Source organism: Shinella lacus, assembly GCF_010994755.1.
Classification (GTDB): domain Bacteria; phylum Pseudomonadota; class Alphaproteobacteria; order Rhizobiales; family Rhizobiaceae; genus Shinella; species Shinella lacus.
In genome coordinates, this window is sequence record NZ_WHSB02000008.1 from 1 (window position 1) to 57,177 (window position 57,177).

Consider the following 57,177-nt stretch of genomic DNA (forward strand, 5'->3'; position numbering starts at 1 on the left):
CACCCGCACCGCGTCGCAGCTTCACGTCGTGGATCGTGGCGGTGTCGGTTGCGTCTCTCGGCGCGGCGGCGGTTCTTTTCTTGGCCATGGATGCGGCTCCTGGTGAACTCGTTTGAGGGCAAGGTTGCGCGGAAACAAAAAGGCCGCCCTGCAAGGCGGCCTGATCTGCTTGCGACCAGTCTAGCTGGCTTTCTTCGTCGAACCCTTGGCGTTTGCCGAGGATTGGCCGAGGGCCGTCAGCTTCCGGTCGGTTGCAACCTCCTCCTGGAGATTGGCCTCCAGAAGCGGAACCGCGTCCTTGAGGCCAAGCTGCGCCGCCCAGGCCTTGAGCGTGCCGTAGCGGGCGATCTCATAATGCTCGACTGCCTGGGCCGAGGAGATGAGGCCGGCATCGAGCGCCGCGGTGCCCTTGTAGTCCTCCATGATCTCCTCGCCTTCCGCGATGATGCCCTGGATGGCCTCGCAGGTCTTGCCGCGGGCCGGCTTGCCAAGCAGCTCGAAAACCTGTTCGAGGCGCTCGATCTGGCCCTGGGTCTCGTCGCGGTGCTGCAGGAAGCCGGCTTTGGCTTCGTCCGACTGGGCCGCACGCGCCATCTTGGGCAATGCCTTCAGGATCTGCTTTTCGGCGAAGTAGATGTCCTTGAGCGTATCAAGGAAGAGGTCGTTGAGAGTCTTTTCCGAAGCCATTTGAAGTTCCGATCACGTTTTCGAGAGGTTGGACTCAAGAAACCGTTGATCAGGGACGACGTTCCTGCGGTTCTAAAATAAACCCTGTGTGGTGATGGCAACCAGAGATGATGTGGTGAGGACCGGAAAGCTGATGAATTCGATGCGAAAGCTGCACTGGACGCCGTCTCTTTGATGATGGCCGACTGGAGGGCCGCTGTTGCACTGAGAGCGGCAAAATCGCAAGCGAGGTCTGCTCGGAACAAAGGTGAGCCATGTGGGTTTCGTCAACTCCAATCCATATGGAGGAAACCGACATGGACCACACAAATCACGTACGCCTCACCGCTGCCGAACTGACGCCTGACGTTTTGGAAGGCGCAACCATTTACGGCGCAGACGACCACAAGGTCGGCACCCTCGACCACGTCCATGGTGCTGGCTCTGGAAGCACCGCTGTGATCGACGTCGGCGGGTTCCTTGGCATTGGGGCGAAGCCGGTCGGCGTTCCCCTAACCGACCTGGAGTTCATGCGCGACGAAGACGGCGACGTTCACGCGGTGACGACCTGGACCAAGGATAAGCTCAAGGAAATGCCCGAACATCATCATTGATCAGCATTTCCGCAATCCTGAAGCCCGGCTCGATGCCGGGCTTTTCGTTCGTAGATCGGCTCAAAACTCGCGAGAGATTGAAATGGTGGACAAGGAGCAGCGGCAACGTGAGCGTGCCTATAAAATCTGGGAGGATGAGGGCCGTCCGGACGGTCAACATGCCGACCATTGGAGGCGCGCCGGGGAGGAGGGGCAATTGAGCGACCAAGAGTCGGATGAGGTGACCCGGGTCAATCAGCAAGCCGACGACGAATTCGCACGCGGCGACAGGGAAAGCGAGCCCGAAAACATCAAGCCTCCCTCAGTGGCAAGTCCCGATTGACGTTGCTGGAGGCCAAGATGAGCGAAAGTTTCAATAAAGGCGACAAGGTTAAATGGGAGACGAGCCAGGGCGAAACCGAAGGCAAGGTCGTTAGGAAGCAGACCGGCGAAACGAAGATCAAGGACCACACCGTCAAGGCCACGAAAGGCGATCCGCAGTTCATTGTCGAAAGCGACAAATCGGGCAAGCGGGCAGCGCACAAACCCGAGGCACTCAAGAAGGCTTAAAGTCCTGTGTCAGATGTCAGCGTCGAATGCGGCCGGCAAGACACACCTCGACGACTGCAGATGACGCGTGGCGCATGCTGGCTTCGCCGCCGCCGAGGCTCCGTTCTATCACATCGGAACCAAAGCCCATCGCTATCGGAATTGTGGCAGTCGGACCAAGGGTGCGGCATAACATTTGAACAACGGCCCGCGTCGACCATATAACGGATATGGAAAAGAACCACATACCCCTTGAACAACTGGCACGCCTTCGACGGATACGCGGACTGGCGCGGCTGATGGACACGGCGTTACGTATTCCCGGCACGGGCGTGTCGCTCGGTGCCGATTCCCTCCTTGGTCTCATCCCCGGTGTCGGCGATTTTGCAGCAGCAGCGGTGAGCCTCATCATCGTCAACGAGGCGCGCCGTCTTGGCGTGCCGAACGACAAACTTATCAAAATGCTGGTCAATGTGGGCTTCGACACCGTCGCGGGAAGCGTGCCGGTGCTTGGCGATGTGTTCGACGTCTATTTCAAGTCGAACCGGCGGAATGTTCAACTGGTTTTAGATCACTTCGATCTCGACCACGCTGACCTCGACCGCGGGCGCCGGTAATCGTCCTCGACGACTACCTCGCGATCGCCGGCGCGGGCGATGGACTTCCCGATAGAAACAGGCGAATGCCGAGACCCAGCAGCACGAATCCTGTGAACCGCTCCTGCCACGCCAGCAGTTTCGGCCAGCGATGAAGGACGTGGCCGACCGTCCCGGACGCAAGGGCGACGCCACCCAACGAGAAGATGCCGACGAGTTTCTGGATTGATCCGAGGACAAGAGGCTGTAGCCAGACAGGACCTGGGGCCGGGTCGACGAACAACGGCAGGAAAGTGAACATGAACAGCAGGGACTTTGGGTTGGTCAGGCTGTTCAAGGTACCTTCGCGAACCGCCTTCCATGCTGAAACCGGCCTGGCCTGCAGCCTTGCTGCCGACTGTTTTCCAAAGCTCGCCCGGATCATCCTGCCTCCAAGGTAGATCAGGTATGCAGCGCCCGCCCATTGCAGGACGGTAAGGGCCGACGGGTAGGCGGCCAAGAGCGACGCCAGCCCCAGAACCAGCAGGCTGACCTGAACCGCACCCGCTACAAAAATCATGCCGACGACCGTCAACAGGGCTGTCTTGTGCCCCTGTCCCACACCCCGGGCGATGATAAGCATCATGTCAGGGCCGGGTGTGATCTCAAGGACGACGAGCGCCAGAAGAAAGGTCAGGAAGGTCGAAGCGTCAGGCATGATCTCGAAATCCGTGAAACCCAGGTACCAGCCTCTTATCATCCCTCTTTGAGTGCCGCTATCGGCATGTCGGCCGGCGAGTGGGGTTCAAGGCATGCGCCACTGATGAGTACTGGTGGCTCAGTCGGTTGATATTTTGGTAGGTAAACACTCCCTTTTGCAGGGCCGGGGGTTTGCAATTCTGTGCGAGACATGTCTCTTTGCGCATGACCAAATTGAGTGCACCTGGAGCCTCGAACATTTGAAAAAGCCACAAAAGAACTTTGTCGTTGAGTACAAGGGTGCGCGTCGGAAACCCATACCGCAATCCAAATCGATATGGGGCAACGTCGATTTGCGCCGGTTCTCCAAACACGACGGCGACGTTCAAAAGGCTCCGGCTGATGAGCAAGGCGTTGATTCAGATACGCCGATGCGCGAGGTACCGGTGTCAACAGAAAATCTATTGCAAGAAACAACATCAAATTTTCTACCGGAGAAACAGATGGCCGACGAAACGAGCATGACCGAACTGGCGTCAACGGAATCCGAAACTGCGCTTCCGAAGGCACCTGAGCCCAAAAAGCGTGGCCCACGAGCCAAGAAGGCAGCGCTGGAAACTGTAACCTCTGATGCTTTGGCCGACACGCCTGTTGTAAAAAAAACACGGGCGAAGAGAGGTAGCAAAAATGCCACAGCCGAGGTGAAGCCAACTGCTCGCCGTGGTGGACGCAAAGCCAAGGATGCGGTCGGGTCGATTGTCGAACCTGCCTCGCAGGCTGTCTCGCCTGTAAAAGCGGCCGGTGAGGAAATGAAGGATCTGCTCCTACTTGAGCAGGAAAACCAGCGACTGCGGAAACTGCTTGCGGAAAAGCTCCGCGAGGAGAATGCGGATCTTCGCAAGCGACTGGGTCTTGACTGACCTGATGCCAGAGGATTGGTCGGCTGCCAGGCCGACCGTCCTCTTCAGCGCGATGGTGCTGGAGCGCTGACAATGGGAATCTTTGTCTCTGCTGCCCAGTGGGTTACCGGCGCGCAGGATACGATGGGAGTTGCAAAGCGATGGTAAAATCGCCCTGGAAACTTCTCACCGGATTGTTGTATCGGGAAAAGACTGCGGATCAGCACGCTGGCCAAGGCAGCGTCGCCGGAATCCCCAACGAGGCCGAGGGGCTTGGAGCCAATCCCACTGCTGCTGAATCAGCGTTTGGGGGCGAGCCCGCACCTGGGTCCACACAATCGGCGGCGTCGCAAGCTGCCAAGGCCGAAGCTACAGCTCGTCATGAGCCACCGCTGGTAATGGCGACGGAAGTGACTGACTTTATGCCGCCCAACGAAGCCCCCGTGTTGGCCCGGGATCGCACTGTGCTTGCCATCGTCGCCGAACGGCAAAATCATAAAGGCAGGGCCCGGCCGAGCACCCGAAGGAAGGTCAAGGCGGAAGCGCCGGAGTATACCAGGGATTTGGTGTCGGCTGAGGACTTGGCGGAGCAACGCGCGAGTACACCAGATCCCGTTCGGGCGCTGGACAGCGAGATTCGTGAATTGCGATACCTGCTGGCGGGGAAGCTGCGGCTTCAAAACGATCAACTGAGACAAATGCTCAGGCGATTTGAGCCTAAGTGAGCCGTCTATTGGTTCTGGTTGTTGCAAGACTAAGCCCGGCGTTGAGCCAAAACGCTGCAAACGGTCCAGGCGCGCACGTTCCGGTCTAAAGGGTAGCATCGGTCGGGTTGATCTTGATCATAACCGGTGCGTGGTCGCTCGTGTGCTGCCAACTTCGCGGCCGGCGCCTCACGCTTGCCGAGCGCAACCATGGCAAAACCATAGGGCTCAGCAGGAAGTGGTCTATCCGCAATCCCGCATCTCGTTCGAACGAGTTTCGCCAGTATTTCCAGAATGTGTAGATCCGTTCATCGGGATGGAGGTGCCGCATTGCATCCGTCCACCCTTGGGCTAGAAGGCCAGCATACGCTTTCTTCACCTCGGGGCGAAACAGTGCATCGTCACGCCAGCGTTCCGGCGCGTAGACGTCAAGGTCGGTCGGCATGACGTTGAAGTCGCCGACGAGCAGCGCGGGAACGCCAAGTTCGATCAGTTCGGCCGCATAAGCGTGGAGCCGTGCAAACCAGTGTAGCTTGTAATTGAATTTCGGGCCGGGGGCGGGATTGCCGTTGGGAAGATAAAGGCATCCGATCAGCAGCCCGTCGACGGCGGCCTCGATGTAGCGACTGTGTTTGTCATCCGGATCGCCGGGCAGGCCGCGCCGTGTCACGACCGGCACTGTGCCCTTGGCAAGGATTGCGACCCCATTCCAGCTTTTCTGCCCGTGCCAGACAGCTTCATAACCAAGATGCTGCAATTCACGGCGCGGAAATCTCTCATTCGGTGCTTTAAGCTCCTGAAGACAGACGATATCCGGCTGATCCTCCTCAAGCCAGCGGAGCAGGATGGGTAGCCTTCCGTTCACACCGTTGACGTTGTAGGTTGCGATCTTCAAGTGACCTCCACAAGCGGCACAGGCGGGCGGCCGCTGTCGCGGAGGGAATGCCACCGTCTCTGGAAGGTTCCTTCACTTGGTTAGAGACTGTTAGGCATGACCGAGGCGCGTCAGGAACCCATTGGTGGTCAGCAGACTTGTCACCTCAACAGGAGGTGACTGTGATGTCCAAGAGGTTCGATGAAATGTACATCTCACGCGGCGAGCACAAGGAGATTGTCGCGTATTACCAGAAGCTTGTGGTGCACATGTCGCGGAAGATTCGGGCTATGCGCGCCTCGAACGAGACAGAGCCTGCGGTCAGCATAAACGAGCAAGACGCCGGGCTTAGTGGTGAGAGCGGCAAGTCGGACGCCCTGATGGACGATTTCCAGAATGTCGTCAGGGTGGATTTCCGGCAGAGGCGTTCTGACGCATCCGTGCATTGACTGCATCAGAAGAGGGTCGGCTGTGACGCGGGTTCACCCGTCTTGTCGACGATGGTCGTGCCATATGGCTCGCGCGACGCCACAATCAGGGCGTCATCCGGCAATGGCCGGACCAAAGCTTTAGCTTCATCCCAGGGAGCGTTCATCCAGATCTCGGTTTCCTCTTTTGTCGGAAGCAGAACCGGCATGGCGTTCTTGTGAATCGGTTTGACGAGCTCGTTCGGGTCGGTGGTCAGGAACGCATAGAGATCGTCGGTCGTCGGACCGTCCTTCACCTTACGGACACTTGTCCACTGCGGAACGTGAACACCGGCAAAGAACATGAGCGACTTGCTCTGATCGCGAGCGAACCAGGCGTTCGGCGTGTGCCCGCCTTCTGTCTTGCTTGCCGGATCCGGTTCGGCGAAGCTGGTGACGGGAACGAGGCAGCGGTGTTCCACGCCTAACCACTGCTTCCAATGTTGAAGCTTTCGGAGATTCGTCGTTCCGGGATCTCGCATGTTGCGAAGGAGATCGTCAAAATCGACCTCCTTGCCCTTCGCTCGGAGCTTTTGTGCCTTTTCTTCAGCAAGTCCCTTCAACACATAAAAGGGAGCGGGCAGTCCCCAGCGGGCATGCGCAATCTGCTTTTTCCCCGCCGGGGTATTGCGGATAATCGGCCCGAGCTCGTCGGGGTTCATCTGGTAGACGGGCCTCTGGTTGATTAGGCTTTCGGCGTCGCGCGCCCATCTGGTTGCCCAATCCTTGTCGTCGAGGCGGTAAAGATTGCACATAGGGTGTCTTCCTCCCCATCCTATCGCCAGCAAAATAGCGCGCCTATCGTGGTCGACAATGTCATCCGCCGGCGCGCTACAAACGAAATTCCATCTGCTGCGTCACCGACTCACCCTTTTGTCCGAGTGCCGAAAGGGTCACGCCGAGCAGCCGGATCGGCTTACGGAAAGGGTGGGCGCCTTCGAGCAGCATGGTGGCAGCAGCGAGGATCGCGTCATCGTCGGCGAAAGGGCTTGGATTGGTTCGACTGCGGGTGATCACCTGAAAGTCGGCGAACCTGATCTTGACCGTCACTGTTTTGGCGGAGACGTCATTGCCTTCGCAATACCGCCAGACTTTTGCCACCAGCGGATCAAGCTCTCGCTTCGCCTCGTCGAGGTCGGCAATGTCGATGGCAAAGGTGTCTTCCGCTCCGACAGACTTTCGCTCACGGTCCGGTTTGACCTGCCGATTATCGATGCCGCGGGCGATGCCATGGAAATAGGGTCCTGACTTTCCGAAGTGCTCCACCAGAAACTCTACCGACTTGTCCCGCAGGTCAGCGCCCGTTTCGATACCCAGCGCAGCCATTTTTTTCGCTGTCGCCGGACCGACACCATGGAATTTCTTGACCGGAAGGCTTTCGACGAAGGCGGGACCGTTGTTCGGGGTGATGACCGCTTGCCCATTCGGCTTGTTGAGGTCCGACGCCATCTTGGCGAGGAACTTGTTGTACGAGATGCCTGCCGAAGCATTGAGACCGGTGGCCTGCCTGATCCTGGCGCGAATTTCCGTCGCGATCTCGGTGGCGATCGCCATGCCCTTCAGGTTCTCGGTGACATCGAGATAAGCCTCGTCGAGTGACAGCGGTTCTATCAGGGGCGTGTATTCGGCGAAGATTTCACGGATCTGCTCGGATACGGAACGATAGACGTCGAAGCGCGGCTTCACGAAGACAAGACCCGGGCATTGGCGCGCGGCCGTTACGGACGGCATCGCGGAGCGAACGCCGAAGACGCGGGCCTCATAGCTTGCGGCCGCCACTACGCCGCGTGCGGCAGGGCTACCAACGGCAACGGGCTTGCCGCGAAGTTCCGGATTGTCGCGCTGTTCGACGGACGCATAGAAGGCATCCATGTCGACATGGATGATCTTCCTGACCACCGTTTGAATGTCCTCGATCATGTTTCTGGCCACATGAGGTTCAGACCGCGTTCCATCACGTCCACATCGACCGCATGCGGGCACCGACGTCGATCCTGATCTGGCGGGCGCTGCGTTCGCTGGCGGCGGCCGACACCTTCGGCCAGCTCGTCGTTTCAAAAAACTGTAGCATCGTCACCGGAATGAACCGGGTCCGCGATGCATAGACATGCCGGTCTCCCTGCGTGTTCTGCCCGTGCGTAAAAAACCGCTGCGGCGTGATGAGGGAGAGATTGTCGCGCGCCCGTGTCATGCCGACGTATAACAGGCGCCGCTCCTCTTCGAGTTCCGCCGTCGTTCCAGCACCAAGGTCCGATGGGATGCAGCCATCGACGACATTGAGCATGAAGACGGCCCGCCATTCCTGGCCTTTGGCCGAATGGATCGTCGAGAGGATCAGATAGTCTTCGTCGAGCAGCGGCACGCCGGCCTGGTCGCTGGTCGCATCGGGCGGATCGAGCGTCAGCTCGGTCAGGAACCGCTCGCGGCTAGGATAGCCGCCGGCGATCTGCTCAAGCTGGATGAGGTCGGCTTTGCGGGTATCGGCATCCTCGTGGATGCGATCGAGGTGCGGCTCATACCAGGTGCGCGCCAAGCCAATTTCTCCCGGCCATCCACCCTCGGCCTTGCGAAGGCTCGACAGCAACTCAACGAAGGCAGGCCATGCCTCGCCTGTCTTGGGCGGCGGTGGGATTTCGGCGAGCGACTGAAGCGGCTCCGGGTCGGCGGCGATCGTATCGAGGATCTTGCCGGCCGTCTGTGGTCCGATGCCCGGCAGCATCTGGAGAAGGCGGAAGCCGGCGACGCGGTCGCGCGGGTTTTGCGCGAAGCGCAGGCTGGCTAGCAAGTCTTTCACATGGGCGCTGTCGAGGAATTTGAGACCGCCAAACTTCACGAAGGGGATGTTGCGACGGGTCAACTCAACCTCCAGCGCACCGCTATGGCTCGATGTCCGGAAGAGCACCGCCTGCTGCTTCAGCGTCATGCCGTCCTCGCGGTTCGCCAGCACCTGCTCGACGATGTAGTTCGCCTGGTCCGTCTCATCCTTCACGGTCACAAGCACGGGCCGTTGTTCAGATTCTCGGTCCGTCCAGAGGTTCTTCGTGAAGCGCTCGCGAGCAAGGTCGATGACGCCGTTGGCGGCAGCCAGGATCGGCTGCGTCGAGCGATAGTTGCGATCGAGCGTGATGATGTCGGCCGGCTTTGGCGAGAACTGGTTCGGAAAGTCGAGAATGTTGCGCACGGTCGCGGCGCGGAAGGAATAGATCGACTGGGCATCATCCCCGACCACGGTCAGACCGCGCCCACCGGGCTTCAGCCCCAGAAGAATGGCAGCCTGCAGGCGGTTGGTGTCCTGATATTCGTCGACGAGGACGTGGTCGAAGCGCCCACCGATATCGTCGGCAAGCTCTGGGTCAGACATGACCTGCGCCCAGTAGAGCAGCAGGTCATCGTAATCGAGCACGTTCTGCGCTTGCTTGGCCTCGACATAGGCGGCGAAGAGCTGCCTCAACTGCTCCTCCCAGCCGAGCACGTAGGTGTAGGATGCCTTCAGAACCTCGTTGATCGAACTCTCGGAGTTGACGACGCGCGAGTAGATTGCAAGGCACGTCCCTTTGGTCGGAAACCGGCTTTCCGTCTTCGAGAAACCAAGCTCATGGCGAACGAGGTTCATGAGATCGGCGCTGTCTTCCCGGTCGTGGATCGTGAAATCGACGTTGAGGCCGATCTGCTCGGCATACATGCGCAGTAGCCGTGCGCCGATACCATGGAAGGTGCCGGCCCAGGCCATGGCGTCCGTCATGACCGCAGCATTGTCTCCGAGCACCTGCCGGCAGATACGCTGAACACGCCGAGCCATTTCCGATGCGGCACGGCGCGAGAAGGTCATCAGCAAGATACGGCGTGGATCGGCACCATTGACGATGAGATGGCCCACGCGGTGGGCGAGGGTGTTGGTCTTTCCGGAGCCCGCACCGGCAATGATCAGCAGTGGGCCGCCGATTGCACCGTCCGGCAGCCCAACGCCATGCTCAACCGCCTCGCGCTGCCGGTCGTTCAGTTTTTCGAGATAGGCTGCCGTCATCTGCCCCAAATTTTCCTAAGAAAAAATTCCTGTGCCGTTCCTTTTCCCCATCCCTTTGATCGGCCTTGTGGAATCCACAAAATCGACTTGTCAAAGGCAGCCTTCATGGCCGGCAACGCCGTTTCGAGTGGATTGACTCGCAACGGCATTAGGAACAAAAAAGGAACATATCAGCTTAAATAACGGCTGGAAACCCCTGAAGGAGCGTCAATTCCGTCGTGTCGAACCGTGCCCTCAATCCTGTGCTTGCCGAGCTTCGAGAGCGTATCGGCCAGCTCGAAGGCGGGCAAGCGCGCGCGAGATCCGTCCTGCCATTCGCTGTTCCAGAGATGGACCAGGCCCTTCCAGGTGGCGGGCTGGCCTTCGGGGCGCTTCATGAGATTGCCGGCGGCGGAGGCGGCACGGTCGATGGCGCTGCGGCTGCACTCTTCGTGGCCGGGATTGCTGCGCGAACCAAGGGCAGGGTGCTGTGGTGCATGACGCGCCGCGACCTGTTTTTTCCCGCGGTCTCGCAAGCCGGGCTGCATCCGGATCGCGTGGTGTTCTGCGAAAGCGATCGGGATGAAGGCGTCTTGTCGGCGGTCGAGGAGGGGCTGTCCTTTGGCGGTTTATCGGCGGTGGTCGCCGAACTGGTCCGCCTGCCGATGAATGCCTCGCGGCGGCTGCAACTGGCGGCAGAGAAGAGCGGATGCATGGGCATCGTGCTGAGACGATGGCGAAGGCAGAACGAGGCCTCGGACTATGGGCAGCCGACGGCTTCGACGACGCGGTGGCGCATCAGCACCCTGCCGTCGGAAAGATTGCCAGCAGCGGGCGTTGGGAGGTCCCGGTGGCTGGCGGAATTGATGCGTGTAAAGGCGGGTGAGTGCGCCGAGTTTGAAATTGGAGCTCCCGATGCCAAGGGTCGTATCTGTCTACTTCCCACTTCTGCCGATCGATCGGATCAGACGGCACGCTTCGGAGCCCTTGCCGGTTGACAAGCCGCTCGTCGTGGTAGCGCGCAGCGGTTCAAAGCGCTGGATATCCGCCGCGGATCCGATCGCTCTCAAACTTGGTTTGCGGGTGGGGATGCCCGCCAGCAAGGCGCAGGCGATGGTTGCCGATCTCCTGATGGTCGACGCGGCGCCGGCCGAGGACGCAGCCGTGCTCGAAAAGCTGGCTCTATGGGCGCTCCGACAATACAGCCCTGTCGTCGCCGTCGATGGCAGCGATGGCCTGGTGATGGATACCGAAGGGGCAGACCATCTTCAGGGCGGTGAGGAGCTTCTCGTTTCCGGTCTCGTCAACAGGCTGCACGCCCATGGGTTGACGGTGCGGGCGGCCGTTGCCGAGACATGGGGTGCAGCGCACGCGCTCGCCCGGCTCCTGGCCGCGCAGACGACGGTTGTTCCGGTTGGTCACGTCATGAGGACGGTGATCGATCTGCCGCTCGTGGCCTTGCGGCTATCATCGGAGATTATCCAAGGCTTGCGGGTCCTCGGGATCGACACGATCGGCAAGCTCTCCGCAATGCCGCGGGCGCCTCTGACGTTGCGGTTCGGGCCGGAACCTGCCCGTCGGCTCGACCAGATGTTTGGCAGGGTCGCCGAGCCGATCGAACCGATCCGCATCCCGGAGCTTGTCGAGGCTTCGAAAAGTTTCGCCGAGCCCATCGGGGCGCCTGACACGATCGCCAGATATGTCCGCCGACTGGTTGGGCAACTGTCGGCTCGACTTGCGGAAAGCGGCCTTGGCGCGCGACGCTGCGACCTCATCATCCATCGCGTAGACAACACCCGTCAGTATCTTCGCGCCGGGTTGGCAAAGCCGGTCCGCGATCCATCGCGTCTGTCGAAGCTGCTCTGCGACCGTATCCAAACCATTGAACCGGGCTTTGGTATCGAAAAGATGGTTCTGGTCGCGGTCTTTGCCGAGCCACTTGAGGAGCGGCAGGTGGCGTCTTCCCTCATTGAAGAGGAGATCGCCGACATCACACCCCTCGTCGACATCCTCGGCAACCACGGCCACCGGCTTTTCCGGGTTACGCCCGTCGCTTCCGACGTGCCGGAGCGTTCCGTCAGGAGGATTTCGCCGACGGCGCCTGCCACCGGGCAGACCTGGGCCAACAAGTGGCCGCGACCGCCGCGGTTGTTTGCAAACCCCGAACGCATCGAGGTCATCGCCCTTTTGCCGGACCAGCCGCCAGCAGTGTTCACCTGGCACGGCAAACGTCGGAAGGTCGTGCGCGCCGACGGACCGGAGCGCATCTTCGGCGAATGGTGGCTTCGGCCGCGCGAGTTCCATGCCGTGCGCGACTACTTCGTCGTCGAGGACGAGCAGGGCGAACGCTACTGGGTCTTTCGCGCCGGGGATGGCATCGACCCCGAAACCGGATCGCACTTCTGGTTCCTGCATGGGGTGTTCGGATGAGATATGCCGAGCTCCAGGTCACGAGCCATTTCTCGTTCCTGCGCGGCGCTTCCAGCGCGGATGAGCTGTTTGCAGCAGCTGCGGCCGTGGGCATCGACGCGCTCGGTATCGTCGATCGCAACAGCCTGGCCGGCATCGTGCGCGCCTGGGAGGCGGCCAAGGCGACCGGTGTGCGGCTTGTCGTCGGCTGTTGCCTGGATCTGACGGATGGCATGTCGATCCTCGTCTACCCCATGGATCGGCCAGCCTATTCCCGCTTATGCCGGCTGCTGTCCTTCGGCAAATCGCGTGGCGGGAAAGGCAATTGCCTGATCGATTTCGCGGATGTGTCGGAATATGCGGCCGGCATGATCGGCGTGCTGGTGCCCGACGAGGCCGACGATACCTGCGGCGTGCAGCTCCGAAAGATGGCCGAGCTGTTCGGTGATCGCGCCTATGTCAGCCTGTGCCTTCGGCGCCGGCCGAACGACGCGGTCCGGCTTCATGGCATTGCGGCCATGGCCACGCGCTTCAAGGTCAGGACGGTCGTCACGAACGACGTGCTCTTCCACGAGCCCGGCCGCCGGCAGTTGCAGGATGTCGTGACCTGCATCCGCACCCGCACGACGATCGATGATGTGGGCTTTGAGCGTGAACGACACGCCGACCGCTACCTCAAGGCACCGGAGGAGATGCACCGGCTCTTTGCCAAACACCCGGAGGCGCTCGCCCGCACGCGCGAGATTGTCGAGCGTTGCCGCTTCGATCTCTCCGAGCTGCAATACCAATATCCGGAAGAGGCAATCGTCCCTGGTCTCGATCCTCAGCAGTCGCTTGCGAAGTTCACATGGGAGGGAGCGGCAGATCGCTATCCCGAGGGCCTGCCGGACAAGGTGCGCAAGTCCGTTCTGCACGAGCTCGAATTGATCCGGACGATGAACTATGCGCCGTACTTTCTGACGGTCTATTCCATTGTCCGTTTCGCGCGGTCGAAAGGCATCCTGTGCCAGGGCAGGGGTTCTGCGGCAAACTCCGCCGTCTGCTATTGCCTCGGGGTGACGTCGATCGACCCGGAGACCAACGACCTGCTGTTTGAGCGGTTCATCTCCCAGGAGCGCGACGAGCCGCCGGATATCGACGTCGACTTCGAACACGAGCGGCGTGAGGAGGTCATCCAGTGGATTTATGACACCTATGGCCGGAGCAAGGCGGCGCTGTGCTCGACGGTCACCCGCTATCGCGCCAAGGGCGCTCTGCGTGATGTCGGCAAGGCGCTCGGGCTGCCGGAGGACATGATCGGGCAACTGTCCTCAGGCGTATGGGGCTGGTCGGAAGGTGTCTCCGAACGTCAGCTCAAGGAAAACAATCTGAACACAGCCGACTATCGCCTGAAACTGACGCTGGAACTCGCCCAGCAGCTCATGGGCGCCCCGCGGCATCTCGGCCAGCACCCGGGCGGCTTCGTGCTGACGCAGGATCGACTTGACGATCTCGTACCGATCGAACCGGCTCGCATGGATGACCGCCAGGTCATCGAATGGGATAAGGACGACATCGAAGCGTTGAAGTTCATGAAGGTCGATGTGCTGGCCCTGGGCATGCTTACCTGCATGTCGAAAGCATTTGCCCTGATGGCGGAGCACAAGGGCGACCCCCGGGATCTTGCGTCGATACCCTCTGAAGACCCGCCCACCTACGCCATGATTCGGAAAGCCGACACGCTCGGCACGTTCCAGATCGAAAGCCGCGCGCAGATGTCCATGCTGCCGCGACTGAAACCGCGCACCTTCTACGATCTGGTCATCCAGGTGGCCATTGTCCGCCCCGGGCCGATCCAGGGCGACATGGTCCACCCATATCTCCGCCGGCGCGAGGGCAAAGAAAAGGTCGACTATCCGACGCCAGAGCTGGAGGCGGTTCTCTCAAAGACGCTCGGTGTGCCGCTGTTCCAGGAAAGCGCGATGAAGGTGGCCATGGTCTGCGCGGGCTTCACGGGTGGCGAGGCGGACCAGCTTCGTAAATCCATGGCGACGTTCAAGTTCACTGGAGGCGTATCGAAGTTCAAGGAGAAGCTGGTCACCGGCATGGTCAAGAACGGCTACAGCGCGGAGTTTGCCGAACGCACGTTCAGTCAGCTTGAAGGCTTTGGGTCCTACGGATTTCCGGAGAGCCATGCTGCAAGCTTCGCGCTGATCGCCTATGCTTCCAGCTGGGTAAAGCGCCATCACCCAGACGCCTTCTGTGCCGCGCTCCTGAACTCTCAGCCGATGGGGTTTTACGCACCAGCTCAAATCGTAGCTGATGCCAGGGCACACGGGGTGGAGGTGCGGCCGGTCTGCATCAACGCTTCCCGCTGGGACTGCACCTTGGAAGAGGTGGATGGCCATCGATACCACGCGGTCCGTCTCGGCATGCGCATGGTGAAAGGCCTCTCCACGGCAGATGCGGCGAGGATCGTTGCCGCGCGCGCGGACGATCTGTTCTCGTCGGTCGATGACGTCTGGCGGCGCTCAGCGGTGCCGACGGCGTCCCTCGTCAAACTGGCGGAAGCCGATGCTTTCCTGCCCTCCCTCAATCTTCAGCGCCGGGATGCCCTCTGGGCGATCAAGGCGTTACGCGACGAACCCCTGGAGCTTTGGGTCGCGGCCGCGGAGCGGGAGGCAAAGCAAGTCGCCGAAATCGATGAGCCCGACGTCAGCCTGGCCCCGATGAGGGCGGGACACGAAGTGGTCGAGGATTATTCCCATGTCGGCCTCACGCTGCGGCAACACCCCATCTCGTTCCTTCGGGAGGATCTGAGGCGCAAGCGCATGGTCACCTGTGCTGAAGCCATGGCCGAAAGGGATGGCCGGTGGCTGATGACAGGCGGCCTCGTTCTCGTTCGCCAGCGGCCGGGGTCAGCGAAGGGCGTGATGTTCATGACGCTTGAGGACGAGACGGGCATCGTGAACGCCGTGGTCTGGCCGACGGTGTTCGAACGGCAACGGAGGCTCGTGCTGTCAGCCTCCATGATCGCGATCAACGGAAAGATCCAGCGGGAAGGCGATGTGGTCCACCTCGTTGCGCAAAGGCTGTTCGATCTCTCCGACGATCTCGGCAGGCTTGGCGAGCGGGATGAGCAGTTTCCGTTACCACATGGGCGTGGCGATGAGTTTGCTCACGGAGGCGGTGCGCCGGATTCGCGCGATAGGCCAAAGGCGGCAGCGCCGGCCCGGGATATCTTCATTCCCGATCTATTGATCGATCGGCTCAAGGTGAAGAGCCGGAATTTTCATTGAGCTCCGTCGTGATGACAACGGTATTTTGCCACTAAGAAGCCTTCCAAACGGGGGCGCGACCCATTGCCTTTCAACGGGTCCTGCTCAAGGCTTCTCTCAATTGGACGCCATAGGTCCGTTCAATACGAGCAAAGCCGGACACATCCTTGTCCGCACCTTCTTCAAGGGTGTAGGCCTGAAACTCATTTATCAGAAGTGCTTCGCCTTCCGGGCCATCGAAATTGTAGGTGTTGGCCAAAAAGACGCGTATCTTATCGCGATCGTCAGGGATGACATTTTCGTTCCAGAACTTTGTCACAACGCTTCTATAAGCCGGGCTTAGGTAATAGCGCGCATGAAGTATCTCGTGCGTTACATTGCTTATGAAGCCTTCACCCCGTGCCTCTACTGCTAGGATTGCGAAATCCGAGACCTGGCGTTCGTGCAGTGGTTTTATGACCTTCTCGAACAACTCCTTTTCGAGAGGGGAGACGCAAAGCTCCGGGTCTCCTGCACACTTTTCAGCACTCTTGGCGTAGAATGCGTTGATAAACTCCGCAACGGTGTCATGCCCGACATAGTGAGCCTGATCCGATTCCGTGAACCTCGCATTTTTCGCGGATATGAGCTGGCCGCGAGGAGATGCTTCCTTGAAGTAAGACGCCCGTGCCATGAGGCGCGTCAGCAAATCGCTGGTCTGCGTGAGGCAGAGAAAGGCGTTGGCAATATCTGCAAGCTCCCGGCACTCGACATCACCCGACGATGCATCGCTCCAGGATTTGATTTCAGTCGTCTCGACAGGTTCAAGGATCGAAATATGAGATTCCAGACCGGCTAAAAACGGTGTAGCGCTCATCGACACCAAGAGTGCCAGCAAGATTGATTTCATGACTCGTCCCGTTCACTTGGTCACCCGTGTACTGGCGCCGATATTCGATTACGAGCTGCGTCCAAAGGCAAGGGACAAGACAGTGCGCATTGTGCTGGAGTTCGGCGAAGCACGAAGTACGGCGTCGTTCCATAAGTCAACGTTGTGCCACGACGCGGTTCTTTTTCAGATGCTTGAGCTATCTGCTCAACGGTCACGGATCGATCCTTTAAAGACCTAACTATCATACCGTTGCGGGCCGGGCCAAGAGGGCGAGAGCTCTCGGGCTCTTGCTTTGCATGGCGCCCGTGCGCGCTTTAATCACCGGTCGTCAACGAAGCAATCCGTCCGCGTCGAAATCCTCCCAACCCGGGAGGCCCGATGCGGGATCGCCTGTGCCGTTGTCCGCCTTTTTCGACCGCTTGCTTTTCTTCGACGGCCGCGCCAAATAGGTGGCATTCCTCTTCTCCGCCCTCGCTTCGGCATCTTCCACCCGCCACTCATCGACAGCGCCACGATTGAGGAGCTCGTCCACCACTGACGGTTCGAAAACATGGAAGGTGATCTGGCGGGCCCGCCCGGCCAGCCTGACTGTCCTCGTCCCGGCGCTAGGTAGGCGCCCGTCCGCAAGCCAGCGATGCCGCTCGCTGGTCTTCATGCCGAGAATGTCTTGAATTTCGCGCGGGATGACAGGTAGGAATGGCGCATCATCCAGCGTTTGCGTGACCACAGACACTGCGGCGTTGAAAGCGAATCTTTCATCGGTCGGCATCGCGAGAACAAGATCAACCCCTTCGAGCGAGATCGCTTTCTTCGAGATAGCGGGCAGACGCGCTTGTACCTCCTGCAGGATACCCTTTGCGCGAACGGATGACCCCATTGTGGCATCGGGTGTTAGGGTCCACCTTCTCATCAACTCGACGTCGTTCTTTTCAGATTTTGGCATGTCGCCTAGATGGTGCGCCCGACATCAATGGTCAATGCACTGCCGAGCGGCCGCCGGTCGATCGTTTTCACATGTCACTGTGAAAATACATGGCATAGGAAGGGCGATCTTCGAATTCGTATCGCTCATAACCGTTGCCGAGGCGACACGTTTATGCTGCTGATCCAGATGGAGGGACTCCGGTCCGGTGCTGTCGATCTTGGCCAATCCCAAATCGACAATGCAATCGATAGGTCGCCGTCGCGTGAATATGCTAGGTTAGTGAGACGGCTCTGCCTCGCCGACGCTCTTACCAGATGCTCGCCGCGCCCGGATCGCCGCGGCGATGAAGACGCGGGAAAGTCCGTGATAGAGCGGCTCGCGCGAGAGGATGCGCGATGTGAGGTAGCCGATCATCGAGACGGCCATCAGCGGGATGGCGGCTTCGTGGTCGCCGGTCATTTCGAGGATGATGACGAAGGCGGTCATGGGGGCCTGGACGACGCCGGCGAAATATCCTGCCATGCCGAGAATTGCCGCGAGCGTGAGACTGGTGCCGAGAAGCGAGCCGACGGTGCTGCCCAGTCCCGCGCCAACGGCCAGCGACGGTGCAAAGATGCCGCCGGGAATGCCTGAAAGCATGGAGAGAAAACCGGCGGCGAATTTTTCCAGGAAGAAGAGCAGCGGAAGAGCCTCGCCTTGTACGGCGCCTCGTGCCTGTTCGTAGCCGGTTCCGAAGGTCTTGCCGCCGGAGACGACGCCGATGGTGGCGACAGCGATCCCGCAAAACACGGCAAGCATCACCACGCGTTTCAGCGGCGCCGGCTGCGCCCACCGGCGGATGCGCTGCCCGAAATACAGTGCCATGCCACTGAAGGCCGCGCCCAACGCCCCGCCGCCAACACCGCAAATGAGCACGAGGCTCCAGTCCCGCAGCGTGCCCGGGGCCGCGGAAGCGGACCCGAAATAGTGATAGCTGCCGGAAAGCCCGAGCGCGGCGAGGCCGGACAGGATGACCGCGACGAGAACGAGGCCGTTCGCGCGCGCCTCGTAGGTGCGGCTCATTTCCTCGATGGCAAAGACGATGCCGGCAAGCGGCGTATTGAAGGCGGCGGCGATGCCGGCGGCCGAGCCCGCAAGGATCAAACCTCTCGCCTGCGCCATGCCGCCGAAGCGGGCGACGGCCAGCATGATCGAAGCCCCCACCTGCACGGTCGGCCCCTCGCGGCCGATGGAGGCGCCGGAAAAGAGGCCGAGCACGGTCAGGAGAATCTTGCCGAAGGCGATGCGCAATGACAGCAGTTTTCCGCGATCCTCGTCATCCTTCAGGTGTCGGGCGGCGATGGCCTGCGGTATGCCGCTGCCCTGCGCGTTGGGGAAGAAGCGCATCGACAGATAGGCCGACAGCGCGAAGGCGAGCGGCGTCAGCAGCATCGGCAGCAGGAACGTCCAGGAGCCCGCCGTCGTGAGGCGCGTGAAAGCGTGCTGGGCGAAGTCGGCGAGTTTCGCAAAGCCGACACTGATCACGCCGGTCGCCAAGGCCCCGCACCAGAAGACGAGGCGCGGGCGCCAAAGGGAGAGAGAGCCCCGGAAAACCCGGGAACGACGGAGCAGCTTCGATTTGCGGTAGAGGTCGGCCATCGTGTGGTTTTCAGCTTGTGTCTGTATCGGGCAGCTGTTCGGCGCATGGAATGCCAGGTGGGCATGCCGTCTTTTTTGCACGAGTTTTGCCGCTTTGACATCACTTACTTCGAGCGGCGGGCTCTTTCGATTGCCCGGCGCGCCGGGGTGGCTTCGTCGAATGCAGGGTCTTACTTCGCTTCCAGCGGGCCTTTGCCCTGGCCGTCGATAAGCCAGGCGATGCTGATCTGGAGGATGCGCGCAAGCATGTCGAGACGGTTGGCGCGAGGTTCGGAGCGGTCGTTTTCCCAATTGGTCCACGTTTCGGTCGTCACGCCGACCACGCTGGAAATCTGCTCGACCGTCATGCCCATCGCGTCGCGTGCCAGCGAAATTCGGCCGCCGATCGTGTCGTCTCTAAGTCCGGCGGGCGCGGCGGGCATCAGGGTGTCTTCAGGATAGTCATGCATGGAAAAGTCCTTCCTGTTCATGATGAGTGCTCTGCGGGGCTGGCGCCCCACGGAGCTGGATTGGGTATCAAACGCTGGTGTCAGCCTTCTTCCTTGCCGAGCCATGCCTTGACCTGGTCGGGATGGTCCGTGATGTATTTCTCGACGGCCTTTTCGTAGGAGGTCTCCTGGGCGTCGAACATCGCGGCCTCGAGATCGCCGATCGGCAGCTTCATGCGCGACAGGAAGCCGGCCACCTCCGGATTGTCTTCCTCGAAATCCTTGCGGGCGAGCACATCGACATGTTCGGCGTCGCCAAGCGCGCCCTTGGGGTCGGCGATGTAGCGCAGCTCGTATTTGCCGAACATCCAATGGGGGCTCCAGGAGGTTGCGACGAACCATTCTTCCTTGCGGATCGCCCGATCGACCGTCGTCAGCATACCGGCCTCGCTGGAAATCTGCAGCTTGTAGCCGTCAAGGCCGTAGTCCGTGACGGCCTTTTCCGACAGTCGCGTCAGGCCGGCCCCGGGATCGATGCCCTCGACGCGTCCCTTGAGCTTGGCCTTCACATCATCTTTCTTGAGGTCCTCGATCGAGGCGATCGCATCCTCTGGCACGTATTTGGGGACCACCCAGCCGAGCTTCGCGCCGTCATAGACGGTGCCGAGCGTCGTCACCTTGTCCTTCACCTTGGCGAAGTAGTCGGCGTGCGTGGCGGGCAGCCAGGCCATCATCATGGCATCGAGGTCGCCGCGGCTCACGCCCTGATAGAGGGGGGCCACGTCGGTCTGCACCAGCTCGACCTCCTGGCCGAGTTCGTCCTTGATGAGCTTTGCGGCAAGCTTGGTCACGAATTCGGCATCGGACCAGGCGGCCCACCCGATCTTCACCGGCGCCTTTTCTTCGGCGAAAGCCGTGCCGAAAGCAGCGGTGGCGAGGCCTGCGGTGAGGCTCATGGCAACGAGTGTCTTGAACATGTTTGCTCCTTTGGACGTTCGCATTCGGCGGCGCGGGCGCCGCCATTTTTCAGCGCGAGCCGGACGTTCTCAGGCCGTGGCCGGGGAGTTCGCCTGCGGTTGCGCTGTCCGGCGGAAGAGGGTGCGCCAGATGCCGGCGCGCTCCTTTCCGAGGCTCTGCGTGATCCGGTCGAGGATCACGGCAAGGATGACGACGGCGATGCCGCCTTCGAAGCCGGTGCCGACATCGAGGCGCTGGATGCCGGTGAGTACCGTGTTTCCAATGCCGCCGGCGCCGATCATTGAGGCGATGACCACCATGGACAGCGACAGCATGATCGTCTGGTTGATGCCGGCCATGATCGAGGGCATGGCGTTCGGCAGTTGCACCTTGAACAGAAGCTGCGAGGAGGTGCAGCCGAACGCGTTGCCGGCTTCGACGAATTCCACATGCACCTGGCGGATGCCGAGATTGGTGAGGCGCACCACGGGCGGCATGGAGAAGATGACGGTCGCGATGGTTCCCGGCACGGCGCCGAGCCCGAAGAACATGGCCGCGGGGATCAGGTAGACGAAGGCCGGCATGGTCTGCATGAGGTCGAGCACCGGGCGTACGACTGCCGCGGCCCGGTTGCTGCGCGCCATGGCAATGCCGAGCGGGAGGCCGATCGCCATGGCGATCAGCGTCGAGGCGATCACCAGTGAAAGCGACTCCATCATCGCCTGCCACAGGCCCATATGGCCGACCAGCCAGAGCGAAAGGCCGGTGAACACGGCAAAGCCGAAACTGACGCGCCACAGCGACAGCAACACAAAGATTGCAAGGCCGACGGGTAGCGGCGTCGCGAGAAGCAGGTTCTGGATTCCGTCCGTCACGGTGCCGATCATCAGGGCAATGGTGTCCAGCAACGGGCTGAAATTGTCGAGGATGTAATTGACGACGCTGTCGACGCCGTCTCCGATATCGAAAGTCATGGAAAAATCTCCGGGCTGGCGGATCAGGCGGTGCGGTCGAGCGTTTCGAGAAGCACGGATTTGCTGATGGAGCCGAGATAGCGGTTGCTGTCGTCGACGACCGGGACCGGCCAGGCGCTGGAGGCGACCTTGCCCAGCACGTTGGACAGGCTTTCGGCGGCCGGGATCGGCTCGATGTCCGGCAGAAACGCCCGCTTGTACGGGTCGCTTGCGCCCTTTCCGGCGGTTTCGATCAGCGACGCGCGGCTGACCATGCCGTGATAGGTCTTGTCGCGACCGAGGATGATCGCGACCTCCCGGTCGAAATGCTTCATGCGTTCGAGCGCGGCCGCAGCGGACACGCCCTGGCGCTCAATGATCGTCACCTGCGTCTTGCGCGCGACGTCACCGGCGCGGAAGACCTGCGAGACGTCGACATTGCGGAAGAAGGATCGAACATAGTCGTTTGCCGGCTTGAGCACGATCTCGTCGGGCGTGCCGACCTGAACGACTTCGCCGTTCTGCATGATGCAGATGCGGTCGCCGATGCGCATGGCCTCGTCCAGGTCGTGGCTGACAAAGATGATGGTGCGGCTGTGCTCGGCCTGGAGACGCACCAGCTCGTCCTGCATCTCCGTGCGGATGAGCGGGTCGAGCGCCGAAAAGGCCTCGTCCATCAACAATACCGCCGGCTCGGCGGCGAGCGCGCGGGCAAGGCCGACGCGCTGTTTCATGCCGCCGGAAAGCTGGTCGGTCCGGCTGTCGTCATGGCCTTCGAGGCCGACGGCCTTCAGGGCGGCGCGGGCGCGCTGCTTGCGCTCGGCCTCACTGACGCCGGCGACTTCCAGGCCGAAGGCGGCATTGTCGAGAACGGAGCGATTGGGCAGCAGCGCGAACGACTGGAAGACCATGCTGATCTGGTGGCGCCGGAGTGCGATCAGTTCGCTGCGTGAAATCCGAGTGACATCGCGCCCGTCGATCTCGATCGTTCCCGAGGTCGGCTCGATCAACCGGTTGATAAGGCGCAACATGGTTGATTTGCCGGACCCGGACAGGCCCATGATGACGAAGATTTCGCCGGCGCGGATATCGAAGCTGGCGTCGTTGACGCCGATCGTGCATCCGGTCGCGGCGTGGATTTCCTGCTTGGTCTTGCCCGCATTGAGAAGGTTGAGGGCCTGTTCCGGACGTACGCCAAAAACCTTGAAGACATTCCTGATGCTGATCTTGACCGGTCGTTCGTCGCCCGGAAGGTCGCGCTCAGTTGCAAAAGCCATATTGTGTCGGGCCCGGCTCCGGAAGCGAGGCACTCTCCTTTGTTTGATGTATGCTGGTTCGAGCGACCTATAAGCGAGATCTGTTACAAATCGATGTCGCAAATGAAACACTGTCGCAACAAGGACATTATTTGGCACATTGCTGCCGCAATGTCTACCGCAGCGGAAGAAATTTCTACCGAATGGTAAAAATTGCCATTCCGTTAAAACAATTTGGCGTTATGTGCGGCGATCGTGCCGGGTGATTTTTCGTCCGGGAAGCCCGGCGTTTCCATGGGAGCAGATCGACCGCGGCTATGATGCGGGCGACGCTGCCCGGCGTCGTATTGTTGACGAAACCGGTGTTGGCTGCGACAACGCCCCCATGCAGACACCGATCAATATCGACCCGGATTATCTCAGGGCTCGGCTGGAAGCACTGCTCGCCATCCCGAGCCCCACCGGTTTTACCGATGAAGCCGTACGCCACACGGCGCGCGAATTGGAGCGCCTCGGGCTGGAGGTCAAGCTGACACGGCGCGGCGCAATCCGTGCGCGTCGTCCCGGCGCTGCGGAGCGGCCGGCCCGCGGCATCGTCTCGCATCTCGATACGCTGGGTGCGCAGGTGAAGGCGTTGAAAGACAACGGCCGGCTCGAACTCGTGTCGATCGGCCATTGGTCGGCGCGATTTGCCGAAGGCGCGCGCGCCTCGATCTTTTCCGGCAAGGGGATCTATCGCGGCTCCATCCTGCCGCTGAAGGCGTCGGGCCACACCTTCAACGAAGAGGTCGACACGCAACCGTCGGGCTGGCGGCATATCGAGTTGCGTATCGACGCGCTTGCGCGTGACCGGAAGGACATCGTGCAGCTCGGCATCGACATCGGCGATATCGTCGCCATCGATCCGCAGCCGGAATTTCTCGACAACGGTTTCATCGTTTCCCGCCATCTCGACGACAAGGCGGGGGTGGCGATCATGCTCGCAGCACTCGAGGCCATGCAGCGGGAGGCCATTGAAACGCCGGTCGATACCTATTGGCTTTTCACGATCGGCGAGGAGGTCGGCGTCGGTGCATCGGCGGCTCTGGTGCCGGATATCGCCTCGCTGGTCGCCATCGACAACGGCACGACCGCGCCGGGCCAGAATTCCGACGAGTTCGGCGTAACGCTCGCCATGGCGGACCAGACCGGCCCGTTCGACTATCACCTGTCGAAAAAGCTCTATGAGCTGTGCGGCGAGCACGGCATCCGCGTCCAGAAGGACGTCTTTCGCTATTATCGCTCCGACGCCGCTTCCGCCGTGGAAGCCGGGCATGACGTGCGCACCGCGCTCCTGGCCTTCGGCGTCGATGCCTCGCACGGCTATGAGCGCATCCATCTCCATGCCCTGATGTCGGTTGCAAAGCTGGTAGTGCACTATGCTGCGAGCGAGGTGCAGATCGAGCGCGACGCCGAGGAAGTCTCGGGCCTGCGCGGCTTCACCCGCCAGAAAGTCGAGCGCGCCGAGCAGGATCTCAGTGCGGACGAGCCCGGCGGGTCCTGATCAGTTTTCCGCGGAGCGCGAGAGGCGCGTCAATCCACGGTTTTGGAATTTAATCATGATAAATTATTGCACGGAGTGTATTTGTAGTTATAAATAGCAGCTCACGAACGATGCCAAATCGAAAGGATCTTCCCCATGAAGAGGCTGTTTCGGAGCGCCCTTGCGGCTGCTGCCCTTGCCTGCGCCGCGCTTGCCACGGGGCCGGCCGCCGCACAGACACCACCCAATGTTTTGGTCGTCGGCCAGATCGCCGAGCCCCAGTCTCTCGATCCGCACACGGTTACCGCGACCAACGATTTCCGGATCCTCGTCAACATCTATGACGGCCTCGTGCGCTTCAAGGACGGCACGCTGGAGGTCGAGCCGGCGCTTGCCGAAAGCTGGGACATTTCCGACGATGGCAAGACCTACACGTTCAAGCTTCGCCAGGGCGTGAAGTTCCATGACGGTTCGGATTTCAATGCGGAGGCGGTGAAGTTCAACTTCGACCGCATGCTGAAGAAAGACCATCCCTTCTACAACACCGGGCCATTCCCGCTGTCGTTCAACTTCGCTTCGGTCGAATCCGTCAACGTGATCGATCCGCAGACCGTCGAGTTCAAGCTGAGCGAGCCCTTCGCACCGTTCCTTTCCAATCTGGCCTACCCGACGGGTTTGATCGTCTCGCCTGCCGCGGTTGAGCAGCATGGCAAGGACTATGGTCGCAGCCCCTCGGGAACCGGGCCGTTCAAGTTCGTCGAGTGGCTGTCGAGCCAGCGCGTCGTCATCGACCGCAACCCAGATTACTGGGATGGTGCGGCGAGCCTCGCGGCCGTCGTGTTTCGGCCGATCACGGATGCCAATACGCGCGTCGCGGAGATGATGGCCGGTGGCATCGACGTCATGGTGGAGGTCCCGCCGGACAATCTCGCGACCTTCAAGCAGGACGCCAATTTCGCCGTTGCGGAACAGGCCGGCCCGCATGTCTGGTTCGGCATTCTCAACACCAAGACCGGTCCCTTCGCCGACAAGCGTGTGCGCCAGGCGGCCAATTATGCCGTGAACAAGGAAACGCTCGTCAACGATGTCCTGCAGGGCACCGCGACGGTCGCGGCCGGTCCGATTCCGCCGGCCTTCAACTGGGTGGAAAGTGCTGTCGAGCCTTATGCCTACGATCCCGAAAAGGCCAAGGCGCTGCTGGCCGAGGCGGGTGTCGAAAATCCGCAGCTGACCTTCTACGTCACCGAGGGCGGTTCCGGCATGCTCGATCCGATCACCATGGGCGCAGCGATCCAGGCGGACCTTCAGGCCGTCGGGTTCACGGTGAAGATCGAGACCTACGAGTGGAACACCTTCCTCGGCCGTGTCAATCCGGGTCTCGAGGGCAAGGCGGACATGGCTGAAATGGCTTGGATGACGAACGATCCGGACACGGTGCCCTACCTGACGCTGCGCACGGACGCGATGCCGGACAAGGGCGGCTTCAACTCGGGTTATTACTCGAACCCGAAGGTGGACGAGCTTCTGCAACAGGCACGCGTATCGACGGATCAGGCCGAGCGCGGCAAGCTCTACGGCGAGGTGCAGGCGATCGTGCATGACGATGCGCCCTGGCTCTTCGTTGCCAACTGGAAGCAGAATGCGGTCACCACCGCGGCCGTACAGGGCTTCAAGCTGCAACCCTCCTTTCTGCTCAATCTCCATGGTGTGACAAAGCAGTAGCCCTCGTCTGTAAAGCCACTGCCGGTAGAAACGCCGGCAGTGCCACGGATGTCCCGGAGGTCCCATGTCGGCCTATATCCTGAAACGGCTGATCGCCGTCGTGCCCGTGCTGTTCGGCCTTTCCATCATCGTCTTTCTGGTGATGGCGCTGATCCCGGGCGATACCGCCACGGCCATTCTTGGCGCCTATGCCACGCCGGAAAACGTCGAGCGCATCAACCGCGACCTCGGTCTCGACAAGCCCTTGGTGCAGCAATACCTGATCTGGATCGGCAACGTCCTTCATGGCGATTTCGGCCGGTCCTTCGCCCTCAACCGCCCCGTGCTCGACGAAGTGCTGGAGCGTTTTCAGGCAACGCTCGTGCTGGCCGGCGTGTCGCTCGTGCTGTGTTCCGTGATCGGCCTGCTCGCGGGCGTGGTTTCGGCGGTTCGGCAGTTCGACTGGGTGGACCGGACGATCACATTCTTCGTGCTCGCCGGCATCTCCATGCCGTCCTTCTGGCTCGGGCTCCTGCTTATCTATCTGTTCGCCGTGCACTGGCGCATTCTGCCGGCGTCCGGCATGTATGCGGTCTATGGCGGCGGGGATCTCAAGGACCTCCTGATCCACCTGATCCTGCCGGCAACCACGCTGGCGGTCGTTGCCGCCGGGGTTATCGCCCGGCTGACGCGCGGCGCGATGCTGGAGGTGCTGCGGCAGGACTATGTGCGCACGGCGCGTGCCAAGGGCCTGCCCGAACGGCGCGTGATCTACGGCCATGCCTTCCGCGCGGCGCTTGTCAGCATCATTCCCGTCATCGGCATCCAGGCTGGCTTCGTGCTGGGCGGTGCCGTCTATATCGAGACGGTGTTCCAGTGGCCGGGCATCGGCGCCATGCTGGTGAAGGCGATCTCGACCCGCGACATCCTTCTGGTGCAGGGCGGCGTCCTCGTGGTCGCAGCGAGTTACGTCCTGTTCAATCTCGTCGCCGACGTGTTTCAGTCCATGCTCGATCCGAGGATCCGCACATGAGCGCGCTTGCCGAAGCGCCGGCGTCGAAAGCGCCCCGGCGGATCACCTCCTGGCACCTGCTGCTCAACAATCGTCTGGCGACGGCAGGGCTGGTGCTGCTCGGCCTGATCGCCCTCCTGATCCTGCTGGTGCCGATCCTGCCGCTGCCCGATCCCGACGCGACGGCGCCGGCCGACCGGCTGAAACCCCTGCTGACGGCCGGCCACCTGCTCGGCACGGACCAGCTTGGCCGGGACATCCTGAGCCGCTTGCTCTGGGGTACGCGCATATCCATCGCGGTCGGTTTTGCCGCAACCCTGATAGCCGCCCTCATCGGTTCGGCAATCGGCATCGTGGCGGGCTATGCGGGCGGGCGCACCGACAATGCGATGATGCGCGGCATCGATATGCTCATGGCCTTTCCTTATATCCTGCTGGCGCTGGCGATCGTCGCGGCGCTTGGTCCGGGCCTGATGAACGCGCTTTATGCAATCGCCGTCGTCAACATCCCCTTCTTCGCCCGCAACGTGCGCGGTGTGACGCTCGGCTACGTACACCGCGAATTCGTCGATGCGGCGCGGCTCTCCGGCAAGGGCAACCTCTCGATTATCCTCACCGAGGTGCTGCCCAATGTCCTGCCGGTGATCATCATCACCATGTCGACGACGGCGGGCTGGATGATACTCGAGACGGCGGGCCTCAGCTTCCTCGGCCTCGGCGCGCAGCCGCCGCAGGCCGATCTCGGCTCCATGCTGGGCGAGGGGCGGGCACAGCTGTTCACTGCGCCGCATGTCTCCATCGTTCCGGGCGTGATGATCTTTTTCATCGTCATCAGCCTGAACGTTCTCGGCGACGGTGTCCGCGACGTGCTCGACCCGCGCCTACGCTCGGGTGCGCTTGCGCGGCCGGGGCCGGTGACCGAAGTCGCGAGCGGCCGCGCCATGCCGGCAAATGCCGTAGCGGATGCTGCTCTTTCGATGGCGGGCCTCGAAACCGGCTTCCGGCGCGGCGGCGCGGTCGTGCCGGCGGTGTGCGGTGTCTCGCTGCATGTGAAGCCGGGCGAATGCCTCGGCCTCATCGGCGAAAGCGGCTCGGGCAAGAGCGTCACGGCGCTGTCCGTCATGGGGCTGGTGGCGTCTCCGCCAGGGCTGATCTGCAACGGGGCGGTCTATCTCGGAAACGAGGACGTGCTGGCGATGCCCGAGACGCGCCTGATCGCCAGCCGTGGCAGCCGCGTTGCCTATGTCTTCCAGGACCCGCTGACGACGTTGCACCCGATGTATCCAGTCGGGCGGCAGGTGGAAGAGGCCATCGCCGCGCACCAGTCGATCGGTGCTGCGGCGTGCCGGGAAAGGGCGGTCGCCCTTCTGGACAAGGTTGGCATCCCGGAGGCGCGGGAGCGGGCAAAACACTATCCGCACCAGCTTTCGGGCGGCCAGCGCCAACGTGTCGGCATTGCCATGGCGCTTGCCAACGACCCGGACGTGATCGTCGCAGACGAGCCGACGACCGCCCTCGATGTTACCGTGCAAGCCCGCATCCTCGAACTCCTGCGCGACTTGCAGCGCGAGCGCGGCATGGCCCTGCTGTTCATCACCCACGATTTCGGCGTCGTCTCGGAAATCTGCGACCGGGTGGCGGTGATGAAGGACGGCGAGATCGTCGAGACGGGCGAAACCCGCGCGGTGCTCGCCAATCCGCAGCATGCCTATACCAAGCGACTGATCGCCTGCGTGCCCGAACTTGGCACGGGGGAGCGTTTCCTGGAGCGTGTCGCCGGGCTCTTCGCCGGCGGCAAGGAGCAGGCATCATGACCGTATCCGCCATTCAGATCCGCGACCTTTCCAAGACGTTCGGCGGCGGCAGGAGCCTGCTCGGCAAGGCGCGCCATGAGGTCAGGGCCGTGAAATCCGTCTCGCTCGATGTTGCGAGCGGCGAGACGCTTGCCGTCGTCGGCGAAAGCGGCTCCGGCAAGAGCACGCTCGCCCGAATGCTTGTCGGCCTTGAAGCGCCCACCGCCGGTAGCCTGATGATCGGCGGAAAGGATGCCGGTGCATTGCGGCGCGAGGGGCCGCGCGCCTTCGGCAAGATGATTCAGTACGTCTTTCAGGATCCGGTCGCCTCGCTCAATCCGCGCAAGACGATCCGCGATATCCTCGACACGCCGCTCAAACTCCTGTGCGGCTACGAGGCGGCGAGGCGTACCGCGCGGATGAGGGAATTGCTCGACGCAGTGCAGATGCCGGAAGATACGCTCACCCGGTATCCACACGAGTTTTCCGGCGGTCAGGCGCAGCGCATCGCGATTGCCCGGGCACTGGCGGCGGAAGCCGAAATCATCGTACTCGACGAACCGGTGAGTGCACTCGACGTCTCCGTGCAGGCGCAAGTCCTGTTGCTGCTGCGCGACCTGAAGGTGCGCTTCGGTCTATCCTATCTCTTCATCAGTCATGACCTCGCCGTCGTGGAGGCGATCTCCGATCGTGTCGCCGTCATGTATTTCGGCGAGGTGGTCGAGACGGCGCCCGCGGCGCGTCTCTTTGCCAATCCCGGGCACGCCTATACACAACGGCTTGTCGCGAGCGCGCCTCGCATCAGAAGAGAGTGACGGGCATGCCAGGCATCAGGGAAAAACGCAGCACGATCGGCGAAGATGGCAAACGCCTCTTCACGCCCGCCGGCAAGACGAAGCGGCGGCCCGAGGCGATTGCCGACCGGATGAAAGATTATATCCGCTCGGAAGGCCTCGCCCCCGGCGACCGCCTGCCGCAGGAGCGCGAACTGATCGATCGGTTCAAGGCGGCCAAAGGCACCGTGCGGGAGGCCATGAAGACGCTGGAGACGCAAGGCCTGGTCTTTACGCGCAGTGGCCCAGGTGGCGGCGCGTTCGTTGCCGCGCCCTCCGCCCAGCACGCCATGGAGTTGCTGTCGACCCACTTCTTCTTCGACCAGCCGAGCCTGTCCGACATCTATGCCATCCGTAAGGCGCTGGAGCCCGAAATAGCGGCCCTGCTTGCGGGCCGGGTGACGGCCGAGCAACTCGCTTTGCTGGAAAATACGATCCGCATCTACGATCATCCGCCGGGCGATCCCGACGAGCAGTATCGCCAGCGCGTGGCAGAACTCGACTTCCACTCGCAACTCGCACAGATCTGCCCCAACCCGTTGCTCGGGTTCCTCTGCGGGCTGATGCACAACCTGTTACGCGAGTTGCCGTTGGCGCGACGGATCTATGCCGATCCGGCGTCCAGCTCCCGTGAGGAAGGGCTGTCCTTCCAGTATCGCCTGATGGCCGCGTTGAAGGACGGAAGGACGGACGATGCGCGCCGCATCGCCGCCGAGCATATGGCATTCGCTGAGGACTATATGCTGGCGCGTGCAAAGACGATCGGGGGATGAAGTCAGCTCCGGAAGGGAACATCGTGCCGCGTCGGACATTGGGTTTTCATACGACGTCAGGGCCGTGGAGCTTTTCACGGCCCTGACGTCGCATTTTGTACCAACAATGGAGGTTTTGACCCAGTATATGTGTGGAATTTGCGGAGAAGTCAGGTTCGATGGCGGGTCACCGTCGGTTTCAGCGGTCTCGATCATGGCGGACGTTCTCGCGCCTCGCGGGCCGGATGGATCGGGTGTCGTGGTTCGAGGGAATGTGGGACTCGGACACAGGCGATTGCGCATCCTCGACCTGTCGGACAAGTCGCAGCAGCCAATGGTCGATCCCGACCTCGGCTTGTCGATGGTCTTCAACGGCTGCATCTACAATTTTCGTGAACTCAGGTCGGACCTCGAAGCCAAGGGCTATCGGTTCTTCTCCGACGGCGATACCGAAGTCATCCTGAAGGCATGGCATGCCTGGGGCGAAGACTGCGTTTCGCGCTTCCACGGCATGTTCGCCTTTGTCATTCATGAACGCGACAGCGGCCGCGTCATCATGGCTCGCGACCGCTTCGGCATCAAGCCGCTCTATGTAGCGGAAGTTGCGGGGGCCTTGCGCTTTGCGTCCAGCCTGCCGGCGATCGTGAAGGCAGGTGGTGTCGATACGTCGATCGACAAGGTGGCCCTGCACAACTATATGACCTTCCATGCAGTCGTGCCGCCGCCGCGCACCATCCTGAACGGCGTGCGCAAACTACCCCCCGCGACGATCCGCATCTTTGGACGCGATGGCAGTTTTGAGGATCGCCGCTACTGGGATCCACCATACCGGCGCCAGCCCGCCGATGCCGCGATCCGGCGTGAGGACTGGCAGGCCCAGCTTCTCGAAGCCCTTCGCCTCGCCGTCAAGCGTCGCATGATCGCCGACGTGCCCGTTGGCGTACTGCTTTCCGGCGGTGTCGATTCCAGTCTGATCGTCGGTCTGCTCGCGGAAGCGGGCCAACATAATCTTATGAGCTTTTCCGTCGGCTTTGAGGAGGCCAATGGCGAGAAGGGCGATGAGTTTGTCTATTCGGATCTCATCGCCGAACATTTCGGCACAGATCACCACAAGATTTTCGTGCCTTCATCTGACCTGATGGGGGCGTTGCCTGGCACGATAGCGGCAATGTCTGAGCCCATGGTGTCATACGATAATGTCGGATTCTACCTGCTCTCCAAGGAGGTCTCGAAGCACATCAAGGTCGTGCAGTCCGGCCAGGGTGCGGACGAGGTTTTTGGCGGCTATCACTGGTATCCGCCTCTGGTCGATTCCAACGATGTCGTCGCCGATTACGGCAAGGCATTCCGCGATAGATCGGATGACGTTCTGCGAACACAGTTGTCGGAAGCGTGGATCGCGGATCACGATGCCAGCGGCGCATTGCTCAGAGAGCATCTGCTGCGAGACGGCGCCGATACGCCCGTCGACCAGGCGCTCCGTCTCGACAGCAATGTCATGCTGGTCGATGACCCCGTGAAGCGCGTCGACAACATGACCATGGCCTGGGGGCTGGAAGCCCGCGTGCCCTTCCTCGACCATGAGCTGGTGGAGCTTGCCGCGCGCATTCCGCCGGAAGAGAAGCTGCGCGACGGCGGCAAGGGCATCCTCAAGGACGTGGCCCGCAAGGTCGTTCCAAGCGAGGTGATCGATCGCAAGAAGGGCTACTTCCCGGTTCCGCAGCTCAAATATATCGCCGGTCCCTATCTCGACATGATCCGCGACACGCTGCATTCGCAGAAGGCGCGCGAGCGCGGCTTCTTCCGCGAGGACTATCTCGACCGTCTGCTCCTCAAGCCGTCGGACCACATCACGCCGCTTCGCGGCTCCGAACTCTGGCAGGTCGGGCTGCTGGAAATGTGGCTCCAGGCCCAGGGGGTTTGACATGAAGAAGGTAGGGGATGCGACGTTGCCGCGCCAGCGCAGCAAGGGAACCAAGGCAGTCAACCATCGACTGAAGCAGTTGCGCACGCGCGCCCAGCCCGGCCGGCATGTCGGACGGCCGGAAACCTCCGGCACGCAGAAGAAGGACGTGGTGCTGGACTGCGGGTGGGGGCGACTGGTCTTCGCCCAGACCTTTTCCGACCACGAGACGCTGTTGTCGGAGCTGCGCGACGAAGCGCCGTCCAGCCGGGATATCGCATTCTATGTGCGTGATCCGCATGTGCTTCTATCGCGGGCGCCGCAGGAGATTTTCCTCGACCCCTCGCACACATTCCGGCTCAACCTGTCGACCTATCGGGCAAAACCGCGCCGCATGCGCGGCATCACCATCCGCCGGCTGGCGACCGAGGCCGATGCCGAGGGCATCAATCATGTCTATGCCGCCTGCGGGATGGTGCAGATCCGCTCGGACTTCTTCTCCTCCGAACGGGACAACCGGTCGCTCACCTATTTTGTCGCCCAGGACGATGCCTCCGGCGAGATCGTCGGCACGGTGACGGGCATCGATCATCAGCGGCTGTTCGACGATCCGGATCGGGGGGCCTCGCTCTGGTGCCTTGCCGTGCATCCGCATGCGCGCCAGCCCGGGATCGGCGAGAAGCTGCTTTGCAAACTGGCCGAACATTTCCAGGCGCGTGGCCTCTCCTATGTCGACCTGTCGGTGATGCACGACAATGAACTGGCGATAAAACTGTACGAGAAACTCAACTTCCAGCGCATGTCGCTCTTCACCGTCAAGCGGAAGAACGCCATCAACGAGAAGTTCTTCGCGATGCCGCATCAGTCCTACGATGCCCTCAACCCCTATGCGCGGCTGATCGTGGACGAAGCGACGCGGCGCGGCATCCATGTTGATATCACGGATGCCGGAGGCGGGTTCTTTCGCCTGACCCATGGCGGCCGATCCATCCATTGCCGCGAGAGCCTCTCGGAACTGACATCCGGGGTGGCGATGTCGATCAGCGACGACAAGGCCATCGCGCGCCGCATCGTCTCGTCTGCGGGCCTTGCCGTCCCGGAGCAGATCGAGGTGGGTGAAGATAGAACGGCCCTTCAGGCCTTTCTGGAAAAACACCGCAAGGTTGTAGTAAAGCCCGCGCGCGGCGAGCAGGGGCGCGGCATCTCGATCGGCATCACGACGATGGAAGGGCTGGACGCGGCGATCGCCTCGGCGCGCCAGGTCTGCGAGCGGGTGTTGCTCGAAGCGTGTTTCGAGGGGCAGGACCTGCGCCTCGTGATCATCGATTATGCGCTGGTCGCCGCCGCCGTGCGACGTCCGCCCGCCGTCATCGGCGATGGCCACAGCACGATTGCCTGCCTCATCGAGCGGCAATCCCGCCGCAGGCAGGCCGCGACGGGCGGAGAGAGCCGGATCCCGATCGACGCGGAAACAGAGCGCTGCCTTGGAGGGCAGGGGCGGAATCTCGAAACCGTGCTCGACGAAGGGCGTGAGATCACGGTGCGCAAGGCCGCAAACCTGCATACCGGCGGGTCGATCCACGATGTCACGGACACGGTGCATTCGGATCTTGTCGCAGCCGCCTGCCGGGCCGCACGCGCAATCGACATTCCGGTCGTCGGCATCGATTTCATGGTCCGCGATCCCTCGCAGCCGGATTATGTGTTCATCGAGGCCAATGAACGCCCGGGCCTTGCCAATCACGAACCGCAACCGACGGCGGCCCGCTTTGTCGACCTGTTGTTTCCCGGCACGCGCACGATGGCCTGACCCATGGAACTTCCCTTGATGAGAACCGTCCTTCTTCTGATCTTCATGTTCGTTGCAGGCATCATGCCCGCGGCCGCGCAGCAATCCCTCCTGCCGGGCGCCACCCAGGAACGGCCGGCCGAGGCTGCGAAGCTTCAGGATCTCATCGACGTCCTTCGCGACGACAAGACACGCGAGACGTTCCTTGGTGAGTTGCAGAAAGCCGCGGATGGTGAAAAGGCGCTTTCCGCCGATGCCGCGCAACCGCCGGCGGCACAGGATACTTCGCTCGGCCAGAAGATCGCGGAGGTCACACGACAATCCGCCGAGAGGGCTGTTTCTTCAGTCATCGTCTTCTCAAGGCAACTGGCGGCCGCGCCGGCAACATTTGCCAATCTGAGCGGTGCGGAAGGCGAAGTGCTGTTGCGCACGTTGCGCGACCTAGCCCTCGTGATCGTCGTCACCTACGGGGTTTTCATGGCCTTGCGCCTGGTTACGCGGCGGATCGACCGTTCCTTCGGAAAACGCTCCGCCTCGGCCGGGTTTTTCGAGAAGGCCATTCTCATTGCAGCCTCGGCCGCGCTCGATATCGGCATTGTCGTTGTCGCATGGGGCGCCGGATATGTGGCGGCGCTCACGGTCTTCGGCGAATTGGGGCGCATGGATATCCAGCAGACGCTCTACCTGAATGCGTTCACGGTGGTACAGCTGGCGAGGGTGGCGATCAGAACCGCCCTTTCGCCCTCGGCCGGCGAATTGCGGCTGGTGCGCATATCGGATGAGGCCGCCCGGAAAACCAGTCGGATCCTTGGCTGGATCGTCAGCATTCTCGGCTATGGGCAGCTTCTCCTCCAGCCGGTTCTCTCGCAAGCGGTGTCCCTCGCTTCCGGTCGGGCGATCTCCGCACTCGTCGCGCTCATTGCCCTGATCATCGCCATATCGGCGACCTTCATGAACCGCCAGGCGGTGACCGACTGGCTCCTGACGACCCCGGACCACAGCCCTCGCCACCGTCAGGCCCGCTTCATGGCGACACGCTGGCATTGGCCGGTGCTCGTTTATCTCGCATTCCTCTTTTTCGTCGTGCTGATCGGGCCGGCCGAACGGCTGTTTTCCGTGCTGGCCGCGAGCGCCCAGGCCTTTGCAGCCATCATCATCGGCTTTGTCGTCGCGGACTGGCTGGCGCGCACGGTGACGCGTGGCGTGCGGCTGCCAGTCAATGTCAACGAACGCCTTCCGCTTCTCGAAAGACGCGTCAACGGTCTCGTTCCGCGCTTCCTGACGATCCTTCGCATCGTCATCCTGGCGGTGGTTCTCGGGATCGTGCTTTCGGCAATGGGTATTTTCGACATCGCGACGATGATGCAATCTCGCATCGGGCTGGCCTTCACCAGCGCGATCGCCTCGGTCTTCGTCATCCTGCTGGTCGCCTATATCTTCTGGCTCGCTTTGACGTCCTGGGTCGACTATCGTCTGAACCCCGCCTTCGGCTCCATTGCGACCGCACGCGAGACAACTCTACTCACACTCCTCAGAAATGCGGCGACCATCGCGATCGTAGTGATCGCTCTCATGTTTTCGCTTTCGCAAATGGGACTGGATATCGCGCCACTTCTGGCATCCGCCGGCGTGATCGGTCTGGCGATTGGCTTTGGCGCTCAAAAGCTTGTGCAGGACGTCATCAACGGCGTGTTCATTCAACTCGAAAACGCGATCAATGTGGGTGACGTCATCACGGTCGGCAGCACGACGGGCACGGTAGAGCGATTAACGATCCGCTCTGTCAGCCTGCGAGACGTTCGGGGCGCGTACCACATTATTTCGTTCTCCTCGGTGGAGATGGTCACCAATCTCATGCGTGACTTCTCCTACCATGTCGGCGATATTGGTATCGCCTACCGCGAGGATGTCGAGATCGCTCGCGCGGCCCTGTTTGATGCATTCGAGGAACTGCGTGGTGATGCGGAGATCAACGGCGTCATTCTGGGCGAGATGGAATGGTTTGGCGTGCAAGAGCTTGCCGACAGTGCTGTCATCTTGCGCGTGCGTATCAAGACGCTGCCCGGGAAACAATGGGCTGTTGGTCGGGCTCTTAATGGCGCAGTAAAACGCGTATTCGATGCACGCGCGATCGAAATTCCGTTTCCGCATCAGACGATCTATTTCGGGGTCGACAAGAACGGAGAGGCTCCGCCCGCCTTTGTGTCCATGCGCGAGCGAGAGCCTGCTCAGAAGGACCCTCGTAGAGTCAAGTCGGCCAAGGTCTCGGAAGTCGCGTCAGATGCTGAAGATCTTGAGAACTGAGGCGGCGATCGAGCCGAGCGACCGTGCAGCGGGCGATGTCGTAGCGTTCGCGTTGCAACTGCCGCCAGACTTTACGCGCGCCGTAGACCTGGAAGTTATCATTGAACACCCGGCGTATCTCGATCTTCAGGCCGCTATCGCTGCGGGCGCGAACCGACAGGCGGTCCACATCCAGGCGCTTGGCGACGTTCTCGTAGTAGGTTGATGGGGCAATCGGCAAAAGCCTGCAGATCGGCTCGACCCCGAACACGCTACGGTGTTCGTCAATGAACGAGATCATCGTTTGAAGGGGCGGTTGAGCTCCGCCATCGCGAAATAAGCAGACGCCTTGCGCAAAATCTCGTTGGCCTGACGAAGCTCGCGGTTCTCCCGCTCAAGAGCCTTCATCTTCTCGGCTGCGTCGCTCGGAAAGCCTGCTCGTTTGCCGCTGTCGACCTCGATCTTCCTCACTCCGTGCCGCCAATCGAGAGCGGCACCAGCAGCACTTCCGGCAGCTCGATATTCGCGTCAGATACCCAACTGTAGGCCCATTCCGGATGACGCGCGAGCGTGGGGCGAAGAGTATCAGGTGTCACGCCACAAGGGCTGTAATTGCGCGGAGTCGTTGCACCTTCGAAGGCAGCAAGCTCTCCGCACATATGAAGCCATCGGAATGACTTGCCAGCTTCATCATGGATGCTCAATCCTGCCGACTCGCCGCCGGTCATCTGCATCGCGAGTTGGACGAAGCGTGGAAGCACGGCATCCGGATCGATAACCATCCGTGCCGCCAGGTCCTGAATTGCAATCTTTTCCTTCAGGAAATCGGCGCGTTCGATTGGCCTGCTTTCCAGTTCGTCCGCTATGAATATCTTGGAAAAGAGGTCTTGTGGAATGTTCTGCAGCATGGTCGTGGTGCGCCCCGCCGCGCAGGAACTTTCATTTTCCAATCTCTACAGCACTAGCGCCATTCATTCCAGCGATACAGTGACTGGAACAATGGCGCGCCGAGGCTTCCCAAAGTTCGGGTGAAATGCAATGGTGTTTGTCTGGTTAAAACTCAAGAAAGCAAAGCGTGCCGCCGCCTCCTTACACAACAGATGCGACGCGCCTTGCAAGCCTCGCCAGTTACGACATCCTCGATACGCCACCCGAGCAAGGTTTTGACGACATCGTCGGCCTCGCGTGCCTTCTCTGTGAAACACCAGTCGCGCTCGTGAGCCTTGTTGCCGGGAACCGCCAGTGGTTCAAGGCGAGGATCGGCTTCGAGCCATGCGAGACCGATCTCGACCGCTCGGTCTGCGCTCATGCTCTTGTCGAGGATGATCTTCTCGTTATCACAGACCTCAGGAATGACGAACGAACGCGTGAAAACCCCCTTGTTACCGGCGAGCCGCACATACGTTTCTATGCGGGAGCACCGCTTCGCGACGTTGATGGAAACGTCCTTGGCAGTCTCTGCGTCATAGACGGCACACCGCGCCCTGGAGGACTAACGGCAAGCCAGGCCGATGGACTGAGAGCCTTGGCCCGTCAGGTCATGACGCAAATGCATCTGCGAAAGGCTGTCCTGGAACGTGATACTGCGATGTCGCGTCAGAAGGAGGGCGACCGGAAGCGGTACGAAAGCGAAGAGCAGTACCGGCTTTTGTTCGAAGCCATTGAGGATGGTTTTTGCATCGTCGAGATGAAATTCGATGGTGACGTCCCTACCGATTATCGCTTCGTCGAGATCAATCCGGCATTTGCGACCCAGACAGGTTTGGTGGACGCTCAGGGCAAATGGATGCGCGACCTCGCTCCAAATCATGAGCAACATTGGTTCGATATTTATGGCGGCGTCGCGCTTAGTGGCGAGCCGGTGCGGTTCGAGCACGTCGCCAAAGAGTTGAGTGAACGCTGGTTTGACGTTCACGCGTTTCGCGTTGGCGACCCGAATAGCCACCGTGTCGGTATCCTCTTCACGGACAAATCTGAACGGAAGGAAGCGGAAAACCTAAAATGGCTTGCAGAGGAGGCACAGACCGTTCGCAACGAGGAACTCAGCCATCGCATGAAAAACACCTTTGCCATGGTCCAGGCGATTGCCACGCAGACCTTGCGCAGCGTCGCCGACCGAGCCCCCGTTGATGCATTCACGGACCGGCTTCACGCGCTCTCGACCGCACATGATGTCCTTCTGCAGCAAAGTTGGTCGAATGCGAGCCTTGGTGATGTTGTTAGCGCGGTCCTCGCGAACTTCATGAGTGCGAAGAACCTGGCGGTCGATGGGCCTTCGGTTGACCTTGGTCCAAGAGCCACGCTGTCTATCTCTCTTCTTTTGCATGAACTTGCCACCAATGCGACCAAATACGGCTCACTCCTGAACCCGGACGGCCTCGTCATAGTCACCTGGCACCTGCGAGACCTCGGCGGCGAAGATGAGCTGGTGTTCAATTGGAAAGAGAAAGGCGGACCTCCTGCCGTCGAACCGAATGGCAAGGGATTCGGTTCGAAGCTGATTCGTATGGGTTTGATTGGAACAGGTGGCGTTGACGTTCGTTTCGAACCATCGGGCTTTGAAGCCGAATTCCATGCACCACTCGCTCAGGTGCAAATGTCCTAGAGCGACGGAGCATTCTTATGTCCTCAGCAATCATTCTTGTGGTCGAAGACGAGCCTCTTCTGCGGATGGCCGCGATAGATTTGATTGAATCGGCTGGGTTCGAAGCAGTGGAAGCTGCCGATGCCACTCAGGCGGTGGAAATTCTGCAAAACCGTCTGGATATCTCGATTGTATTTACCGACATCGATATGCCGGGCGGTATCGACGGACTGTGTCTCGCCGCCATGATACGCGACCGTTGGCCGCCCATTCATGTGATCATCACCTCCGGCCACACCAAACCACCACAGGGTAGCTTGCCGTCGGACGTGGTGTTCTTTTCCAAGCCTTATCGCGAAGAAGAGGTAATTGCGACGATGATGCGAATGGCGGCGTAGTCTCGACATCCGAGCTCTTGGAGAAGTTCAGCCCCGTCAGGGATTGGCTACGGCCGCTCGACAAGGTGCCAACGAGCCACCGCTTACGAAAAACTTTGCACAAAGGGAGATCGATTGCCCGACAGCTGCGGCGTGGAAACGCTGTTGACGGGAACCGGTTGCGGCCGATGCGTCGATTAAAAGGGCCGCCTTCCTCCAGAAACCGGACCCCGTACGACCTTCGCGCGCAGCAAACAGACACGCGTTGAAACGGGCTTTCCAGGCCACACTAACAGTTTGTGAGGATGGAGCTTGTTTCTGGGAATGGGCAGCTTGTTCGCATTATTTATTGACACGCCAACACGCTCACGGAAGCAACCTTAGGCTTTCCAGCCGCCTGCCCCGATGCCCGTTCATAATTTCTACAGCCCGCTTGGAAATGGCCTGGGCCGTATCAACCAACGGCCAAAAGCCCGTAACTCTCTGGATATCGCGGGCGGCCAGCAGATACATTTCTTTGGGAACTGTTTGGTCGCTCGAAAGAGGGGCATATTCCTTGCAGACACCGGCAACCGTCTTAAGTGAAAGACCGAGCTTTTGCGCGATTGCGACATAGGTCAGGCGGTGTGCGCAAAGCGCCAAAATGCTCTGATCCAGTATGATTGCGTGATTGAAAGAGGCTTTCTACAGAGCGCTGGTTCGGGTCCCATCAAGCGCGAGATCGCCCGTCTGGCGATCTCGCTGAATTTGATCTTTTCGACGCCGTCGATGACGGCCGGACGACAAGGGTGGGCGGGGCGAGTGCCTGCGGCGTGGTCGCTCCGTCTCCCAGATGCGCTAGAAGTAAATCGACCGCGGCGGCTGCGACGTGATCGAGGTGAAGGTCGACTGCGGTGAGCGGAGGCGTCGCCAGTTTGGCGCGCATGCCGTCGTAGCGGGTGGCAAGGCGGAGGTCTTCAGGAACTCTGCGACCCAAAGCCCGCGCCGCGTCCAGAACGCCGGTCGCGAAGGCATCGACCGGCACGCATAGGGCCGAAATGGAGGGTTCTGCGCGCAGGAGGCGTTCGGCGGCTTCGGCGGCAGCCTGCTCACCGCCATTTTCATCTATCCGGATAGCGGTGGGGGAGGCGCCTGTCTCCTCTATCCGCGCCGCATAGGCGGCTTCCATCTCGATATAGGAGTTGCGCCGCTGCTGGCCGGTGATCAGGCCGACATTGCTGTTGCCGGAAAAGAGATGATCAAGCAGAAGCCGCGCCGTCGCACCGCTCTGCAGGTCCACGAAAGGCAGGTCGTCCCGACCCGGCGCGCGGCCGATGCACACGATATTCACGCCGCGATCGGAAAAGAAGTCCAGGACCGGATCGTCACGCTCCGGCTCCACGACGATCGCGCCGTCCACTTCGAGCGCTTCCAGGCTGTCACGGGGCCCAAGTGGCGGCACGAGACAAAGGGATATGCCGCGTGAAAAGGCGGTGACGGCTGCGGCTGCGGCGATTTCCATCAGGAAGCCCAGCCGGGAGGGGCCTGCGGCTACGGCGAACGGCATGGATGAGACGAGGGCGATGGATCCTGCCCGTCCGGTTCGCAAACGCTGGGCGCGGTGATTGGGACGGTACCCGATCTCCTCTGCGAGCGCTTCGATGCGCCTGCGCGTTTCCGGCTCGACATGCCGCCGTCCGCTGAAGGCATGCGACACGGTGGTGACGGATACGCCTGCGGCGCGCGCAAGGTCGGTGATTGTCGGTTTTCCCATGATGCCTCCAGCGGCATTCGTCCTAGCACGTCGAAAGCGTTCAAGCAAAACGATTTGCAAAAGGTAAAAAGCGTGATAGGAAACGCGCAATGCAAAACGATTTGCATAAGCGGCTTGAGGAGGCCGGGAGGAGGAAATCATGAAAAGTGAATGGAATAGCGTGGTCGATCCAGCCGACGAGAAGCTGCCTTTGCGCAGCCTGATGCTGTTTGGCCTGCAACATGTGTTGGTGATGGCAGCGTCGCCGATCACCGCAGTCTTTCTCGTCAGCAAGGCGCTCGGTTTTTCCGACGCGGTGACGGTATCGTTGATCAGTGCAACATTCTTCGTCTGCGGTCTGGGCTCGATGCTGCAGAGCTTCGGACCGAAGGGGTTTGGCGCGCGTCTGCCATTCGTCATGGTACCCGGTGGTGCGCCTATCGCCATTTTTCTGGCGATCGCGCAGCAGACGGATGTTCAGACGGCCGTCGGCGCGGTCATCATGACGGCGCTGTTCTACTTTCTCGCTCTGCCGGTCTTTCGCCGGCTGCTCCGATATTTTCCGCCGATCGTCGTTGGAACCATGCTTCTGCTGGTCTCCGTCAATCTCGTGCGCATCTATGGCGTGACGATTACCGGCAAACCCGGAACGGAGGGTTTTGCCGCGCCGGTCGAAGTGGGGCTCGCTCTCATTACAATCGTTCTCACGATCATCGCCGCGCGCGTCTTTTCCGGCACGCTTCAGCGGTTGGCCGTCATGCTCGGCCTTGTCGGGGGCTCGCTCGTCGCGTTTGCGCTCGGCCATATCGACATGTCCGGCGTGTTTTCCGGCCCCGTGATTGCCGTTCCGCAGTTGTTTCCCTTCGGCATGCCGAAATTCGATCTCATCGCCGCCATTCCATTGATCGTTTTCTCGATCATTTCCATGGCGGAAGCGACCGGCCAAACCATTGCGACGGCCGAGATTGTCGGGCGGCGTGGTGACGCGCATGCCATCGTCCCGGCAACCATTCGTGGCGACGCGCTGATGTCGCTGGTCGGCGGCCTGTTCGGCACATCGCTGATCATCACCAGCGGCGAGAATGTCGGCATCGTGCGGGCGACCAATGTCAAATCGCGCTATGTGACGGCGATGGCCGGTGCGATTCTCGTGTTGATCGCCCTGTTTGCACCGATCGGACGTATGGCGACGGCCTTGCCGGAGGCAGTTGTCGGCGGCACGGCGGTGATCGTGTTCTCCATCATTGGCGTCATCGGCATCGATCTCCTGCGCCGCGTCGATCTGCGGGAGCATGGGCCGATGTTCACGCTCGCCTCCGCGCTGTCGCTCGGGCTGCTGCCGATCTTAGTGCCGGGTGTCTACAGTCAATTCCCGCAGTGGGTCCAGATGATCCTCGGCAATGGTCTTGCCGCCGGCACCATCACGGCCGTCGTCGTCAATGCCCTCTTTTCCAATCACGGCGCCGGCCGGAATTCCGAAGAAAAGGCGCCTTCCCTGCAAAGCACCGCCCAAGGAGCAAGCGAGTGAGCGCGATCCGCGAAAAACTGTCCAGAACCGGTGATCTCCTCCTGCATCCCGGTCAGGTTCTGCTGCCGGAAGGGCCCTGCGCCAGCATGGCCGTGGTCGTGCGAGGCGGAACGTTCAACAGGATCGATACCGTAGAGATCGTGGCGCGAGACTATCCGGATCTGACGCCGGTCGATCTGCCCGATCACCTGCTGATGCCGGGCTTCGTCGACACGCATACGCATCTCACCCAGTCGCTCGGCAAGTCACTGGTCTTCGGTGAGCCGTCGGAAATTTTCCGGCGAATCTGGGTGCCGCTGGAGGGCAGCCTGGACGAGCGCATGGTCTATCTCTCGGCGAAACTCGCCGCGCTCGAATGCCTGCGGGGCGGTTTCACCACCGCGGTCGATGCCGGTACGCGTTCGCAGGGCCATGTCGGCGCGCTGGTCCGGGCAGCACGGGAGGTTGGGCTTCGCAGCGTGGTGGGCTTCATCTGCAACGACCTTGGCGGAACCGCGCAGATACCTGACGCCGACGTCATTTTGAGCCAGGCCGAAGAACATCTCGCGACCTACAGGCAGGATTCGTTGATCCATCCGTCGCTCGCGATCTCCATTCCGGAAGCAGCGAGCGACGGAATGCTGAAGGCGGTGTCCGACATGGCGGCGGCGAACGGGGTCGTGTTCCAGACGCATGTCAACGAACACCTCGTCGCCGTCGAGCGCTCTCTCGTGGCGCGTGGGCACCGGCCGATCGACCATCTGGCCCATCTCGGAGCGCTCGGTTCCCACGTCCTGCTTGCGCACTCGACGCTCATCACGCCGCATGAACTCAACCTCCTGCAGAAGACCGATACCGCCGTCGCCTACAATCCGGTGGCGAGCCTCTGGAAAGGGAATGCGGTGGCGCCGGCACTGCAGATGGCGGCACTCGGCATTCGCTTCGGGCTGGGCACGGATGGAACGCGCGCCGATGGCTTCCGGCTGATGGATGCGGGCGAGGGGCTGCAACGCGCCGGTTTCGGCCTCATGACGGGTGATTCGTCCTGCGGTGGCGGCTGGCTCTGGCTCGATCGAGCGACGACGGGCGCCGCGAACGCCGCCGGTCTTTCGGGCCTGACCGGCGCTATCGTCGAGGGACTTGCCGCCGATTTTCTGCTCGTCGATCTCGACCGGCCGGAGTTCACGCCCACGCATGATCTGATGTGGGAACTTGTGCGCTACGGCAACCGAGACCAGATCGACGCCGTCTTCACCGGCGGGCAGCTACGGCTGTGGCAGGGCTGGCCGGTCGATTGGGATGCGCGAGCCTTGCTGGCAGAGGTGCGCGGCGATACGGCCGCCACCATCGCGAAAGCGCCGATCCAGCGCATTCACCCGGTTTCGCAAACCCATCGCAGTCTCGGACACTATCAATGAGCATGAGCCTCCTCGCCATCCTGGCGATCGTGACCTTCATTTCCGCTTTCATCCAGGGATCGCTCGGAATTGGCTTCGCGCTGATCGTCGCGCCTGTCGTCGGGATGCTGAAACCCGACCTCCTGCCCGTTACCCTATTGCTGCTGATGCTGCCGCTCAATCTGCATGTTGCGGTGCGTGAGCGCGACCATGTCGACTGGTCGGGCGCCAAATGGATTACGGTCGGTCGCTTTGCGGGTACGTTCGCAGGTCTATGGCTGCTGGCTGCCCTTTCGGTCGACCAACTCGACCTCGCCGTCGGCATCTTCACGGTGGTTGCCGCGGGTGCGGCCCTGGTCGCCCCGCCGTTCTCGCCGAACAAGCCGAGCGCCCTGGGCGTCGGCCTGTTTACCGGCGTGACCGAAACCGCCACCGGCATCGGCGGACCGCCGCTCGCTCTTCTTTACCAGCACGCCAAAGCGCCGGTTCTGCGGGCGACAGTTGCGCTTTGCTTCTTCGTCGGCGAGATCATGTCGCTGGTCGTATTGGCTTTTTCCGGGCGCATCGGGTCCGAACAGCTACTGGCCGCGCTCTACCTGACGCCGCCGGTCCTCCTGGGCAGCGCCGCCTCCCGACTGGCGCATCACCGCATCGGCGGGCGCGGGCTGCGGCTCGGCGTACTGGCATTCGCCATCGTGAGCGGGCTGTTTCTTATCCTGCGCTGAAGCTTGATTGGCCGCGCAATAGGGGACCGATACTCCGTTCATGGTCGACCGTCAGCGCCGAGCTGCGGAAAATGTTGTCTACCACAGTGTGTTTCGTGCCGCCCATTCTCGGAAATGGCTTTCAAGTGCTTTGTTCGAGAACATTTTATGCTTCCATTCGCGTGCATCGCAGTACCTAATTCGACTTTGAAAGCTCCCAGCCCGTCGACCAGACCCGTTTACGGGGACTGACGTCAGAGGTTCCTGCTTGTGAGGGGTGGGGATTCGAGCTTACGCGGCCTTCCAAATCTGATTGAGGATTTTGGCGGCCAGTGCAGCGTTGTCTTGTGGCAGGAAATGACCGTAGTGTTGCTGCACGACATCGGGCGTGCCTTGAATGGCATAGCTCGCCTGCTCGTAGAACCCGGTCTGCTTCAGAATATGCGTCGCAAGAATGTCCCGCGGGTTATGCGGGCCATGCAGCAGCAAGCCCTTGTTGCACCTCGCCCTGCGTAGGGATTGTAGCGCTCGTGGACAAAGGGATCCATAGTTTGACTGCTGCGATGGTGCCCAAGCCAAGGTAGGATTTCTTGGTCTTGTCATAGCGGGTAGCAACGCGCCGCCAGTTCTTGAGCTTGTTGAAGAGCCGTTCGACCTGGTTGCGCCATTTGTATTTGGCTTTGAGTGACGCATTACGTTTTACTCAGATGCGGTTGTATATCGGTGCCTAGAAATGCACATCAAACCTGTGCATTGCCGCAAACGCGGTCGCCCGAGGCACATGAGTTTTATAAAGTCGCGTTTTGCTGAAAGAATGTCTTTTCAGATGCTTAAGCTATCTGGGCGACGGCTGGGCCGTCCATATCCACCAGATCGGGTTTGAGCCAAATCGGCAGGCGTCTCGCTTCAGGCGCTGGTGGAGATGATCGAGGGTTCCGGCTGTACCGCGAGTTCACCTCATGGCGCACGAGTAAGTGTAGCTGCCTCTCGGTGCACTATGGAATTCCTCTCCTCATTTTGAGGATAATAATCGCTTCTGCTGCTCTTTTTGAAGGAAGATAAGATCGTCCGCCCTCGTATCCTCCACTCCACAACCGAGCGTGGGAGGAGCGATCGTGAGCGAAACGGAAAGAGCACCGGCCAATCGGACCATCGACTCCGTCGAATTGCGCCGTGCATTCGGCACCTTCGCAACCGGGGTGACGATCATCACCACGTTGGATGAAAGCGGCGCGCCGAGAGGCATGACGGCGAATTCTTTCACATCCGTCTCGCTCGATCCGCCTCTCGTCCTTATCTGCGTTGGAAAGTCGGCGGCGAGCTGCGAAGTCTTCGAGAAATGCAGCGCCTTCGCGGTCAATGTCCTGCATGAACGGCAGGCTGGCGTTTCCAGCGTCTTTGCCTCGAAGTCCGCCGACAAATTCAGCAATGTCGACTATTGCGCCGTGCACACCGGAGCCCCGGTGCTGACGGACAACCTCTCCTGGTTCGACTGCACGGTCTATGACAAGCATGTCGCCGGTGATCATCTTATCCTGATTGGCCAGGTCCAGGCCTTCGGGGCCAGTCCCGCAGCGCCGCTGGCGTTCTGCCGGGGACGTTACGCGCATATCCAGAACGCGCTGCCGGATGGCTGGCTTCCCTCGCGCGGCATGATCACCGGTTACCTCATCGAAAAGGAGGGCAGCGTGCTCCTGCGTTGCGACGCCGAGGGCCGGCTTCTTCTTCCGGTGGCGAGCAAGCGCAAGCCGGGAAGCCGGCTGGAGCTGGCCGATGGGCGGGAGGTCGAAATCCTGCCGGACACGGCCTTCCTCTATTCGGTGTTCGATGTCGCCGACAGCGACCCCGGTTACCTCGTCTATCGCGCGGCTCTGGCACCGGGCTTCAGCCCTCAGGACCTGCCGCCGGAACTGCAATTCTTCCCGCTTGACGATCTCCCGGATGACCGGGTGGCGAGCCAGGAGTTGAGGGCCGTCCTGCGGCGCTATGCCCGTGAACGCCTCGACCACCGCTTCGGCATCTATGTCGGGCATCCCGAGGGCGGTCGCATCGCGATGCTCGAGGTCGAAACCCCTTCGAATTCCTTCCAACCATGATTGCGAGACTGCCATGAAGCGAGCCGTAAGCTCTTTCGAAGGATCCCGTCAGGGACTTTATATCGGCGGAAAGTGGCTTGAGCCGAAGAGCGGCGAACACCTGCCGAGCTATGATCCGACCACCGGCCGGCAATGGTACGAGTTTGCCGATGCCGGTGCGGACGATGTCAACGCGGCCGTGCGGGCCGCCCAGGATGCCTTCGTCGATCCGAAATGGCGGCGCATGACGCAGACGGATCGCGGCAAGCTGGTTCGCCGGCTGGCGGAGCTGTTCCTGGAAAACGCCGATACGCTTGCGGAAATCGAGACCCGCGACAATGGCAAGTTGATCAAGGAGATGCGTGCGCAGATGCGCGCCCTGCCGGACTCCTACACCTATTTTTCCGGCATGGCCGACAAGCTCCAGGGCGATACCGTGCCGGTTAACAAGCTCGACATGCTGAACTTCACGATGCGCGAGCCCATCGGCGTGGTGGGTATGATCACGCCTTGGAATTCGCCGCTGATGATGCTGACGGGCACGCTGGCGCCTTGCCTTGCGATCGGCAACACCGTCGTCATCAAGCCGTCCGAACACACCTCCGCTTCGACGCTGGCTCTGATGGAGCTTATCGAGGAGGCGGGCTTTCCGCCCGGCGTCGTCAATGTCGTCACCGGCGCGGGCCGCACGGCAGGCGAGGCGCTGGTGCGCCATCCGGGGCTTGCCAAGGTCGTCTTTACCGGCAGCACGGAAACCGGACGCAAGATCGCCGCGAATGCGGCGGCCAATCTCGTGCCCTGTCAGATGGAGCTTGGCGGCAAGTCGCCGCATGTCGTCTTCGCCGACGTGGATATCGAGCGGGCCGTCAATGGCGTCGTGGCCGGCGTCTTTGCCGCGGCGGGACAGACCTGCGTCGCCGGCTCGCGCTGTTTCGTCGAACGGTCGATCTACGACCGTTTCGTCGAAGCGCTGGTCGAGCGCACGAACCGCATCGCGATCGGGCATCCGATGAGCGAGACGTCCGACATCGGGCCGCTCGCGCTTTCGGAGCAGGTCAAGAAGGTGAAGACCTATGTCGCCTCGGGCCTTGCCGAGGGCGCACGGGTCGCGGCCGGCGGCAAGCAGCCCCGGCGCGAGGACCTCGCGGATGGCTGGTATTTCGAGCCGACCGTGCTGACTGACGCCAGCAATGACATGGGATTCATGCGCGACGAACTGTTCGGCCCTGTCGTCGGCGTCATGCCCTTCTCCTCGGAAAGCGAGATGATCGCGCTGGCGAACGACACCCGCTACGGGCTCGCCTCCGGCATCTGGACCAAGGATATCGACCGCGCGATGCGTTTCGCCCGCGCCGTCGATGCGGGAACGGTGTGGATCAACACCTACCGGTCCGCCTCCTTCATGTCGCCGATGGGGGGCTTCAAGGAAAGCGGCTACGGCCGACGCGGCGGTTTCGACGTCATGCGGGAGTTCTCGCGCGTGAAGAACGTGGTGCTCGATTATTCGGGCGCGATGCAGGACCCCTTTGTCATTCGCCTGCGCTGAGCGCGGTTTCTTCGGAGTTGAACATGAAATTCTCAGTCTCTCTCTATCTTGAGCGCAAATCGCCCGACATGCTTATGACCGAGGTGGCGCAGAATGCGCTCGCTCTTGCCAAGCTGTCCGACCAGGGCGGTTTCGAGATGATCTGGACCGCCGAGCACCACACGATCGAACTGACGGTCGCGCCCAATCCGTTCACTTTCCTCACCTGGATCGGCCAGCATACCGAGCAGATCCGCCTTGGCACGGCGACGGTCGTCGCCCCCTACTGGAGCCCCATCCGGCTGGCCGGCGAGGCGGCGCTCTGCGACCATCTCACGGGCGGGCGTCTCGAACTTGGCATCGCGCGTGGCGCCTACCAGTACGAGTTCGACCGCATGGCCGGCGGCATCCCGCAGCAGCAGGGCGTCGCCTACATGAAGGAGCTGGTTCCTGCAGTGAGGAAGCTGTGGGAAGGCGACTATGCGCATGCCGGCGAAATCTGGAATTTCCCGACGGCGACGTCCGTGCCCAAGCCACTCCAGCAGCCGCATCCGCGCATCTGGGTGGCTGCACGCGATCCGGGGACGTTCGATTGGGCAATTGCGCAAGGGGCCAACATCCTGTCGACCCCGCTCGCCGCGCCGAATTCCGAAATCGCGGTGCTCGGCGAGAAGTTCAGGAAGGCCTGTGCCGACCATCCGGAAATGCCGCGTCCGCGGTTCATGATGCAGCGCCGCGCCTGCCTCTACACGAAGCCGGAGGAGCGGGAGACGGCGATCCGGTGCAGCATGGAATATGGCCGGCTCTTCGAAAACCTCTTCCAGAACCTCGGCGCGGTCACCAACGGTTTTCCCGAAGCGGTGCCTTACGAAGCCGTCGCCGGCAAGGAGAACTACGATCCGCAGAACATCGAACGGAATTTCCTCTTCGGCACGCCCGACGAGGTGATCGAGAAACTGCTCGACTACGAGGCCGCCGGCGTGGACCAGGTGAGCCTCGGCATCAACTTCAACGTTCCCTTCGAACTGCAGAAGAAGACGATAGAGCTCTTCGCCAAGGAGATCATCCCGTTCTTTGCTGCGAGGGAAAGCCGGTCCGCGTTGGAAGCCGCGCAATGAGCGATCTCGAACACATCACGAACGATGTGGCGATCCGCTACAGGATCCACGGCGACGGCCCCGAGCCGCTGCTGTGCATCCACGGGGTCGGCGCGTCCGGTGAATCCTGGGATGACGTCGCCGCGCGCCTGTCGGATCGCTTCACCATCGTGACATTTGACCTGAGGGGACACGGGCGGTCGACGAAGGTGAAGGGGCGCTATGAAATTGACGATTTCGTCGACGATGCGCTTTCGATTGCCGACCATGTCGGGTTTTCCGATTTCAACCTCGCCGGATTTTCCCTCGGAGGGCTGATCGCCCAGCGCATGGCGCTGACGCACGCCTCCCGGGTGCGCCGCCTGTTCCTGTTTTCGACGGTGGCGAACCGGACCGAGGAGGAGCGCGAGCGGGTCCTGGCGCGGTTGCACGCGCTGAGGACGACCGAGCGCGGATCGCACTACGACGCGTCCATGTCCCGCTGGTTTTCCGACGGGTTTCGCACGGCAAACCCCGAACTCATGGCGCAATTGCGTGCGCAGAACGCCAAAAATGACCCCGAAAGCTACGCCTCTGCCTATCGCGTGCTGGCGGAAACCGATTTCGGCGGCCTGCTCGACCAGATTCGCTGCCCGACGCTGATCGCCACCGGCGAGCACGACATCGGGTCCAACCCGCGCATGGCGCGTACCATGCATGAAGCGATCGTCGGCTCGGAGCTGGCCATTCTGGAGGGCCTTCGGCATTCGATCCTCGTCGAGGCGCCGGATGTCGTCGCAAGCCTCATCGGCACCTTCGTAAGCGGCAAGACGGTCCGCCGACGGACGTCCGATGCGTTGCGGGAGGAGCGCGCGCGATGATCGTCGAGGAGCGCAGCTACCGGATTCGTGGCGGAATGATGGGCGCTTACCTTCGCTTGGTCGAAGAGGAGGGGTTGGCCATCCAGCAGCCGATCCTGGGCGATCTCGTCGGCTATTTCGTCACCGACATCGGCCCGCTCAATCAGGTCGTGCACCTCTGGCGATATCAGGACCTGGAAGATCGGACGCAGCGGCGCAAGCGCCTTGCCGATGATGAACGATGGCAGGCGTTCACGCCGCGGCTTTCCGCCTGTATCGCGCAGATGGACAACAGGATACTCATTCCGACCGCATTTTCGCCGATGAAATAAGGCGCCCGGTCGGGCGGTGAAGGCAAATGCCGGAGACGGGAACCTCCGGCGGGCATCGAACTGGGATAGGGAACATGAGCGAGCGGCTAAAGATAGACAATCTCTACAAGATATATGGCGGCTCCCCGGAGCCCGCGATTTCCCGCCTCCGCAACGGGGCGACGAAGGACAGGGTCCTGGCCGAAACCGGGCTCGTTGTGGGGCTGAACAATGTCAGCCTCTCGATCGAATCGGGCTCGATCTACATGATCATGGGCCTGTCCGGCTCGGGAAAATCCACCCTTGCGCGCTGCGTCAACCGGCTGAATGAGCCGAGCGCCGGCAAGATCCTGCTCGATGGGCGCGACCTCGTGGCGCTCGACGAACAGGCGCTGCGTGAGGTGCGGCGCACGCGGGTCTCGATGGTGTTCCAGCACTTCGCCCTGCTGCCCAACCGCACCGTCCGGGAGAACGTCGAGTTCGGCCTGAAGCTGCGCCGTATCGCGCCGGCCGTGCGCCGCCGCAAGGCGGAGGAAATCCTCGCCGTCGTGGGCCTCGCGGCCTGGGGAGAGCGGATGCCGCATGAACTGAGCGGTGGCATGCGCCAGCGTGTGGGGCTTGCCCGTGCGCTGGCCACCGATGCCGACGTGCTTATCATGGACGAAGCCTTCAGCGCGCTCGATCCGCTGATCCGCGCGGAAATGCAGGATGAGCTGCTGCGCCTCCAGCGCACGCTCCAGAAGACCATCCTCTTCATCACGCACGATTTCCAGGAGGCGCTGAAGCTTGGCACGCGCATCGCCATCATGGCCGATGGGGAGGTCGTGCGGGAAGGCGAACCGCAGGACATCGTGCTCGATCCGCAAAGCGACTATGTCGCGGAGTTCACGCGCGACGTCGATCGGTCTCGGGTGTTCGACGTTCGCTCGGCCATGTCGGCTGCCGCGGCCGCCGACCTCATCGGCGGGCATCGCGTGGTGCTCTGCGCAAACGGCGGCTTCGCAATCGATGGAGACGGCCGCGTCAAGGGACACATCGCCCGCGCAAGGATCGACGATCTGCGCGCCGGCGCCGACATCGCGCCCCTCATGGCGTCGAGCTTCAGCGCCATCTCCGCGGACGCCAAGCTGCTCGATGTGTCCCGCGTCTTCACGGCGGGCCAGCCTGTCGCCGTCCTGGATGGGGACGATTGCATCATCGGCACGGTCTCGCCGGAAGCGGTTCTGCGCCAGCTGTCCTCCTCTCCCGCCGCGCCGAAAAGCAAGGAAAAAGTACATGTTTGACGCAAACGATCTCGCAGTCCTGCCGGTCGCCCGCTGGATCCAGGCCGGCGTGGAGTGGCTTTCCTACAATTTCCGGCCGGTCTTCATCGCCATCAAATGGCCGATCGAGAACGGGCTTGCGCTGACCGATGCGGCACTGCAATCGGTGCCGTTCCCGATCACGGTCCTGCTTTTCTCGGCGGTTGCATGGAAGCTGGCCGGCCGGTCGACCGCGCTCTTCACGGCCGTTTCGCTGGTCGTGATCGCCGCCCTCGGCGTCTGGTCGGAGGCCATGACGACGCTCGCGCTGATCGCGACCGCCATCGTCGTGTGCGCGGTGATCGGCATCCCTGTCGGCATCTGGTCGGCGCGCAACGACCGGGTGTGGAACGTCGTCCGGCCGATCCTCGACATCATGCAGACGACGCCCACCTTCGTCTATCTGATCCCCGTCGTCATGCTCTTCGGCGTGGGCACGGTTCCCGGCGAGGTCGCGGTGATCGTGACTGCCGTCCCCCCGCTGATCCGCTTCACCAATATCGGCATCCGCCAGGTCGACAAGGAGATCGTCGAGGCCGGGCATGCCTTCGGTGCCGACTCGCGCCAGTTGCTCTGGGAAATCCAGCTTCCGCTGGCGGTGCCAACCATTCTCGGCGGTCTGAACCAGACCGTTCTGACCGCCATGGTCATGTCCGTGGTCATTGCGATGATCGGTGCCGAAGGGCTTGGTTTGGTCGTGATGCAAGGGCTTGGCCGGCTTGACGTGGGCCATGCAGCCATCGGCGGCATTGCGATCGTGCTGCTTGCGATGATCCTGGACCGGGTCACCCAGGGCATGGCCTCCAGGAGCGGGCGGCCGAACCGAGCGGCTGTGAAGGCCGGCTTCTGGGCCCGGCTTTTCTTCCCGCACAAGCTGGAGGAGATCAAGACCTAAGGACCATCTCATCGTCACCACAACGAGAAAACCTGAAAACCGCTAAAAATGGGGAACGAAAATGCATAAGCTTTACAAGATGCTGACGGCCACGGCGTGCTGCGTCGCGATCACTCATGGCGCCTTTGCGCAGAGCCTGCCGGGCGAGGGCAAGACCATACGGTTCGCCCGTGGCGACAGCCTCGGCGCGAACTATATCCAGGACGACATTCTCATCCAGGGCCTGGAGAAGCTTGGCTACGACGTCAAGCTGACGACGGTCAGCACGATCGCGTTCTTCCAGGCCGCCTCGCAGGGCGACCTCGACGTGGCCGCGGACATCAACATCCCGCAGGAGATCGCCGCCTACGAGCCTGTCAAGGACACGGTCGAACTTGTCGGCGACGGCAACATTGTCGGCGGGGGAACGAACGGCTATCTCGTCGACAAGAAGACGGCGGAGACCTACAATCTCACGAATTTCGAGCAACTCAAGGACCCGAAGATCGCAGCGCTCTTCGACGCGAATGGTGACGGCAAGGCCGATCTCGTCAACTGCGATCCGGGCTGGCAATGCGGCGACGTCGTCGACTACCAGGTGGAGAAATTCGGCCTCGCCGACACGGTGAAGACCGTCCGCGGCAAATACGAGGTCCTGCTCGCCGAGACCTTTGCGCGCTTCAAGCGCGGCGAGCCGACCCTCGTCTACACATGGCAGCCGTCGTGGGTCACGGACACGCTGAAACCCGGCACTGAAACCGTCTGGCTGCCGATCCCCTACGACGCCATGCCCGACAATATCCATGCCACGAACGGGCACCTCGTGAAGGGCGTCGTTGGTTGCGCGGGCGGGCAGGATCCGTGCCGCATGGTGACAGGCTCGTGGAACTGGATGTCCGCCGCCAATCGCGACTTCATTGCGGAAAACCCGGCGGTGCGCGCTTTCCTTGCCGAGGCGAAGTGGCCGACCTCCACCTGGGCGGAATGGGAATCGGAACTCAACAAGGACACGTCCGACCGCGCGATCAAGACGATCGCGGACGGATGGATTGCGAAGAACCAGGCGCAGTTCGACACATGGGTCGAAGCCGCGACGAAGGCCGTCGACTAGAGAAATTCCAGCAAAAGTGCGAAGCGGTTTCGCGTCCGGAATTACGTAAAAACAAAGAGGTAGAGCGTTTTCGCGATTCGAAGAATAGCGGAAATGCTCTGCGAATGTGGCAATCCGGGTGGAGGGCTCGTCGAGACCTCCACCCGAAGGAGTGAAAGGGAGATCGGAAATGAACATCGAGGTACGGCACGAGCTTGGCGACGAAGGCCCGAAAGACGCCGCGCGCCAGCACCTGATCAATCCGTCGGAAGAGATGGCCAAGCTCGGCCGGTCCGACCGGCCGCTTTTCACGCATGCGGATGGCATCTATGTGTGGGACGACGCCGGGCGCAAGCTGATCGACGGGCCTGGCGGCATGTGGTGCACCCAGATCGGTTATGCCCGCCGGGAAATCGCCGACGCCATCCGCGACCAGGCGATGACGCTCAGCTACAATTCGCCCTGGTACTTCGTGAACGAGCCGGCGGCGGAGCTTGCGCGCCGCATCGCCGAACTGGCGCCGGGCGACCTGAACCACGTGTTCTTCACGACCGGCGGATCGTCCGCCGTCGATTCCGCGCTCCGCTTCATGCAGTTCTACAACAATGTGCTCGGGCGCGCGAACAAGAAGGCGATCATCTGCCGCATTGACGGCTACCACGGCAGCACCCAGTTGACCGCTGCCTGTTCCGGCCGCGCCTGGAACCGGCCGAACTTCGACCTCGCCTCCGACCAGATCGCTTTCATCTCCGCGCCCAACACCTTCCGCCGGCCGCGTGGCATGTCGGAGGCGGCCTTTCTCAATTTCCTCGTGGAGGAATTCCGATCCAAGGTTGCCGAGCTCGGACCGGAAAATGTCGGCGCTTTCCTTGCCGAACCGCTTCTGGCGTCCGGCGGCGTCATCGTGCCGCCGAAGGGCTACCACCAGCGAATCCTGGAGATCTGCCGCCAGCACGACATCCTCTATATCTCCGACGAGGTGGTCACGGCCTTCGGACGGTGCGGCCATTGGTTCGCGTCCGAGGATGTCTTCGATATCGTTCCCGACATCATCACCTTCGCCAAGGGTGTTACGTCAGGCTACCTGCCCCTCGGCGGCCTCGTGATTTCGGATGCCGTTCTTGGCCGCATCAGCGGAGAAAATGCGAAGGGCAGCTTCTTCACCAACGGCTATACCTATAGCGGCCATCCGGTGAGCTGCGCCGCGGCACTCGCCAATATCGATGTCATTTCCCGCGACCGCATACTCGAGCATGTGCGCGAGACAGCGCCATACTTCCAGGAAAGAATCGGGTCGCTGCGGGACCTGCCGCTTATCGGCGATACGCGCGGAACAGGGCTGCTCGGATGCGTGGAATGTGTGACCGATCCTTCTTCCGAGCAAGCGACCAAACTCGACGCCGAAATGGCCCTTCGTGTTGACCGCGAATGCTACGAGGCCGGTCTTATCGTGCGGCCGATCTCGAACATGTGCGTGCTCTCCCCGCCGCTTATCATCACGCGTGAGGAGATCGACACGATCGTCGGCATCCTCGGGCGCAGCATCGAAAAGGTCACGAATGAGCTTCGGGCCGAGGGCCGGATCTGAAAAACGACGCCGCCGCGCCATGGGCGCGGTGGCGGTTTCCTATTCGTCGAGCAGCTTTGAAATCCTCAACGCCAACTCGAATTCAAAACGCTTCTGCGAGGATTCCAGATCGAGGCCGAACAGGTCGACGATCCGCGAGAGCCGGTAACGCAGCGTGGTGACATGGATGGCCAGCTGGTCCGCGCACTGCTGGTTGCGATAACCCGCATCCACAAAGCTCGAAAGCGTCTCGTAGAATTTCGTATCGTGCTCGCGGTCATGGAGAATGATCGGGCCCAATGAAGCGTTGATATGCGTTCTGATCTGCTGCAGATCGGCGGTGACCAGAAGCATGCTCAGCGGGCCAAGCATCGAGGCGGAGACGACGCCACGTTTTGCGAGCGAGAGGGCGATGTCCATGACGCAGGACAACCGCTCGAATTGCAGCGCATAGTCGGAAAGCCGCTCGCATGGATCACTGATCGCGATCGTCGGCATGTCGCGATGGTGGCGCATCACCTCCTGCATGATCTTCGCGGTGACGGTCTTCAGGTAGGCGGGGCTCGGTGCTTCGGGCTCCGGCAGCCAGACGACGATGCCGTTCTGCCTGGCAATGACGACCGCGCGCGGTTCGAAATGTTCCGCCAGAAAGGAAAGGCCGCGCAGGATCCCGTCCCGCACCTGGCTCCGGATGGCGTCGGCATTGATATAGGACACATAGAGAAGCCGGTGGCGCGCGCCTGTCCTGATCCCGAACTTCAAGGAGCGCTGCGCGATGTCATTTTCGCTTTTCCAGCTGCCTTCGATCAGTTCGATGAACAGCGCATCGAGGGAACGCTGTTCGAACTGGAAACGGATCTGGTTGCGCATCAATTGAACACTGAGAGCCTGCTTGGCGCTTTCGATGAGCAGAAGGTCGATTTCCGGAATTTCTTCGTCGCCGATGAAGATCAGCGCCCCGACCGCCTTTCCATCTACGGTGAGGCCGTGCATACGGGCGACCGCCGTGGCGGTCTGCGTCCCCTTCGTATAGTGGAAATCGACATTGGCGGTCGCGCCACCGGCGAGGCTTTCCGAGGCGAGGGTGAGGATCCTGTCGCCCAGTTCGCTCTCGACATAATGCCGCCATTCCTCGTCGTCGTAGAAGCGCGGGTCCGGGCTCTTGCTCGGGAGGATGGTGTTTGTCGTCCAGTCGACGACGAGAAGCGGCTGCTTGAAGATCGGATCGATCGTGGCAGCGAGATTGCGCACGGAATCGTCGGAGAGCGCCTGGTTCATCCACTGTATGTGTCGTCCTAGAACCTCCTCCTTCTGCTCCGCGGCAGTCTTCTGGGCCAGAATGTGCTTCTGTTTCTCCAGTGCTGCGGTTCCCAGCTGCACGATCAGCTTGATGAGGGACAGGTCATCCTGTTTCAGTTCCTTGATCTCGCGTGAGACGAGGGTGAGGACGATCGGGCGCCCCAGCAGATCGGTGCAGGCCATGGGTGTCACGAGGACGCTGCTGTAGTCCTTCTCGATCGATTCCCGCTGGAAGCCTGGAAACTCGGCGGATGTCTTGGCGTTGGGAATGAAGACCGGTTCGTTGTAGCGCAGGGCGACCAGGGAGGGGCTCGTTGCCAGTGCCCAGTTCGTCGCCCCGTCGTTCGGCACCAGTGCCGGGTCGTAGCGGACCGTGACATAGGCGTAACCGCTTGCCAGATCGATGCTCATGATCGTCCCGCGATACCAGTTGAGATGGTGGCATGCCGCGCGGATCAACTGCCTGAGGATGGTGTCGGTATCCTGCTCGGCATTGATCGACGTCGCGATATCGCTCAACGACGCGATAAGCTGGCTTACGTCCATGTCTCTCCTCCAGGCTCCCGAAGCTCCTATTATTCTATAGC

The 57,177-nt window shown here is 61.5% G+C and carries 52 protein-coding genes, 2 pseudogenes and 1 other annotated feature; of the genes and pseudogenes, 33 read left to right on the forward strand and 21 right to left on the reverse strand.

Annotation, left to right across the window (positions count from 1 at the left end; translation table 11 throughout):
- Positions 1-180: 180 nt before the first annotated feature.
- Positions 181-687 (reverse strand): YciE/YciF ferroxidase family protein, encoded by a 507-nt coding sequence (locus tag GB927_RS20585; RefSeq protein ID WP_256119087.1) that lies wholly within the window; start codon positions 685-687, stop codon positions 181-183.
- A gap of 296 nt (positions 688-983) precedes the next feature.
- Here GB927_RS20585 and GB927_RS20590 point away from each other — a divergent pair, with 296 nt between their 5' ends.
- From GB927_RS20590 to GB927_RS20605, 4 genes are all read left to right on the forward strand, one after another.
- Entirely contained in the window at positions 984-1,280 is a 297-nt protein-coding gene (locus tag GB927_RS20590) for a PRC-barrel domain-containing protein (protein WP_256119089.1), read from the forward strand.
- Positions 1,281-1,362: 82 nt separating this feature from the next.
- Positions 1,363-1,602, forward strand: a complete 240-nt coding sequence (locus GB927_RS20595; protein ID WP_256119090.1) for a DUF2934 domain-containing protein — start codon at positions 1,363-1,365, stop codon at positions 1,600-1,602.
- A 17-nt stretch (positions 1,603-1,619) separates the two neighbouring features.
- Entirely contained in the window at positions 1,620-1,829 is a 210-nt protein-coding gene (locus GB927_RS20600) for a hypervirulence associated TUDOR domain-containing protein (RefSeq protein ID WP_256119091.1), read from the forward strand.
- Between the two features lie 209 nt (positions 1,830-2,038).
- Positions 2,039-2,425 (forward strand): DUF4112 domain-containing protein, encoded by a 387-nt coding sequence (locus GB927_RS20605; protein ID WP_256119092.1) that lies wholly within the window; start codon positions 2,039-2,041, stop codon positions 2,423-2,425.
- Positions 2,426-2,438: 13 nt separating this feature from the next.
- Here the strand turns inward: GB927_RS20605 and GB927_RS20610 are convergent, their stop codons facing one another.
- Complete coding sequence (locus tag GB927_RS20610; RefSeq protein ID WP_256119093.1) at positions 2,439-3,101, reverse strand: LysE family translocator; 663 nt, start codon at positions 3,099-3,101, stop codon at positions 2,439-2,441.
- 115 nt (positions 3,102-3,216) lie between these two features.
- Between GB927_RS20610 and GB927_RS20615 the strand changes: the two genes are divergently transcribed.
- Positions 3,217-4,002: a transcriptional regulator gene (locus tag GB927_RS20615; protein WP_256119094.1), complete on the forward strand. Its 786-nt coding sequence runs from the start codon at positions 3,217-3,219 to the stop codon at positions 4,000-4,002.
- A 140-nt stretch (positions 4,003-4,142) separates the two neighbouring features.
- The gene (locus GB927_RS20620; RefSeq protein WP_256119095.1) at positions 4,143-4,706 is read left to right on the forward strand and encodes a hypothetical protein; all 564 of its coding nucleotides are present in this window, start codon (positions 4,143-4,145) and stop codon (positions 4,704-4,706) included.
- A gap of 85 nt (positions 4,707-4,791) precedes the next feature.
- On the opposite strand, the gene xth is transcribed toward GB927_RS20620, so the two are convergent.
- A complete protein-coding gene (gene xth / locus GB927_RS20625) occupies positions 4,792-5,580 on the reverse strand; it encodes an exodeoxyribonuclease III (RefSeq protein ID WP_256119096.1) in 789 nt (262 codons plus the stop codon).
- A 164-nt stretch (positions 5,581-5,744) separates the two neighbouring features.
- Between xth and GB927_RS20630 the strand changes: the two genes are divergently transcribed.
- The gene (locus tag GB927_RS20630) at positions 5,745-6,008 is read left to right on the forward strand and encodes a hypothetical protein (protein WP_256119097.1); all 264 of its coding nucleotides are present in this window, start codon (positions 5,745-5,747) and stop codon (positions 6,006-6,008) included.
- A gap of 5 nt (positions 6,009-6,013) precedes the next feature.
- On the opposite strand, the gene GB927_RS20635 is transcribed toward GB927_RS20630, so the two are convergent.
- The 3 genes from GB927_RS20635 to GB927_RS20645 all read right to left on the reverse strand — a co-directional run bounded on the left by GB927_RS20635 (position 6,014) and on the right by GB927_RS20645 (position 10,050).
- A complete protein-coding gene (locus GB927_RS20635; RefSeq protein WP_256119099.1) occupies positions 6,014-6,781 on the reverse strand; it encodes an SOS response-associated peptidase family protein in 768 nt (255 codons plus the stop codon).
- A 76-nt stretch (positions 6,782-6,857) separates the two neighbouring features.
- Positions 6,858-7,946: a DNA polymerase IV gene (gene dinB, locus GB927_RS20640; RefSeq protein ID WP_256119100.1), complete on the reverse strand. Its 1,089-nt coding sequence runs from the start codon at positions 7,944-7,946 to the stop codon at positions 6,858-6,860.
- 34 nt (positions 7,947-7,980) lie between these two features.
- Entirely contained in the window at positions 7,981-10,050 is a 2,070-nt protein-coding gene (locus GB927_RS20645; RefSeq protein ID WP_256119102.1) for an ATP-dependent helicase, read from the reverse strand.
- Between the two features lie 218 nt (positions 10,051-10,268).
- On the opposite strand from GB927_RS20645, the gene GB927_RS20650 reads away from it, so the two are divergent.
- Genes GB927_RS20650 through GB927_RS20660 form a run of 3 tightly spaced genes read left to right on the forward strand, consistent with a single transcriptional unit; the run spans position 10,269 to position 15,716 of the window.
- Positions 10,269-11,027, forward strand: coding sequence for an ImuA family protein (locus tag GB927_RS20650; protein WP_256119103.1), 759 nt, complete (start codon positions 10,269-10,271; stop codon positions 11,025-11,027).
- Positions 10,945-12,459 (forward strand): Y-family DNA polymerase, encoded by a 1,515-nt coding sequence (locus GB927_RS20655; RefSeq protein ID WP_256119104.1) that lies wholly within the window; start codon positions 10,945-10,947, stop codon positions 12,457-12,459. Before GB927_RS20650 ends, GB927_RS20655 begins: the two co-directional genes overlap by 83 nt.
- On the forward strand, positions 12,456-15,716 hold the full coding sequence (locus GB927_RS20660) for an error-prone DNA polymerase (RefSeq protein WP_256119105.1): 3,261 nt from the start codon (positions 12,456-12,458) through the stop codon (positions 15,714-15,716). The genes GB927_RS20655 and GB927_RS20660 overlap by 4 nt, the downstream gene beginning before the upstream one ends.
- Positions 15,717-15,786: 70 nt before the next feature.
- Here GB927_RS20660 and GB927_RS20665 read toward each other — a convergent pair whose 3' ends face one another.
- From GB927_RS20665 to proV, 7 genes are all read right to left on the reverse strand, one after another.
- Complete coding sequence (locus GB927_RS20665; RefSeq protein WP_256119106.1) at positions 15,787-16,584, reverse strand: hypothetical protein; 798 nt, start codon at positions 16,582-16,584, stop codon at positions 15,787-15,789.
- A gap of 310 nt (positions 16,585-16,894) precedes the next feature.
- A complete protein-coding gene (locus tag GB927_RS20670; RefSeq protein ID WP_256119107.1) occupies positions 16,895-17,509 on the reverse strand; it encodes a hypothetical protein in 615 nt (204 codons plus the stop codon).
- 258 nt (positions 17,510-17,767) lie between these two features.
- Positions 17,768-19,129, reverse strand: a complete 1,362-nt coding sequence (locus GB927_RS20675; RefSeq protein WP_256119108.1) for a chloride channel protein — start codon at positions 19,127-19,129, stop codon at positions 17,768-17,770.
- A gap of 170 nt (positions 19,130-19,299) precedes the next feature.
- A complete protein-coding gene (locus GB927_RS20680; RefSeq protein ID WP_256119109.1) occupies positions 19,300-19,578 on the reverse strand; it encodes a helix-turn-helix domain-containing protein in 279 nt (92 codons plus the stop codon).
- Between the two features lie 80 nt (positions 19,579-19,658).
- Positions 19,659-20,534: a glycine betaine ABC transporter substrate-binding protein gene (locus GB927_RS20685; RefSeq protein ID WP_256119110.1), complete on the reverse strand. Its 876-nt coding sequence runs from the start codon at positions 20,532-20,534 to the stop codon at positions 19,659-19,661.
- A 69-nt stretch (positions 20,535-20,603) separates the two neighbouring features.
- Positions 20,604-21,488: an ABC transporter permease gene (locus GB927_RS20690; protein ID WP_256119111.1), complete on the reverse strand. Its 885-nt coding sequence runs from the start codon at positions 21,486-21,488 to the stop codon at positions 20,604-20,606.
- A gap of 23 nt (positions 21,489-21,511) precedes the next feature.
- On the reverse strand, positions 21,512-22,744 hold the full coding sequence (gene proV / locus GB927_RS20695; protein ID WP_256119112.1) for a glycine betaine/L-proline ABC transporter ATP-binding protein ProV: 1,233 nt from the start codon (positions 22,742-22,744) through the stop codon (positions 21,512-21,514).
- Between the two features lie 364 nt (positions 22,745-23,108).
- Here proV and GB927_RS20700 point away from each other — a divergent pair, with 364 nt between their 5' ends.
- The 9 genes from GB927_RS20700 (at position 23,109) to GB927_RS20740 (ending at position 36,332) form a co-directional block, all read left to right on the forward strand.
- On the forward strand, positions 23,109-24,266 hold the full coding sequence (locus GB927_RS20700; protein WP_256119113.1) for an osmoprotectant NAGGN system M42 family peptidase: 1,158 nt from the start codon (positions 23,109-23,111) through the stop codon (positions 24,264-24,266).
- 135 nt (positions 24,267-24,401) lie between these two features.
- On the forward strand, positions 24,402-25,967 hold the full coding sequence (locus tag GB927_RS20705) for an ABC transporter substrate-binding protein (RefSeq protein ID WP_256119114.1): 1,566 nt from the start codon (positions 24,402-24,404) through the stop codon (positions 25,965-25,967).
- A gap of 64 nt (positions 25,968-26,031) precedes the next feature.
- The gene (locus tag GB927_RS20710) at positions 26,032-26,979 is read left to right on the forward strand and encodes an ABC transporter permease (protein ID WP_256119115.1); all 948 of its coding nucleotides are present in this window, start codon (positions 26,032-26,034) and stop codon (positions 26,977-26,979) included.
- Entirely contained in the window at positions 26,976-28,772 is a 1,797-nt protein-coding gene (locus GB927_RS20715) for a dipeptide/oligopeptide/nickel ABC transporter permease/ATP-binding protein (RefSeq protein WP_256119116.1), read from the forward strand. Before GB927_RS20710 ends, GB927_RS20715 begins: the two co-directional genes overlap by 4 nt.
- Entirely contained in the window at positions 28,769-29,566 is a 798-nt protein-coding gene (locus tag GB927_RS20720; RefSeq protein ID WP_256119117.1) for an ATP-binding cassette domain-containing protein, read from the forward strand. The genes GB927_RS20715 and GB927_RS20720 overlap by 4 nt, the downstream gene beginning before the upstream one ends.
- 5 nt (positions 29,567-29,571) lie before the next feature.
- Positions 29,572-30,357, forward strand: a complete 786-nt coding sequence (locus tag GB927_RS20725; protein ID WP_256119356.1) for a FadR/GntR family transcriptional regulator — start codon at positions 29,572-29,574, stop codon at positions 30,355-30,357.
- Positions 30,358-30,484: 127 nt separating this feature from the next.
- Positions 30,485-32,260, forward strand: coding sequence for an N-acetylglutaminylglutamine amidotransferase (locus GB927_RS20730; RefSeq protein WP_256119357.1), 1,776 nt, complete (start codon positions 30,485-30,487; stop codon positions 32,258-32,260).
- A gap of 1 nt (position 32,261) precedes the next feature.
- Complete coding sequence (ngg, locus tag GB927_RS20735) at positions 32,262-34,049, forward strand: N-acetylglutaminylglutamine synthetase (RefSeq protein ID WP_256119118.1); 1,788 nt, start codon at positions 32,262-32,264, stop codon at positions 34,047-34,049.
- Positions 34,050-34,052: 3 nt separating this feature from the next.
- On the forward strand, positions 34,053-36,332 hold the full coding sequence (locus tag GB927_RS20740) for a mechanosensitive ion channel domain-containing protein (RefSeq protein WP_256119119.1): 2,280 nt from the start codon (positions 34,053-34,055) through the stop codon (positions 36,330-36,332).
- On the opposite strand, the gene GB927_RS34505 is transcribed toward GB927_RS20740, so the two are convergent.
- The 3 genes from GB927_RS34505 to GB927_RS20750 form a co-directional block, all read right to left on the reverse strand.
- Entirely contained in the window at positions 36,277-36,612 is a 336-nt protein-coding gene (locus GB927_RS34505) for an IS3 family transposase (protein ID WP_439655519.1), read from the reverse strand. The genes GB927_RS20740 and GB927_RS34505 overlap by 56 nt on opposite strands.
- Positions 36,538-36,654: a sequence feature (AL1L pseudoknot), on the reverse strand. (Overlaps the previous gene by 75 nt.)
- Complete coding sequence (locus GB927_RS34510; protein WP_305112100.1) at positions 36,609-36,782, reverse strand: hypothetical protein; 174 nt, start codon at positions 36,780-36,782, stop codon at positions 36,609-36,611. (Overlaps the previous feature by 46 nt.) Before GB927_RS34510 ends, GB927_RS34505 begins: the two co-directional genes overlap by 4 nt.
- Positions 36,779-37,219, reverse strand: a complete 441-nt coding sequence (locus tag GB927_RS20750) for a hypothetical protein (RefSeq protein WP_256119120.1) — start codon at positions 37,217-37,219, stop codon at positions 36,779-36,781. Before GB927_RS20750 ends, GB927_RS34510 begins: the two co-directional genes overlap by 4 nt.
- 167 nt (positions 37,220-37,386) lie before the next feature.
- On the opposite strand from GB927_RS20750, the gene GB927_RS20755 reads away from it, so the two are divergent.
- Both GB927_RS20755 and GB927_RS20760 read left to right on the forward strand, forming a co-directional pair.
- The gene (locus tag GB927_RS20755) at positions 37,387-38,916 is read left to right on the forward strand and encodes a sensor histidine kinase (protein WP_256119121.1); all 1,530 of its coding nucleotides are present in this window, start codon (positions 37,387-37,389) and stop codon (positions 38,914-38,916) included.
- 17 nt (positions 38,917-38,933) lie between these two features.
- Complete coding sequence (locus GB927_RS20760; protein ID WP_256119122.1) at positions 38,934-39,293, forward strand: response regulator; 360 nt, start codon at positions 38,934-38,936, stop codon at positions 39,291-39,293.
- A 688-nt stretch (positions 39,294-39,981) separates the two neighbouring features.
- Here GB927_RS20760 and GB927_RS20765 read toward each other — a convergent pair.
- Positions 39,982-41,115, reverse strand: coding sequence for a substrate-binding domain-containing protein (locus GB927_RS20765; RefSeq protein ID WP_256119123.1), 1,134 nt, complete (start codon positions 41,113-41,115; stop codon positions 39,982-39,984).
- Positions 41,116-41,164: 49 nt separating this feature from the next.
- Here GB927_RS20765 and GB927_RS20770 point away from each other — a divergent pair, with 49 nt between their 5' ends.
- From GB927_RS20770 to GB927_RS20780, 3 genes are read left to right on the forward strand one after another with little or no spacing between them, the layout of a single operon-like run.
- Positions 41,165-42,532, forward strand: coding sequence for a uracil-xanthine permease family protein (locus tag GB927_RS20770; RefSeq protein WP_256119124.1), 1,368 nt, complete (start codon positions 41,165-41,167; stop codon positions 42,530-42,532).
- Positions 42,529-43,929: an amidohydrolase family protein gene (locus GB927_RS20775; protein WP_256119125.1), complete on the forward strand. Its 1,401-nt coding sequence runs from the start codon at positions 42,529-42,531 to the stop codon at positions 43,927-43,929. Before GB927_RS20770 ends, GB927_RS20775 begins: the two co-directional genes overlap by 4 nt.
- Positions 43,926-44,633, forward strand: a complete 708-nt coding sequence (locus GB927_RS20780; protein ID WP_256119126.1) for a sulfite exporter TauE/SafE family protein — start codon at positions 43,926-43,928, stop codon at positions 44,631-44,633. The genes GB927_RS20775 and GB927_RS20780 overlap by 4 nt, the downstream gene beginning before the upstream one ends.
- A gap of 270 nt (positions 44,634-44,903) precedes the next feature.
- Here the strand turns inward: GB927_RS20780 and GB927_RS20785 are convergent.
- The 3 genes and pseudogenes from GB927_RS20785 to GB927_RS20795 all read right to left on the reverse strand — a co-directional run.
- A pseudogene (locus GB927_RS20785) lies at positions 44,904-45,136 on the reverse strand (hypothetical protein); the annotation flags it as partial.
- A 67-nt stretch (positions 45,137-45,203) separates the two neighbouring features.
- Positions 45,204-45,291: pseudogene (locus tag GB927_RS34515) on the reverse strand (IS5/IS1182 family transposase); the annotation flags it as partial.
- A gap of 333 nt (positions 45,292-45,624) precedes the next feature.
- Positions 45,625-45,876, reverse strand: coding sequence for a hypothetical protein (locus tag GB927_RS20795; protein WP_256119368.1), 252 nt, complete (start codon positions 45,874-45,876; stop codon positions 45,625-45,627).
- On the opposite strand from GB927_RS20795, the gene GB927_RS20800 reads away from it, so the two are divergent.
- The 9 genes from GB927_RS20800 to GB927_RS20840 all read left to right on the forward strand — a co-directional run bounded on the left by GB927_RS20800 (position 45,764) and on the right by GB927_RS20840 (position 55,312).
- The gene (locus GB927_RS20800; RefSeq protein ID WP_256119358.1) at positions 45,764-46,708 is read left to right on the forward strand and encodes a flavin reductase; all 945 of its coding nucleotides are present in this window, start codon (positions 45,764-45,766) and stop codon (positions 46,706-46,708) included. The two genes, GB927_RS20795 and GB927_RS20800, sit on opposite strands and share 113 nt — an antisense overlap.
- A gap of 13 nt (positions 46,709-46,721) precedes the next feature.
- Positions 46,722-48,233: an aldehyde dehydrogenase gene (locus tag GB927_RS20805; RefSeq protein ID WP_256119127.1), complete on the forward strand. Its 1,512-nt coding sequence runs from the start codon at positions 46,722-46,724 to the stop codon at positions 48,231-48,233.
- Positions 48,234-48,256: 23 nt separating this feature from the next.
- A complete protein-coding gene (locus GB927_RS20810; protein WP_256119128.1) occupies positions 48,257-49,330 on the forward strand; it encodes an LLM class flavin-dependent oxidoreductase in 1,074 nt (357 codons plus the stop codon).
- On the forward strand, positions 49,327-50,169 hold the full coding sequence (locus GB927_RS20815; protein WP_256119129.1) for an alpha/beta fold hydrolase: 843 nt from the start codon (positions 49,327-49,329) through the stop codon (positions 50,167-50,169). Before GB927_RS20810 ends, GB927_RS20815 begins: the two co-directional genes overlap by 4 nt.
- Positions 50,166-50,480, forward strand: coding sequence for an NIPSNAP family protein (locus GB927_RS20820; protein WP_256119130.1), 315 nt, complete (start codon positions 50,166-50,168; stop codon positions 50,478-50,480). Before GB927_RS20815 ends, GB927_RS20820 begins: the two co-directional genes overlap by 4 nt.
- Before the next feature lie 74 nt (positions 50,481-50,554).
- Positions 50,555-51,742 (forward strand): quaternary amine ABC transporter ATP-binding protein, encoded by a 1,188-nt coding sequence (locus tag GB927_RS20825; RefSeq protein WP_256119131.1) that lies wholly within the window; start codon positions 50,555-50,557, stop codon positions 51,740-51,742.
- Positions 51,735-52,655: an ABC transporter permease gene (locus tag GB927_RS20830; protein ID WP_256119132.1), complete on the forward strand. Its 921-nt coding sequence runs from the start codon at positions 51,735-51,737 to the stop codon at positions 52,653-52,655. Before GB927_RS20825 ends, GB927_RS20830 begins: the two co-directional genes overlap by 8 nt.
- Positions 52,656-52,716: 61 nt before the next feature.
- Positions 52,717-53,745 (forward strand): glycine betaine/L-proline ABC transporter substrate-binding protein ProX, encoded by a 1,029-nt coding sequence (proX, locus tag GB927_RS20835; protein WP_256119133.1) that lies wholly within the window; start codon positions 52,717-52,719, stop codon positions 53,743-53,745.
- A 169-nt stretch (positions 53,746-53,914) separates the two neighbouring features.
- Positions 53,915-55,312, forward strand: coding sequence for an aminotransferase (locus GB927_RS20840; RefSeq protein ID WP_256119134.1), 1,398 nt, complete (start codon positions 53,915-53,917; stop codon positions 55,310-55,312).
- 39 nt (positions 55,313-55,351) lie between these two features.
- Here the strand turns inward: GB927_RS20840 and GB927_RS20845 are convergent, their stop codons facing one another.
- On the reverse strand, positions 55,352-57,136 hold the full coding sequence (locus GB927_RS20845; protein ID WP_256119135.1) for a helix-turn-helix domain-containing protein: 1,785 nt from the start codon (positions 57,134-57,136) through the stop codon (positions 55,352-55,354).
- Positions 57,137-57,177 lie beyond the last annotated feature (41 nt).

Excerpts from the sequence above, each read along its gene's own strand:
- GB927_RS20655 (WP_256119104.1), top strand. The coding sequence starts at position 10,945 with ATGCCAAGGGTCGTATCTGTCTACTTCCCACTTCTGCCGATCGATCGG.
- GB927_RS20830 (WP_256119132.1), top strand. The coding sequence starts at position 51,735 with ATGTTTGACGCAAACGATCTCGCAGTCCTGCCGGTCGCCCGCTGGATC.
- GB927_RS20675 (WP_256119108.1), bottom strand. The coding sequence starts at position 19,129 with ATGGCCGACCTCTACCGCAAATCGAAGCTGCTCCGTCGTTCCCGGGTT.
- GB927_RS20720 (WP_256119117.1), top strand. The coding sequence starts at position 28,769 with ATGACCGTATCCGCCATTCAGATCCGCGACCTTTCCAAGACGTTCGGC.
- GB927_RS20690 (WP_256119111.1), bottom strand. The coding sequence starts at position 21,488 with ATGACTTTCGATATCGGAGACGGCGTCGACAGCGTCGTCAATTACATC.
- GB927_RS20670 (WP_256119107.1), bottom strand. The coding sequence starts at position 17,509 with ATGCCAAAATCTGAAAAGAACGACGTCGAGTTGATGAGAAGGTGGACC.
- GB927_RS20805 (WP_256119127.1), top strand. The coding sequence starts at position 46,722 with ATGAAGCGAGCCGTAAGCTCTTTCGAAGGATCCCGTCAGGGACTTTAT.
- GB927_RS20600 (WP_256119091.1), top strand. The coding sequence starts at position 1,620 with ATGAGCGAAAGTTTCAATAAAGGCGACAAGGTTAAATGGGAGACGAGC.
- GB927_RS20710 (WP_256119115.1), top strand. The coding sequence starts at position 26,032 with ATGTCGGCCTATATCCTGAAACGGCTGATCGCCGTCGTGCCCGTGCTG.
- GB927_RS34505 (WP_439655519.1), bottom strand. The coding sequence starts at position 36,612 with ATGATCTCGTTCATTGACGAACACCGTAGCGTGTTCGGGGTCGAGCCG.
- GB927_RS20660 (WP_256119105.1), top strand. The coding sequence starts at position 12,456 with ATGAGATATGCCGAGCTCCAGGTCACGAGCCATTTCTCGTTCCTGCGC.
- GB927_RS20740 (WP_256119119.1), top strand. The coding sequence starts at position 34,053 with ATGGAACTTCCCTTGATGAGAACCGTCCTTCTTCTGATCTTCATGTTC.
- GB927_RS20750 (WP_256119120.1), bottom strand. The coding sequence starts at position 37,219 with ATGCTGCAGAACATTCCACAAGACCTCTTTTCCAAGATATTCATAGCG.
- GB927_RS20590 (WP_256119089.1), top strand. The coding sequence starts at position 984 with ATGGACCACACAAATCACGTACGCCTCACCGCTGCCGAACTGACGCCT.
- GB927_RS20680 (WP_256119109.1), bottom strand. The coding sequence starts at position 19,578 with ATGCATGACTATCCTGAAGACACCCTGATGCCCGCCGCGCCCGCCGGA.
- GB927_RS20820 (WP_256119130.1), top strand. The coding sequence starts at position 50,166 with ATGATCGTCGAGGAGCGCAGCTACCGGATTCGTGGCGGAATGATGGGC.
- GB927_RS20630 (WP_256119097.1), top strand. The coding sequence starts at position 5,745 with ATGTCCAAGAGGTTCGATGAAATGTACATCTCACGCGGCGAGCACAAG.
- GB927_RS20810 (WP_256119128.1), top strand. The coding sequence starts at position 48,257 with ATGAAATTCTCAGTCTCTCTCTATCTTGAGCGCAAATCGCCCGACATG.
- GB927_RS20700 (WP_256119113.1), top strand. The coding sequence starts at position 23,109 with ATGCAGACACCGATCAATATCGACCCGGATTATCTCAGGGCTCGGCTG.
- GB927_RS20595 (WP_256119090.1), top strand. The coding sequence starts at position 1,363 with ATGGTGGACAAGGAGCAGCGGCAACGTGAGCGTGCCTATAAAATCTGG.
- GB927_RS20635 (WP_256119099.1), bottom strand. The coding sequence starts at position 6,781 with ATGTGCAATCTTTACCGCCTCGACGACAAGGATTGGGCAACCAGATGG.
- GB927_RS20840 (WP_256119134.1), top strand. The coding sequence starts at position 53,915 with ATGAACATCGAGGTACGGCACGAGCTTGGCGACGAAGGCCCGAAAGAC.
- GB927_RS20780 (WP_256119126.1), top strand. The coding sequence starts at position 43,926 with ATGAGCATGAGCCTCCTCGCCATCCTGGCGATCGTGACCTTCATTTCC.
- GB927_RS20645 (WP_256119102.1), bottom strand. The coding sequence starts at position 10,050 with ATGACGGCAGCCTATCTCGAAAAACTGAACGACCGGCAGCGCGAGGCG.
- GB927_RS20715 (WP_256119116.1), top strand. The coding sequence starts at position 26,976 with ATGAGCGCGCTTGCCGAAGCGCCGGCGTCGAAAGCGCCCCGGCGGATC.
- GB927_RS20685 (WP_256119110.1), bottom strand. The coding sequence starts at position 20,534 with ATGTTCAAGACACTCGTTGCCATGAGCCTCACCGCAGGCCTCGCCACC.
- GB927_RS20770 (WP_256119124.1), top strand. The coding sequence starts at position 41,165 with ATGAAAAGTGAATGGAATAGCGTGGTCGATCCAGCCGACGAGAAGCTG.
- GB927_RS20665 (WP_256119106.1), bottom strand. The coding sequence starts at position 16,584 with ATGAAATCAATCTTGCTGGCACTCTTGGTGTCGATGAGCGCTACACCG.
- GB927_RS20845 (WP_256119135.1), bottom strand. The coding sequence starts at position 57,136 with ATGGACGTAAGCCAGCTTATCGCGTCGTTGAGCGATATCGCGACGTCG.
- ngg (WP_256119118.1), top strand. The coding sequence starts at position 32,262 with ATGAAGAAGGTAGGGGATGCGACGTTGCCGCGCCAGCGCAGCAAGGGA.
- proV (WP_256119112.1), bottom strand. The coding sequence starts at position 22,744 with ATGGCTTTTGCAACTGAGCGCGACCTTCCGGGCGACGAACGACCGGTC.
- GB927_RS20825 (WP_256119131.1), top strand. The coding sequence starts at position 50,555 with ATGAGCGAGCGGCTAAAGATAGACAATCTCTACAAGATATATGGCGGC.
- GB927_RS20610 (WP_256119093.1), bottom strand. The coding sequence starts at position 3,101 with ATGCCTGACGCTTCGACCTTCCTGACCTTTCTTCTGGCGCTCGTCGTC.
- GB927_RS20725 (WP_256119356.1), top strand. The coding sequence starts at position 29,572 with ATGCCAGGCATCAGGGAAAAACGCAGCACGATCGGCGAAGATGGCAAA.
- GB927_RS20730 (WP_256119357.1), top strand. The coding sequence starts at position 30,485 with ATGTGTGGAATTTGCGGAGAAGTCAGGTTCGATGGCGGGTCACCGTCG.
- GB927_RS20705 (WP_256119114.1), top strand. The coding sequence starts at position 24,402 with ATGAAGAGGCTGTTTCGGAGCGCCCTTGCGGCTGCTGCCCTTGCCTGC.
- proX (WP_256119133.1), top strand. The coding sequence starts at position 52,717 with ATGCATAAGCTTTACAAGATGCTGACGGCCACGGCGTGCTGCGTCGCG.
- GB927_RS20815 (WP_256119129.1), top strand. The coding sequence starts at position 49,327 with ATGAGCGATCTCGAACACATCACGAACGATGTGGCGATCCGCTACAGG.
- GB927_RS20605 (WP_256119092.1), top strand. The coding sequence starts at position 2,039 with ATGGAAAAGAACCACATACCCCTTGAACAACTGGCACGCCTTCGACGG.
- GB927_RS20620 (WP_256119095.1), top strand. The coding sequence starts at position 4,143 with ATGGTAAAATCGCCCTGGAAACTTCTCACCGGATTGTTGTATCGGGAA.
- dinB (WP_256119100.1), bottom strand. The coding sequence starts at position 7,946 with ATGATCGAGGACATTCAAACGGTGGTCAGGAAGATCATCCATGTCGAC.
- GB927_RS20760 (WP_256119122.1), top strand. The coding sequence starts at position 38,934 with ATGTCCTCAGCAATCATTCTTGTGGTCGAAGACGAGCCTCTTCTGCGG.
- GB927_RS20585 (WP_256119087.1), bottom strand. The coding sequence starts at position 687 with ATGGCTTCGGAAAAGACTCTCAACGACCTCTTCCTTGATACGCTCAAG.